The organism is Paenibacillus sp. ISL-20 (assembly GCF_018613005.1).
Taxonomy (GTDB): Bacteria; Bacillota; Bacilli; order Paenibacillales; family Paenibacillaceae; genus Paenibacillus_AQ.
On record NZ_JAGGRD010000006.1, the window covers coordinates 1 to 57,671 of the forward strand.

General features: G+C 46.1%; 53 protein-coding genes and 3 pseudogenes (1 of these 56 running past the window's edge). 9 read left to right on the forward strand and 47 right to left on the reverse strand.

Features of this window, described 5'->3' with window-relative positions:
* The coding region (locus J7E85_RS35070; protein WP_215155333.1) for a hypothetical protein at window positions 1-342 on the forward strand (342 nt) is incomplete at its 5' end.
* 131 nt (window positions 343-473) lie between these two features.
* Here the strand turns inward: J7E85_RS35070 and J7E85_RS04235 are convergent.
* The 8 genes from J7E85_RS04235 to J7E85_RS04265 form a co-directional block, all read right to left on the reverse strand.
* The gene (locus J7E85_RS04235; protein WP_215155335.1) at window positions 474-1,349 is read right to left on the reverse strand and encodes an amidohydrolase family protein; all 876 of its coding nucleotides are present in this window, start codon (window positions 1,347-1,349) and stop codon (window positions 474-476) included.
* A complete protein-coding gene (locus J7E85_RS04240; RefSeq protein ID WP_215155337.1) occupies window positions 1,336-4,506 on the reverse strand; it encodes a GNAT family N-acetyltransferase in 3,171 nt (1,056 codons plus the stop codon). The genes J7E85_RS04235 and J7E85_RS04240 overlap by 14 nt, the downstream gene beginning before the upstream one ends.
* Window positions 4,503-4,910 (reverse strand): hypothetical protein, encoded by a 408-nt coding sequence (locus J7E85_RS04245; protein WP_251035463.1) that lies wholly within the window; start codon window positions 4,908-4,910, stop codon window positions 4,503-4,505. Before J7E85_RS04245 ends, J7E85_RS04240 begins: the two co-directional genes overlap by 4 nt.
* The gene (locus J7E85_RS33830) at window positions 4,907-5,062 is read right to left on the reverse strand and encodes a hypothetical protein (protein WP_251035464.1); all 156 of its coding nucleotides are present in this window, start codon (window positions 5,060-5,062) and stop codon (window positions 4,907-4,909) included. Before J7E85_RS33830 ends, J7E85_RS04245 begins: the two co-directional genes overlap by 4 nt.
* Window positions 5,063-5,889: 827 nt before the next feature.
* The gene (locus J7E85_RS04250; RefSeq protein ID WP_215155339.1) at window positions 5,890-8,001 is read right to left on the reverse strand and encodes an alpha-galactosidase; all 2,112 of its coding nucleotides are present in this window, start codon (window positions 7,999-8,001) and stop codon (window positions 5,890-5,892) included.
* A gap of 100 nt (window positions 8,002-8,101) precedes the next feature.
* Window positions 8,102-9,715, reverse strand: coding sequence for an ABC transporter substrate-binding protein (locus J7E85_RS04255; protein ID WP_215155341.1), 1,614 nt, complete (start codon window positions 9,713-9,715; stop codon window positions 8,102-8,104).
* A gap of 122 nt (window positions 9,716-9,837) precedes the next feature.
* On the reverse strand, window positions 9,838-11,673 hold the full coding sequence (locus tag J7E85_RS04260; protein ID WP_215155343.1) for a cache domain-containing sensor histidine kinase: 1,836 nt from the start codon (window positions 11,671-11,673) through the stop codon (window positions 9,838-9,840).
* Window positions 11,651-13,192 carry a response regulator transcription factor gene (locus J7E85_RS04265; protein ID WP_215155345.1) on the reverse strand — a complete coding sequence of 514 codons (1,542 nt, stop codon included), beginning with the start codon at window positions 13,190-13,192 and terminating at the stop codon, window positions 11,651-11,653. Before J7E85_RS04265 ends, J7E85_RS04260 begins: the two co-directional genes overlap by 23 nt.
* 174 nt (window positions 13,193-13,366) lie before the next feature.
* Here J7E85_RS04265 and J7E85_RS04270 point away from each other — a divergent pair, with 174 nt between their 5' ends.
* Window positions 13,367-14,344, forward strand: a complete 978-nt coding sequence (locus J7E85_RS04270) for an ABC transporter permease (protein ID WP_215155347.1) — start codon at window positions 13,367-13,369, stop codon at window positions 14,342-14,344.
* A 19-nt stretch (window positions 14,345-14,363) separates the two neighbouring features.
* Window positions 14,364-15,257: a carbohydrate ABC transporter permease gene (locus J7E85_RS04275; RefSeq protein ID WP_215155349.1), complete on the forward strand. Its 894-nt coding sequence runs from the start codon at window positions 14,364-14,366 to the stop codon at window positions 15,255-15,257.
* 413 nt (window positions 15,258-15,670) lie between these two features.
* Here the strand turns inward: J7E85_RS04275 and J7E85_RS04280 are convergent, their stop codons facing one another.
* The 10 genes and pseudogenes from J7E85_RS04280 to J7E85_RS04325 all read right to left on the reverse strand — a co-directional run.
* Entirely contained in the window at window positions 15,671-16,114 is a 444-nt protein-coding gene (locus tag J7E85_RS04280) for a DUF488 domain-containing protein (protein WP_215155351.1), read from the reverse strand.
* Window positions 16,115-16,125: 11 nt separating this feature from the next.
* On the reverse strand, window positions 16,126-16,551 hold the full coding sequence (locus J7E85_RS04285; protein WP_215155353.1) for a DUF488 family protein, N3 subclade: 426 nt from the start codon (window positions 16,549-16,551) through the stop codon (window positions 16,126-16,128).
* 139 nt (window positions 16,552-16,690) lie between these two features.
* Entirely contained in the window at window positions 16,691-17,338 is a 648-nt protein-coding gene (locus tag J7E85_RS04290) for a dual OB domain-containing protein (RefSeq protein ID WP_215155355.1), read from the reverse strand.
* A 254-nt stretch (window positions 17,339-17,592) separates the two neighbouring features.
* A pseudogene (locus J7E85_RS35075) lies at window positions 17,593-18,195 on the reverse strand (IS66 family transposase); the annotation flags it as partial.
* A 256-nt stretch (window positions 18,196-18,451) separates the two neighbouring features.
* A complete protein-coding gene (locus tag J7E85_RS04300) occupies window positions 18,452-19,465 on the reverse strand; it encodes a hypothetical protein (protein ID WP_215155357.1) in 1,014 nt (337 codons plus the stop codon).
* A gap of 332 nt (window positions 19,466-19,797) precedes the next feature.
* Window positions 19,798-21,705 carry an AAA family ATPase gene (locus J7E85_RS04305; RefSeq protein WP_215155358.1) on the reverse strand — a complete coding sequence of 636 codons (1,908 nt, stop codon included), beginning with the start codon at window positions 21,703-21,705 and terminating at the stop codon, window positions 19,798-19,800.
* A complete protein-coding gene (locus J7E85_RS04310; protein ID WP_215155360.1) occupies window positions 21,693-22,247 on the reverse strand; it encodes a hypothetical protein in 555 nt (184 codons plus the stop codon). The genes J7E85_RS04305 and J7E85_RS04310 overlap by 13 nt, the downstream gene beginning before the upstream one ends.
* Before the next feature lie 7 nt (window positions 22,248-22,254).
* The gene (locus J7E85_RS04315) at window positions 22,255-23,487 is read right to left on the reverse strand and encodes a hypothetical protein (protein ID WP_215155362.1); all 1,233 of its coding nucleotides are present in this window, start codon (window positions 23,485-23,487) and stop codon (window positions 22,255-22,257) included.
* A gap of 1,021 nt (window positions 23,488-24,508) precedes the next feature.
* The gene (locus tag J7E85_RS04320) at window positions 24,509-26,803 is read right to left on the reverse strand and encodes a glycoside hydrolase family 95 protein (RefSeq protein WP_215155364.1); all 2,295 of its coding nucleotides are present in this window, start codon (window positions 26,801-26,803) and stop codon (window positions 24,509-24,511) included.
* Between the two features lie 143 nt (window positions 26,804-26,946).
* Window positions 26,947-28,021 (reverse strand): annotated as a pseudogene (locus J7E85_RS04325) (alpha-galactosidase); the annotation flags it as partial.
* Between the two features lie 2,369 nt (window positions 28,022-30,390).
* Between J7E85_RS04325 and J7E85_RS04335 the strand changes: the two are divergent.
* The 4 genes from J7E85_RS04335 to J7E85_RS33840 all read left to right on the forward strand — a co-directional run bounded on the left by J7E85_RS04335 (window position 30,391) and on the right by J7E85_RS33840 (window position 32,338).
* Entirely contained in the window at window positions 30,391-31,197 is an 807-nt protein-coding gene (locus J7E85_RS04335) for a hypothetical protein (RefSeq protein WP_215155367.1), read from the forward strand.
* Between the two features lie 327 nt (window positions 31,198-31,524).
* Window positions 31,525-31,767 carry a hypothetical protein gene (locus J7E85_RS04340; RefSeq protein ID WP_215155369.1) on the forward strand — a complete coding sequence of 81 codons (243 nt, stop codon included), beginning with the start codon at window positions 31,525-31,527 and terminating at the stop codon, window positions 31,765-31,767.
* Window positions 31,760-32,086, forward strand: coding sequence for an AAA family ATPase (locus J7E85_RS33835; protein WP_251035466.1), 327 nt, complete (start codon window positions 31,760-31,762; stop codon window positions 32,084-32,086). The genes J7E85_RS04340 and J7E85_RS33835 overlap by 8 nt, the downstream gene beginning before the upstream one ends.
* Before the next feature lie 6 nt (window positions 32,087-32,092).
* Entirely contained in the window at window positions 32,093-32,338 is a 246-nt protein-coding gene (locus J7E85_RS33840; protein ID WP_251035467.1) for a general secretion pathway protein, read from the forward strand.
* 217 nt (window positions 32,339-32,555) lie between these two features.
* On the opposite strand, the gene J7E85_RS04350 is transcribed toward J7E85_RS33840, so the two are convergent.
* The 16 genes from J7E85_RS04350 to J7E85_RS04425 all read right to left on the reverse strand — a co-directional run bounded on the left by J7E85_RS04350 (window position 32,556) and on the right by J7E85_RS04425 (window position 44,036).
* The gene (locus J7E85_RS04350) at window positions 32,556-33,566 is read right to left on the reverse strand and encodes an LCP family protein (RefSeq protein WP_215155371.1); all 1,011 of its coding nucleotides are present in this window, start codon (window positions 33,564-33,566) and stop codon (window positions 32,556-32,558) included.
* A gap of 28 nt (window positions 33,567-33,594) precedes the next feature.
* Window positions 33,595-34,161 (reverse strand): undecaprenyl-diphosphatase, encoded by a 567-nt coding sequence (locus J7E85_RS04355; RefSeq protein WP_082361558.1) that lies wholly within the window; start codon window positions 34,159-34,161, stop codon window positions 33,595-33,597.
* Window positions 34,162-34,256: 95 nt separating this feature from the next.
* Window positions 34,257-35,381, reverse strand: a complete 1,125-nt coding sequence (locus J7E85_RS04360) for an FtsW/RodA/SpoVE family cell cycle protein (protein ID WP_251035468.1) — start codon at window positions 35,379-35,381, stop codon at window positions 34,257-34,259.
* A gap of 215 nt (window positions 35,382-35,596) precedes the next feature.
* The gene (locus J7E85_RS04365) at window positions 35,597-35,956 is read right to left on the reverse strand and encodes a hypothetical protein (RefSeq protein ID WP_251035469.1); all 360 of its coding nucleotides are present in this window, start codon (window positions 35,954-35,956) and stop codon (window positions 35,597-35,599) included.
* A gap of 251 nt (window positions 35,957-36,207) precedes the next feature.
* Complete coding sequence (locus J7E85_RS33845; protein WP_215155381.1) at window positions 36,208-37,608, reverse strand: sensor histidine kinase; 1,401 nt, start codon at window positions 37,606-37,608, stop codon at window positions 36,208-36,210.
* A 3-nt stretch (window positions 37,609-37,611) separates the two neighbouring features.
* Window positions 37,612-38,331 (reverse strand): response regulator transcription factor, encoded by a 720-nt coding sequence (locus tag J7E85_RS04375; RefSeq protein WP_251035470.1) that lies wholly within the window; start codon window positions 38,329-38,331, stop codon window positions 37,612-37,614.
* Window positions 38,332-38,532: 201 nt separating this feature from the next.
* Window positions 38,533-39,219 carry a class I SAM-dependent methyltransferase gene (locus J7E85_RS04380; protein WP_215155632.1) on the reverse strand — a complete coding sequence of 229 codons (687 nt, stop codon included), beginning with the start codon at window positions 39,217-39,219 and terminating at the stop codon, window positions 38,533-38,535.
* A 29-nt stretch (window positions 39,220-39,248) separates the two neighbouring features.
* A complete protein-coding gene (locus tag J7E85_RS04385) occupies window positions 39,249-39,464 on the reverse strand; it encodes a hypothetical protein (RefSeq protein ID WP_215155383.1) in 216 nt (71 codons plus the stop codon).
* A 109-nt stretch (window positions 39,465-39,573) separates the two neighbouring features.
* The gene (locus J7E85_RS04390; RefSeq protein ID WP_215155385.1) at window positions 39,574-40,089 is read right to left on the reverse strand and encodes a hypothetical protein; all 516 of its coding nucleotides are present in this window, start codon (window positions 40,087-40,089) and stop codon (window positions 39,574-39,576) included.
* A gap of 16 nt (window positions 40,090-40,105) precedes the next feature.
* The gene (locus J7E85_RS04395; RefSeq protein ID WP_215155387.1) at window positions 40,106-40,987 is read right to left on the reverse strand and encodes an alpha/beta fold hydrolase; all 882 of its coding nucleotides are present in this window, start codon (window positions 40,985-40,987) and stop codon (window positions 40,106-40,108) included.
* 169 nt (window positions 40,988-41,156) lie between these two features.
* Entirely contained in the window at window positions 41,157-41,624 is a 468-nt protein-coding gene (locus tag J7E85_RS04400; protein ID WP_215155389.1) for an NUDIX domain-containing protein, read from the reverse strand.
* A gap of 39 nt (window positions 41,625-41,663) precedes the next feature.
* Entirely contained in the window at window positions 41,664-42,104 is a 441-nt protein-coding gene (locus tag J7E85_RS04405) for an NUDIX domain-containing protein (RefSeq protein ID WP_215155391.1), read from the reverse strand.
* 6 nt (window positions 42,105-42,110) lie between these two features.
* Window positions 42,111-42,629 (reverse strand): YfiT family bacillithiol transferase, encoded by a 519-nt coding sequence (locus J7E85_RS04410; RefSeq protein ID WP_215155634.1) that lies wholly within the window; start codon window positions 42,627-42,629, stop codon window positions 42,111-42,113.
* Window positions 42,630-42,777: 148 nt separating this feature from the next.
* Window positions 42,778-42,981 carry a hypothetical protein gene (locus tag J7E85_RS04415; RefSeq protein ID WP_215155393.1) on the reverse strand — a complete coding sequence of 68 codons (204 nt, stop codon included), beginning with the start codon at window positions 42,979-42,981 and terminating at the stop codon, window positions 42,778-42,780.
* Between the two features lie 45 nt (window positions 42,982-43,026).
* Window positions 43,027-43,515, reverse strand: coding sequence for an NUDIX hydrolase (locus tag J7E85_RS04420; RefSeq protein WP_215155395.1), 489 nt, complete (start codon window positions 43,513-43,515; stop codon window positions 43,027-43,029).
* Between the two features lie 164 nt (window positions 43,516-43,679).
* Complete coding sequence (locus tag J7E85_RS04425) at window positions 43,680-44,036, reverse strand: hypothetical protein (protein WP_215155397.1); 357 nt, start codon at window positions 44,034-44,036, stop codon at window positions 43,680-43,682.
* Window positions 44,037-44,253: 217 nt separating this feature from the next.
* On the opposite strand from J7E85_RS04425, the gene J7E85_RS04430 reads away from it, so the two are divergent.
* Complete coding sequence (locus tag J7E85_RS04430) at window positions 44,254-45,741, forward strand: endonuclease/exonuclease/phosphatase family protein (protein WP_215155406.1); 1,488 nt, start codon at window positions 44,254-44,256, stop codon at window positions 45,739-45,741.
* A gap of 54 nt (window positions 45,742-45,795) precedes the next feature.
* Here J7E85_RS04430 and J7E85_RS04435 read toward each other — a convergent pair whose 3' ends face one another.
* Both J7E85_RS04435 and J7E85_RS04440 read right to left on the reverse strand, forming a co-directional pair.
* The gene (locus J7E85_RS04435; protein WP_215155408.1) at window positions 45,796-46,269 is read right to left on the reverse strand and encodes a DinB family protein; all 474 of its coding nucleotides are present in this window, start codon (window positions 46,267-46,269) and stop codon (window positions 45,796-45,798) included.
* Between the two features lie 40 nt (window positions 46,270-46,309).
* A complete protein-coding gene (locus J7E85_RS04440; protein ID WP_215155410.1) occupies window positions 46,310-46,987 on the reverse strand; it encodes a class I SAM-dependent methyltransferase in 678 nt (225 codons plus the stop codon).
* A 369-nt stretch (window positions 46,988-47,356) separates the two neighbouring features.
* On the opposite strand from J7E85_RS04440, the gene J7E85_RS04445 reads away from it, so the two are divergent.
* On the forward strand, window positions 47,357-48,565 hold the full coding sequence (locus tag J7E85_RS04445; protein ID WP_215155412.1) for an S-layer homology domain-containing protein: 1,209 nt from the start codon (window positions 47,357-47,359) through the stop codon (window positions 48,563-48,565).
* A 71-nt stretch (window positions 48,566-48,636) separates the two neighbouring features.
* Here J7E85_RS04445 and J7E85_RS04450 read toward each other — a convergent pair whose 3' ends face one another.
* The 11 genes and pseudogenes from J7E85_RS04450 to J7E85_RS04500 form a co-directional block, all read right to left on the reverse strand.
* Window positions 48,637-49,095 carry an NUDIX domain-containing protein gene (locus J7E85_RS04450; RefSeq protein WP_215155414.1) on the reverse strand — a complete coding sequence of 153 codons (459 nt, stop codon included), beginning with the start codon at window positions 49,093-49,095 and terminating at the stop codon, window positions 48,637-48,639.
* 39 nt (window positions 49,096-49,134) lie between these two features.
* Window positions 49,135-49,578, reverse strand: a complete 444-nt coding sequence (locus J7E85_RS04455; RefSeq protein WP_215155416.1) for a GNAT family N-acetyltransferase — start codon at window positions 49,576-49,578, stop codon at window positions 49,135-49,137.
* Between the two features lie 53 nt (window positions 49,579-49,631).
* Window positions 49,632-50,300, reverse strand: coding sequence for a hypothetical protein (locus tag J7E85_RS04460; protein ID WP_215155418.1), 669 nt, complete (start codon window positions 50,298-50,300; stop codon window positions 49,632-49,634).
* Window positions 50,301-50,339: 39 nt separating this feature from the next.
* Window positions 50,340-50,819 (reverse strand): GNAT family N-acetyltransferase, encoded by a 480-nt coding sequence (locus tag J7E85_RS04465; protein WP_215155636.1) that lies wholly within the window; start codon window positions 50,817-50,819, stop codon window positions 50,340-50,342.
* Window positions 50,811-51,259 (reverse strand): annotated as a pseudogene (locus J7E85_RS04470) (GNAT family N-acetyltransferase); the annotation flags it as partial. The pseudogene J7E85_RS04470 and the gene J7E85_RS04465, both read right to left, overlap by 9 nt.
* A gap of 768 nt (window positions 51,260-52,027) precedes the next feature.
* Complete coding sequence (locus J7E85_RS04475; protein WP_215155638.1) at window positions 52,028-52,495, reverse strand: SpoIIAA family protein; 468 nt, start codon at window positions 52,493-52,495, stop codon at window positions 52,028-52,030.
* Window positions 52,496-52,743: 248 nt separating this feature from the next.
* Window positions 52,744-53,433, reverse strand: coding sequence for a stalk domain-containing protein (locus J7E85_RS04480; RefSeq protein WP_215155419.1), 690 nt, complete (start codon window positions 53,431-53,433; stop codon window positions 52,744-52,746).
* 72 nt (window positions 53,434-53,505) lie between these two features.
* On the reverse strand, window positions 53,506-54,714 hold the full coding sequence (locus J7E85_RS04485) for a WD40 repeat domain-containing protein (protein WP_215155426.1): 1,209 nt from the start codon (window positions 54,712-54,714) through the stop codon (window positions 53,506-53,508).
* A gap of 177 nt (window positions 54,715-54,891) precedes the next feature.
* Window positions 54,892-56,427: a sensor histidine kinase gene (locus J7E85_RS04490; RefSeq protein ID WP_215155428.1), complete on the reverse strand. Its 1,536-nt coding sequence runs from the start codon at window positions 56,425-56,427 to the stop codon at window positions 54,892-54,894.
* Window positions 56,424-57,119 carry a response regulator transcription factor gene (locus J7E85_RS04495; protein ID WP_215155430.1) on the reverse strand — a complete coding sequence of 232 codons (696 nt, stop codon included), beginning with the start codon at window positions 57,117-57,119 and terminating at the stop codon, window positions 56,424-56,426. Before J7E85_RS04495 ends, J7E85_RS04490 begins: the two co-directional genes overlap by 4 nt.
* A gap of 192 nt (window positions 57,120-57,311) precedes the next feature.
* Window positions 57,312-57,671: the 3' portion of a histidine phosphatase family protein gene (locus J7E85_RS04500; RefSeq protein WP_251035471.1), read on the reverse strand. 78 nt of this gene lie beyond the right edge of the window; only the last 360 of its 438 coding nucleotides appear in the window; the start codon falls outside the window, past its right edge; the stop codon is at window positions 57,312-57,314.

Below are 57,671 nucleotides of genomic sequence, written 5' to 3' on the forward strand. Positions count from 1 at the left end.
CATAAGGAGGGAGGCGACCGCATTCGCTTCTCGGGAATCGTTTCATCCTTTCCACTGCTTCGTGCTGATGCCATAATTAAAAAAAATGTTGCAGAAAAAGAAATCATCGTTTGGAATTATGGCCTGCGACCTTTGTGGTTACAGTTAAACATAAATCGAGGCTATCCCCAGTATATAAACTATCTTCTTTCCAAACAAAAAAACTACCCTGACGGTAAAAGTCCTAGAACAATTGATTCACATGAAGTTTTCAAGTACCGTAAATCGTCCGGTAAGGATGGGGTGATAATGCAGGTAGTGTGGAGCAACCAACCTGTTCTTGAGAGTGTGCGTAGGGGCTAGAAAGAACAAGAAGAAGGCGCTCCATCACGCTGTAGTCTCCATGTTTCACTGCACTTTCTAGAGCGGCCTCTACCCGGTAGTTTCGAGAAATTTCGCGCTGTAGGACGGTCTAACTGCCGTCGCCGATGCTTTCAGAGCGCCGCGATCCGCTGCCTGATACGCGGAAATAGTCCAATGGCATTCTGGTAGAATACCTTCTCATGATGCTGCTCAGGCACGAGCCTGCGAACGAATTCCGCATACAGGTCGATCGGTGCGAGCGGCCAGTCGGTTCCGAACAACATTTTCTCGTAATGATCACAGTACACCAGCGCCCGGCGAAAATGGTCCATGAACAGCGGTTCGTTCATGAACCGTTCAAAATGGGGCCGATCTCCGACGACAAGTCCGGACAAATCGGCGTAGACGTTCGGGTTCTTGGCCACCACTTCGGCGGCATCCATCACCCAGGGATCACCCAAATGGCAAATCATGAAGTTCACGCCGCGCTGCTGGTAGGCCAATTCATCTACGGTAAGCGGATGCGAATACTTCAGCAATCCGTTCATCGAGTAAGTATCGCCGGTATGAATCACCACGGGTATGCCGTACTTGGCAGCCAACTCATAAATCGGCGTGTAGATTTTGTCATAGACGTAATGATGGTAGTACCCAGCATATAGCTTAATTCCCGCCACCTCGGGAACTTGCAGACGAGCTTCAATCCTATCGAGCTCCTCTAGGGCGTGCTTGCCGGTGAGCATGTTCGGATTGATGCCGACGCATTCCATTAGGAACGGTGGAACGCTTTCTTGCAGGTCAAGACCCATCGGATTAGGTGAATTGGAATCAGGAAAGGCTCCCTTGGTCTGCTCCGTGACGCCCATTCCAATACCGAGAATGACGTCGTTCTTGTCAAACTCCGCCTTAAGTCCGGCAGTGGTGTAATCGACTTTGGACTGATCAATCGCTGTTTGATGAAAGCTGTCGATGTCCGACAGATGAATATGAATGTCAATGATCGGCATGTAAGATCTCCTTTTCGTCGGCAGGATTGGTAAAGGTCAGCTTCTGAAGGTTACGGACATCCTCCGAATTCAGATCGATTCGACCCAAGATCAGAAAAGTCGGCTGTGTCCAGGCGGTTTTCCCATTCAGAAGTGAAAGATGGTGATTCACATCGTGACTAAACACCTTGTTGTTCACATACGCTGATGAACTCTGATTGTGATAACTATTCACTATATGCAGCATGTTCTGACGAGAAACAGCGCCTATTCGCAAGAGTCCCTTGAAATGAAGCTCGGCTTCCAGCTTCCCGAGAAGGAACTTTCCTTCCCCGGGGATTTCCATCCATCCTTCGGAGAAGACTGGTGAAGGCTTGAAGAAATTATCATCCCTGAGCGAATAATGCGGCAGAACCAGGCCACTTTCGTTGGTCACCGAATGCAGCACGCAGAGAACAGGGACACCAGGCAGCATAAGGTAATGCTGGTCGATCGTGATCCCCCGATTCGCTTCCTGCTTCTCGATGACAGTGGTCATTCGGAGTCCCTTCCAGACGTTGCCGTGCACATCCATCCGCTCCGCCCATGTCGCACTTCTCGGCTCCTGCTGTCGACTGAAGCCACTCATGCCGGGAATGTCCACGCCGAGTCCGCCGTACCAGGGATTCCACCAGGAACGCGGGGCAGCTTCCGGATACGAACTGTCCAACCATTCTTCGCCTTGGTGCTTCAGGGAATGCACGACGCTGCCGAAGCCAGGGGAAGCCGCTATGGAGAGAATCCCGTTGCTCACTGTGTACACGGGACCTGCCGCTCCTTCCTCCAGCCCGCAAACGACGGCTGCTTCCGTTTGGGGAAGCCAGAGAGCCGACCGCTCCTGAACCCAATCCTCGCCGCGATAGACGGCACGGGCCTTCCAACCGGATTCGCCATTTTCCGGGTCTTGCTTTTCCCCAGGGGAGTACTCAAAGCTCGCAGAACGAAGGTCCTGCTCCTTTTGCAACTTCATGTCGGCAACCTTCCGCTCCGGTTCCTCACCGTTTTGCACATACAGTTCCAAGCTACCGGCGAGCGGAACCAACTTTCTTTCGATAAGTTCTGCATTCAGCGGCCCAGCCAAGAACGGATTTCCGCCGCCAAGCGCCAGTTCGAGATGATCGTCCAGCATCGGTACGACCGGGTTCCGCAGCTTCCGGGCGAAGCAGCGGAAATCCCACCACTTGGCGAAGGTGTTTAGAGCAAACACGGTCGTCTTCGTTCGTACGACAGCTCCGCCAGGAATTCGGCCAAGATCATGCTCCAGACCAAGCGGGTATTCCGGGCGAAGCAGCTTCAGGGAAGGGTCCCAACAGATGCCGCAACCGACGTTCTCTTCCTTGCTGAACAGCCAGTTCTCCGTGATCTGGGCGCTGTCCCAATGATCCGGATCGCTGGAGTAAGCATCGCCCATGTCCACATAATGGCCCTGGTATGGCAGGATGAGCCTGTTGCCGAAGAAACCAAAATTCGTCAGCAGATACATGTTCTCTTCCAGCCCTTTGCTGCTGGTGTTGCAGATTTCGTGATAAAACTCGGCGATGCCGCTTGCGAACAGCTTGGCCACCGACTTTATCTCCAGGCCGGGGAAGTCTTCCGACTCGTAAAGGGCTTCAAGTACCTGACTCTCCCCTTCTGAGTAAATCTTCACTTCTTTGGCCTGCTTCTTGGAGAATTCTTCTGCAAACGGCTTACCCAGCTTCGGATAGTTCCACCAGAAACTGTGGTGGGATCCTGGATAATCGATCCACATGTTATTATCATGCTTGCTCAGATGGAGGGAGAATGCACCGTTCACGGCGACCCACTGTTCACCATCTTCCCCACCGAAACGGCCGTGTGTTCCCTTCATCAGGACGGACAGCTTGCTTGTAAAGGAAACCGCCTTTTGATCAACCGGAACTGCCGTCACCCCAACCTCTCGCGAGTAGAGTCCGTAGGACCGCAAGATGAAGGATACCGGGACAGAGGCTTTTCCTTTAGCTGGAAGTGTGAAGCGTACGACACGATCGGCCCATTCCACGCATTCATCCTCTGGCCATTCAAAAGCGAACTCCGCTTCCGAGGCAAAATGGTTCTCCACGTTCAGATACAGCTCGGCCGGAATGCCCGGATAAAGCTCCTTGACTGGCAGCGCCGTCTTCATCTTGACCGGGAATTTCGGAGCGATGCCTATTCGGAACTCGGCTCGCTTGCCACCGATAACCCATTGGCTCTTGACAACGGGATGGGTCTTCTTGTCATTCAGTTCTTCCCGGACCGGGTCAAGCTCGAATTCCCCCTCCACGATGACCGTCTCTCCCGGAGCGATCGTTTGTGCAGCAGTCAGCGCAAAACGGATACTCTTATCGTCCTGGCCATTGATCTCAATCGCCAGCTCGGAAGCCGAGCGGTTCTTGATTCGATAGCGAACCTTGTAGGCAGAACCGAACACAAGATCGTGATCGTCGATTTCGGTGGAGATTGCATAATCAGGCGTGTCGAGAGCGGTCAGCCCGCGACCGGACTTTTCGAATTCCGCTCGCACGGAGAGATCTCCCTTACCCCAGGTGTATTCAAAGAAATCGAAGCCGCACTCCCGGCGGCCATCCGGCTCGATGACGAGCTCGCGGGTGCTGTCTGCATACCAATCCAGCTCCTCAAAATAAGGAGCGAGCGCTTCGGTTTGCAAGATGGTCGGAATGAAGTTCATCAAGTGGACGTAATCATCATTTTTTTCCCAGAAGAACCCGCATTTCTTGTACATCGGCACGGCTTTGGTGTTGCCTGCCCAGGTAAACAGATCTAGGCGTGGCCACCCCGCTTCAACTGTCTTGCGGACGGCATTCAAGATCAGATTACGGCCGACCTTGTAGCCGTGATAATCGGGCCGAACATTCAACAGCGGCACATACAGGGCCCCTTCGTCATGGCGGTAGTGGGCGAAACTACAGAAGCCGACAACCTCCTTACCATCGACGGCGAGAAACGCATGAAGATTGGACGAAATCTCCATCTCCCGGCGAACAGCGTCCTCCGTTCTCTGCCTGGTGCCGCCTCCCCAACTTTCGTTGCTGCGGTTCCACATATCAGTGAGCGCCCCAGCGTAGGAATGGTCATATTCGATAATTCGGATTTGTTTCGCGGTGGTGTTTGTTGTCATGCTCTCATCTCCTTATCATCATCTAGAAGTATGTAGTGAATATAGCTGCACCAAATTACTTTATCTGCATTAGCTTCAAAATTTGATATTTCATTAGAATTCATTAACATATTTATTTTATCGCCACCAATATGTTCGTCATTATCAGCATTATAAATTTGTACAATCTCTACCATATACATCCCATTCTTCAATTCAATCCTATTGTTTGCGCAATTTTCGCCTGGAATCTTATTATCGCTAAATTGCGCAGCCATAGTCAGGCAATCATAATCAACAATATACAATTTGTTATCCGTTATTTCTATATATCCTTCTGTCCTTCTATAGCACTCCAGATCATTTAACGTAGCTTCGAACTTTACTTCTATCGTCCATGAATGTTCTATTCCTTCCTCGGTCATTTGGAAACTAATATTTTGCCTTCTTCCATCTCATCTGAGAAATGTTTGAATAGCGACTCAAATTCCCAATCTTCATCTACAAATGTCTTACATTTATCTGCATTGACTAGCGGAATAAAATTAGTGTCACCAAGAGGAAGACAAAACTTCATTTTTAAACCTCCTCAAAAAATAAAGTGCTATTTCATGCCATAGGTTATATTCTTGAACACACCCTGATAAGCCCTAGAGCTATAACTTATCATACTATAAAATGGAAGTATTTAGGCATACAACTAATCCACTACTTCAAAATAAAAACTCCTACCTAGGGTCGCTTTCGAGACTTTCAGCATGTTTTAGATTCTCATTTTTAATATTGAAATTACTACTCGTCTATGTTACCTATCACTTTTTCTTTTTATGTAAATAGTTGAGTTTAATGCTATACATTTGTTATTCTGGAAATTAGAAACTTTTTAAATTAATTGGAGGTTTTTTCTGTGTATGGTTATTAGAAGAGCGCATTAGCAAACTTGAAAACAAAGATTGAATATCAGAGCGTAAAAAAAACGGCCTAACCCACAAGGAAAAGGCTGTTTGCTTTATTATCTGCAATCTTCTTTTTTGAACGTTCCAGCATCGTCTGGTCTGTACCACACTTTTTGTAATCCCCATCTCTAGGGCCACCACAGACAGCTGGCTGCGAGTACGACTGGATATGTAGTGGACTGTAACGGTGCGCTGTAGTCCTAATATATGGTGTATGCCCCTCCTCGCTCCTCCATAGGGCGAATATGGAGCCATTCGATACTGTACATTGGTTAGCATACTCAAGGCTAAACCCATAATGGTGATCCACATTTCGTTCCTCCCTTAAGTCCATGATGTAATCTAATATCAGTCATAACATTGACGTTAACGTGGAAGTCGACGGCAAAAAAAACGCCGCATTGCCTATAAGACAATGCGGCGCGCTCCGTTCCGGGGGATATACGAACTATTTTTGGATCTGAATGTGATAAACCAAGCTGTCAAAATCCCCGCGCAGCGGCAGCTCGATCCCGATGTTCATGAGTGCCCTGCCGCTCCATGTACCTTCAAGCCCCTCAATGCCATACGACTGATCGGCTTGCAGTCCGGTAAGCTGCAGTCGTGGCAGCGGCTCGCCCAGCTTCTGGCTGTGCAGGAACGCAAACAGCACGTTGTCGCTTCCGTCTTCGCTGCCGTACTGCACGGCCGTTACGCCTTTATGCCGAAGCGAGTCCAGGCGATACTGGCTGCCGATCTGAACCAGATGACGAATGGATTTGTACTGCGCGACAAATTCGGCCGATTCCGCAATCAGCTCGTCGCTCCACTCATTCAGGTTGGAGCCGATGCCGAGCGTTCCCATCATGGCGCTGTGGAAACGGTATTTCAGGGATACCTGTCTGCGATTCATTCCTGTCGGCGACTCCGTCACCCAGCAGGTCATCATCCGCGGAGCATACGTGTACGAGAAGCCCTCCTGAATGCTGAGACGGTCAAAGGCATCCGTATTATCGCTCGGCCAGGATTGGTCGGCATACCGGAAGATGCCAAGATCGATGCGCGCTCCGCCGCCGGCGCAGGTTTCAAACGCCACATGCGGGAACTTGCGCCGCAGCTCCGCCCAAATCTCGTACAGGCTCTGAACGTGGCGAATCCAGATCTCCTTCTGGCGGTGAAGCGGATGATCCTTCATGCCGGGTTCGGTCACCGTCCGGTTCATGTCCCATTTAATGAACTTGATGTCATGCTGCTCCAGCAGGTCCGTCATAAACTGCAAAATGTATGCCTTAACCTCCGGCTTCGAAATGTTCAGCAGCAACTGATTGCGAAGCTCCGAGCGCTCCCGCATCTCGAAATGGTACACCCAATCCGGGTGCTCCCGGTACAGATCGCTGTCCGGATTGACGGCCTCCGGCTCCACCCAGATGCCGAAATCCATGCCCAGCTCATGCACCCGGTTAATCAGCTCGCCGAGACCGTTCGGGAATTTTTCCCGGTTCACGAACCAATCGCCAAGCCCGGCGCGGTCGTGGTTGCGCCCGCCGAACCACCCGTCGTCCACGACGAACAATTCCACGCCCATGCGCGCGGCTCTCTCGGCCAAAGCCATTTGATCCTTGGCATTGACATCGAAGTACGTCGCTTCCCAGGAGTTATACAGGACCGGTCTCATTTGGCCGCCCGGCAGGACATCCGAATATTGATAGCGATGCAGTTGCCGGCTCATCCCGCCAAAGCCGCCGCTGCTGTATCCCCCGACGAAGCTTGGCGTATCGAAGCCTTCTCCCGCTCCCAACACCCACTCGCTGTCGAAGTCGTTGATGCCTCCGGTCACCCGGACATGCTCGAACACCGTCCGCTCGGCCGTGATCTTCCAGTTCCCGCTCCAGGCCAGCGCGCCGAACCAGACCTGCCCCGCCGACTCCGTGGCATGTCCGTCATCCATCGCAAACCAAGGGTTGGCGTGGCTGTCCGTAAAGCCCCTACGGGATTCCAGCACCTTCTTTCCTTCGGTGAGAAAGGTGCTGCGCAGCTGAAATTCGCCGGACCATTTTCCCGTCACGTGCGTAAGCCGATAATCCGCCAGATAGGGGATGACCCATGCCGCGGATTGCGCATTTTCCAGCACGATATCCGCCTCGCCGCGGTTTACGATCCGGGCTGAACGTTCGATCAGGTCGCACTCGGGAATCGCCCGGTAGGACAGTTCCACTTCGAGCGGGTACGCTTCGTCCTTCAAGACGATGACCAGCGTCTCCCTGCCTTCCGTCTGCAGCGTGCGGTGCCCGGTATAGCGAACCGCCAAGTCGCGCACGCCATCCGGCATGCGGACCTTCAGGCTGGGCTCACTGTATTTGACGCCGCCCCAGAAGCTGTATTCCTCCACCTCCGAATGGACTTCCGCGTCAAACGAGCTGTGCGATCTCGGCCGCAGCAGCGGCGCAGCGTCTTCGATCGCGACGGGCTCTCCCCAGTAGAGATGCTGCAGATTGCCGCTGTCGTTGATGCCGAACAGATAGGAGCTGTTATCGGTTTGTATCGCAAACACGCGAAACTTCTCTTGATATTGAATGGTCACAGAATATCATCCTTCCGTTTCGTGTTGATATGGTTTTTGCCTGTGCAAGAAAAGAAGGAGAGCCAAAAGACGAAGCATCTTTTGACTCCCCTTGGCCAGATTATTTGCCCCACAGCTCTTGACGTTTGTTGAAGTTGTCCGTATAAATCTTTTCCAGCTTGGCCAGGCCAGCCGCCTCGATCTCGGCCATCATCTGGTTATAGGACTCCACCACTTGATCCTCGGACGGCGACAGGGCCATCTTCAGGAAATACTTATTGATGGTGTCGTTCACCTTCGTTTCCATTATGGCTTCCGGCGTTCCGCCAGCCGGACCCAGGTTGTCATACGGTGCCGTATCGAACGACGTATCGGCCAGGTTCTTGATCGCCAGATCCGTGACCGGATCGGTCTGGTAACGGCCCATCAGGTCATACGGAGTTCCGTCCTCGCCGGGACCGTTCTTAATCATCCAGGTCCACTTGCGAATGCCCGTCGTACGGGAAGCTTCGTCCCAATTCTTCTTGAAGGCGTCCAGCACTTCTTGTCTTGGCACATGTTTGCCGTCCTTCAAATCCCAATGCTCGCCCTCTACTCCCCACATCAGCAGATACTGGCCTTCCTCGCTGGCCAGGAAATCCAGCAACTTCATCGTACGCACCGGATCCTTGTTGGAGCGGCTGATGGCGACGCCGTCCCAGCCCAGGGAGCTCTTCGGTCCGTAAGTGGCCTCTTCCGGCTTCACGCCCGGGGCCAGCACTTTATATTGGTAGAACTGACGCTCGTCCTCGGTGGCCTTATCGGCTGCCTCGGTTTTGAGCAGCGCATTCGCATTTCCCACGTTCCAGAGCGCTTCCGCCGTGGCAAACACGTTTCCGTTGCCCAGCTTCTGTTCGAACTGCTTGGTCTTCATCGTCGCCCATTCCTTATCGAGCAGGCCTTTGCGGTACAGGGAGTTCAGAAATTTTACCATTTCCAGATAGCGCGGATCGCGGACGTCCTTCTTCAGCTCCCCGTTTGTCTCGTAATACGGCATCATGCCGTACATGCCTTTGAAGCTGCCGGTCACGGCTCCGACATTCTCGCCGTTGAGCGTCATCGGAATGCTTTCTTTTCCGTCGATCGCCTTGTATTTCTCCTTAAACTTGACGAGCAGCTCCTCGAATTCCTCCGCGGTAAACGGTTCGCCGTTGTTCACCTTATCGCCGACGCCAAGCTCCTTCATGATGTCCATGCGCATCATAAATCCGAACACCGGGTACTGCTCCAAGCCGTACCAGTTGGAGAAATAATAATTGTTGCCGTCCTCGCTTCGCGTTTTGGCAAGCGTGTCGCCGTACATTTTTTTGATATTCGGTCCGTGCTCTTCGATCAGATCATTCAGCGGGATCACCGCGCCAGAGGTAATATACTTGTTCATGATATCGCTTCCACGACTCATCAAAATAACGTCGGGAAGATCGCCGCTGGCCAGCATCAAATTCAGCTTCTCGACCGGATTGCCCGTATGCTGCTGGATCTCGACGGTGACGCCTGTCTTTTCCGTTATCACTTTAGCGACCGGATTCGTAAAGGCATCCCCCGTGTTTTGGTCAAACCAGGTTAACGTAATCGGCGCGTTGCTGTCCGTCTCCGTGCCGCTGTCTCCGCCCGATGCCGCCTTCTGGTTGCCGCCGCAAGCCGAAAGCGTTGTCATAACGAGCGCTGCTGCCAGAATCCATTTTAGTTTCTTCATTCCCTGAACCCCTTTCTAAGGTCGTCATATTCATATGCTCGAATATATCTATCATTGTAAAAATCGGGAGTTCATTGATCTATAACGCAATCTTACAATCCATGATGCAAAATGTCTTTCATTCAGGGGAACACCTGCTGCGGTTCCCGTTCGTTTGCAGGATGCCTATCGGAGATTACAGGTATCCGAATGGTCACCGCCGTTCCGATGCCGAGCCGGCTGAAGATGCTTACTCCGTACTCCTCCCCGTAGGTAAGCTTGATCCGGTCATTCACATTTTTCACGCCGTAGCCCGACAGATTATCCGATTTGTTCAGCGCATGATCAAGCTGTTCGGGGGTCATGCCGATGCCGTCATCGATGACCTGGAGCAAGATGTCGTCCCCCTCCTGCCTCAGCTTCACGTTAATGTTGATTCCCGTTTCGTCCCCAATGGCATGATTGATGCAGTTCTCGATGAAGGGCTGCAGAATCAGCTTGATCGTTGTGTTCCCGAACAGCTGCTCATCCAGGTCGTAATGCATATGAAGCTTGTCCCGGAACCGGATCTTCTGAATCGCGACATAATTCTTCACCAGATTGATTTCCTGCTCCAGCAGAATGATGCGCTTCCCTTTATTCAGCGACACCCGGTAATACTTGGCCAAATAATTGACCATTTGATACACCTGCATAGCCCCTTCTTTAATCGCCAGGGAAGAGATCGAGGACAAGGTGTTGTACAGAAAATGGGGGTTGATCTGGGCCTGGAGCGTATTCAGCTCCGACTCCTTTCTTGCGATCTCCTTCACGTATACGTCATGGATTAGGGATTGTATGGTCGAGGCCATCTTATTGAACGCAAAGGACACCTGGCCGATCTCGTCATGCCCCATCGGCTTAATCGACAGCCGGAAATCCCCGCGCTCCACCTTCCGGATCTGCTGCAGCAGCACCTCGATGCGCTTGGTCATGACCTTGGTCGTAAAATAGAGCAGCAGGATGGCCATGCCAATCGCCAGCACGGAGAACCAGATGACGTTCTTGGTCGCCTGATTCGCATTGGCCAGCAGCTCGTCGTAGGGCACGGTGATGACCGTGGACCAGCCGTTGCTGAGCTTTTTATACGTGAAAAAACGCTCCTGGCCGTTAATCTTCATATCGAATGAGCCTGCATTCTGAGTCATCCCCTCCTGAATCGGGAACACGTCGAACAGTTGGTTCGATTGGAGGTTCTGATCCCCCGTGCTGATCACGCCGCCAAATTCGTCGATAATATAGACGCTTTTGTTGTCGTTCTCCATTTTGATCAAGGAATAGAATTCATTCGCGTTAATGTCCATAGTCAAAATCCCGTACGGATGCTGTAAGCTGAAATAACTTAATGAACGCGCAATGGTGATATGTGCATCATTGGCCCTGAAATCCTCGGAATGAAAGTACACCATACTGCCGGCGGCATCCAGCACCTGTTCCTCCATCGCCGGTGGCAGCTCTTCCGTATATTTGACGTATTGGCCGTCGGAATAGAGGGTGTGGTTCCCCGTATATATCGTAATGCCCAGAATGTTGGCATTCAGGGTCATCAGGGACGGCAGCGTCCGGTTGATGTATTGGAAGGCATCCAGATAATAAAACGCCTGCTCATAGTCGGTAGACAGATAATTGCGGAGCTGCGCATCCATGTAAAGAATGTTCGACAGCTGATTGTAATACTCCAGCCGTTTCTCCACGTTGGTGTTAATCTGTGCCAGCGATCCGCCCAAGGCCGTATAGGTATGCTCCGTAATCGTGCTGCGGGTCGAAGAATACGAATAATAGATCAGCAGCGAGAACGGCAGGATGATGACGATCAGAAAGATGAAAAAGAACTTGTGCCGGAGCCGCCAGTTGGTGTATGCGCGTAAGTGCGCGAACGGGAAAGCCCCTGCCAGACGGCTCCACGGGCCGGACGGGCTAGATGTTTTTGCGGTATTCATTCGGCGTAACTCCTTGGCTTTTTAAGAATAAGGAAATGAAGTAGGATGTGCTCTCATAACCGACCCTTTGGGCGATGTCCTGAACTTTGAGCGAATCGTCGGCCAGCAGCTCCTTGGCTTTGTTCAGCCGGATTTTCGTTAGGTAATCATGGATCGTCATGCCGGTTTTCTCCTTAAAGATGGAACGCAGGTAGTTGGGAGACAGATACACCTGATCGGACAAGCTGTTGATCGTGATGGCCTGGTGATAGGTCTGGTCGATCGTCGTGCGCACCTGGTGCACCAGCCTGGCATTTTTGTCCATGAACCGGTGTTCCAGCGTCCGAATCGCATGCCCGGCGTAATTCATGATGATCGCTTCGATTTCAATAATGGTTCGGCACTGATAGATGGATTGGTAAAGCTCCGCCCGCTTGTGGCTCTCCGTGATCGGTTCGTGGATCCCCTCCAGCAGACCCTCCACCAGTCCGATGGCAAAATCGCACACTTCGGTTTTTCGGATCCGCAGCATGACCAGCCGGTTGAAGTAATCCCGCAGCTTCTGCACGGCCTGCTCGGACGCCAGCTGATGAATGTCCTCGAAATAGGCCGTCTCTTGGAAAGGAGGAATTTGCTGGCTCTCCAGCTGCTGCAACACGTCCTTGGCATAGATGACTCTCCCGTTCCCGACGTAAAACCTCTCCTCCAGCATCAGCCGCGTCTCCCGGTATACATCCTGGATGCGGGACAGCTCTTCCGGCTCCTCGTTCACGGCCGCGGTCATCGTAAAGCCTAGCGCATCCTGCATCTGCTTCAACAAATCCTCCCACGTAAAGCGGCTCAGATGGCTGGCGGCATCCATGAAGATGCCCAGCTCGCCTTCCCGGCAGATGACTAGATCCGCCTCCAGCTTCTTGTCCGCAAGCCACTCCTCCATATGTGTCTGCAGACGCGCCATGCCATCCTCAAGGGACAGCCCCGGCTGTGCAGCGTGCGGAGCATCGAGGCCGAGCAGCGTAAGGGTATACGTTCTCGGCTCCGTATGGCGGGACAGCTTATGGTAGCTGGCAGCGAGGTTTCGGAATCGCTCCTCGTTCTGCTCAAACATCATCTCTCGTACAATATTGGATTTGGTCACGCGAATGGAGCGGTTCTTCATCCGCACTTCCTCGCAGCGCCGTTTCACTTTATCGATAACGCTTACAATTTCGCTCAGATCCAGCGGCTTCAATAAATAGCCGACGGCTCCCACGTTTAAGGCTGATTTCACATAATTGAATTCATCGTGTCCGGTTAGGAAGACGAACTGAATCCAGTCGAATTGCTCACTCACCCGTTTCGCCATATCGAGCCCGTTCATGACGGGCATCTGGACATCCGTCAATACGATATCGGGCTGAATCACCTCGATCTTCTCCAGGGCATCCCTGCCGTTCAGGGCTGTTCCGGCCACATATATCCCCATCTCTTCCCAACGAATATAATCTCGGATCATCTCTAGCTCTAGCTCTTCGTCATCAACGAGAAAAATGCTATACATGCTCATACCCCCTATGTCGGCTTTATCCCTTCATATTATAGCGATTTCGTTATTTTAACTATGGGAATAAGCAATGTAAGTTATTTTCAAGCATCTTTCGTTACATTGTCATATCGACACTCTTTTTTTCGGAGTCTTATAATTTGAGTTAACTTGAGATGCGAGGTGCCCCCTATGAAACCTGCTACAACCTTACAGACGCGGAGTGACTTGAACTTAAGTCCTCATCGAAAAAGCCGCTGGGCGATGCTGAAGCAGCAGAAGTATCTATTCCTGATGATGCTGCCCGGACTGATCTGGGCCATTGTGTTTGCGTATACGCCCATGGTTGGTCTATACATGTCCTTCGTCAATTACCAGCCGACGCTCGGCGGCTTCTGGTCGACCCTGTTTTCGAGCGAGTTCGTCGGCCTGGAATGGTTCCGTTACTTCTTCAACAACGGCGACTTCTGGATCGTCATGCGAAATACGCTGGCCTCCACGCTGATCACGCTTCTCTTCTCCTTTCCGATGCCGATCCTGATCGCCATCGCGATTAATGAGATCAAGAATGTAAAGTTCAAAAAGACGGTGCAAACCGCCTCCTATCTTCCCTATTTCATATCCTGGGTTATCGCGGCCAACATCATCGTGACCCTGCTCTCCTCGGACGGCGCGATTAACGGCATTTTGAAATTCCTCCACATTACCGATGAAAGCGTTCTATTCCTGCAGAACGGCAAGTACTTCTGGTGGATCGTCGCGCTCGGCAATACGTGGAAGGATATGGGATACAGCTCGATTATGTATTTGGCGGCCATCTCGTCCATCAACCAGGAGCTCTATGAAGCGGCCAAGGTCGATGGCGCCAACCGTTTTAAGCAGATCCGGTACATCACCATGCCCCACCTAAAGCCAACTATAGTCATTCTGCTGATTCTGGCGCTTGGCGGCATCCTGAACGCGGGCTTCGACCAGCACTTCCTGCTCGGCAATGACCTGACGCGGGATTACTCCGACGTCCTGTCCACCTATTCGTTCCGCTATGGTATCCAGAACGGCATGTTCTCCTATGCGGCAGCCGTCGGCATGTTCAGCTCCGTGGTCGCTTTCATCATCGTGGTCATCGTCAACTATACGGCGAAGAAGCTGAACGGGCAGTCCCTATTCTAAACCATAAGGAGGTACATCCATGTTAAGCAAAAAAACCGTGCCCGAGCGTATCTTCGATGCCTCTTTATATCTGTTCCTGACCGGCATCTTTATCGTCACCTTCTATCCGTTCTGGAACATCCTGGTCATCTCCTTAAACGATGCGACCGATACGATGCGGGGCAATCTGTACTTCTGGCCGCGCGTGCCAACGATCGAGAGCTACCTGACCATCTTCCGGAACCCGGAGATTTGGAGCGCCATTAAGATTACCGTGCTGCGTACCGTCGTCGGGACCGCGGCATCCATCTTCTTCATCACGCTGCTCGCCTATCCGCTCAGCAAGCGCAGCCTGCTCGGATGGAAATACTTCTCCTTCTTCTTTGTGTTCACGATGTATTTTGGCGGCGGGCTGATCCCGACGTATATGATCATCAAATCCCTGGGGCTGATCGACTCCTTCTGGGTCTATATCTTCCCCGGCTTAATCGGCGTGTTCCTGATGATTCTGGTACGTACCTTCATGGAGCAGATCCCCGGCGAGATCGAGGAATCCTCCAAAATCGACGGCGCAAACGATCTGCAGACGTTCTTCCGCATCATCATGCCGCTGTGCGTGCCGGTGCTCGCCACGATCGGCCTGTTCTTGGCTATCGGCCACTGGAACTCCTGGTATGACTCCTATGTGTATACCTACAAGCCGGAGCTCAAGACCCTGCAGGCCGTCCTGGTCAAAATCCTCAACCAGTTCCAGACCGCCGGCATAATGTCCGACGCGCAGCAGCTGGCGCAGGGCTCCAAACGGATCCCGGTCTCCAGCGAAAGCATCCGGATGGCGGTGACCATGGTAGCCACGCTGCCGATCATTATGGTGTATCCTTTTGTGCAAAGGTATTTTGTGAAGGGGATTATGATGGGGGCGATAAAGAGTTAGATCGTGGTGAAAAGAAAGCGCCCTTACCCAGGAGGGGTAAGGGCGTGTTTTTATTCTCTAGAGCTGTAATTGTATCTTTATAAAATTCACATGTATTATTTTTTGTTATCTTCTTTGCCTTTAGCTTCGAGGATTTTATCCCTTCTTGTTTTGCACATCAAATCTTGAGTAATTATAGTTTCAAATACTAAAGTAAACATCTCATCAATGACAGGTTCGTGTGGGTCAATAACTAGCTATATTTAATGGATAGGAATTATGTGAATATTGCAGCAAGTATAGAGAGTTCACCTTATATCATAACTGTGAACTAAAAAAACGGCATCTCTGCCGTTTGTGTGTCGTGTCTTGAAAAATAAGGGCTTCGAACCATTGACGTTTCGCTACCAGCGAAACGTTCTTCCAGTACAATATTACACCAAATGAGATACTTTGATTTCTCTTTTATGATGATGCAGATACTCTGCAAGTAACCGTCTGTGGCAGTGATGGGGCTTATCTTCACTGCATAAGAAGCAAGTTACTTCGTCAGTCAAAATCTCATCTATCCGACTTTCAATTTTTCTTTTTTCAAGTAAACCAACATACTGTTTTTCATATTCATCCCAAGTCATCTGCTTTTTTTTATAAGCACTAAGAATATCATCTGTTGGAGCAAGTAAAATATCGTGGTGATACGATATCCCTACCAGCCGCATCACATATGAAAGGTCATTTTTCTTTGCATATCCAGATAATTGAGAAGTATTGTTGAGTCGGGTGTCAACTAGCCGCGTCACACCTGCATTCTTTATTAAATTCACAAATTGTTCCAAGCTCTTTTTTGCAAACCCAATTGTACAGATTTCTCTATTCATAATTTAAGCTCCTAGAATAACGTAATTTGTTCAACTGTAACTGGATTTAATTCTTTTACCTCTGCCCCATACTGTTCAAAAAATTCCCCGACCAGTCTCCTATGGCAGAAACGATGATCTTTACAAAAACAGACTAGAACAACATTCTTGCCAAGTAGTAATCTTTTATATACATCACGAAGTGCATTCAATTTTGTGTTGGATTTAAGTTCTATTAAGAACCTCTCTTCATACTTAGACCACCATTCATTTCCAGGACGATCTTTCCATTGATTTAAATAAGTATGAAATAGATCAGAAGAAGGAGAAAGGTCTCTTACTATTTCGGCACCTGCAATTTCAGTACCCGCTCTTGTAATAAGTAAGATATCTGCATCAAAATTTATTTTTTTCAACCCTGCTGGATTTGAAGTATATATTTTACCTGTGGGTTTCATCTTTGATGCCTCCTTTCATCTGTACCTTCATTATATCATAAACATCCTGTTTCTAATCCTTTAAATTTCCATTCTGGATCTATCGCTCCCCTTCTGACGAAACAAAAAAACAATGATCAGGATGGTATTGATTTCATTACTACTGGATTATTGCTGCCACCAACTTATAATGACACTGATCCATGTCGAAAATTTCTCCCAAACTTATTACTAACCCTACATTATTCAGAACAAATCTACCCACACTTTGATATTTTCGAATATACCCTTCATCGGTTACACTAAAATCATTGTAATGGACTCCATTATATGAAAATGAAATCTTATACTTTATTTTTTCGTATCTTTCTACGCTCAGTACAGCTCTTGGAACAAAAATAAACTTTAATGAATAATGTTGTGATGGAGATAACCCAGACACAAATGAACTCAATAATCGCTTGTCGATATTATGAAAAACATAAGGATCAGGATGTTGTTCCAATAATTTCACAACTTCCCCAAGGGAAGAACTTCTCAACTTCGTCCAGTAATACTCGGAATTATATTCGTGATTTTCTGGTTGAAAATGTAAAGGAACCGCCTTGGTTAATTCAACCCGAATAACATCCAATATTTGGGCTTGGGAACCATCTTCATAGATCAAATCTACTTCTGGTACCGCACAATGGATGTCTCTTTGGCTTGATACAAGCCTAATCCACTTACCAGAAGTCAAATCAACACCAGCAATGCAGTAATTATTGTATTTTCTTGATTTAGTGAGCAAAATAATTTCCACAGACATGTGCGCATCCTCCAATGTTATACATCAATAGACCCATTATACATCTGAAGACCTACGAATACTGTCGAATTTTGCTGTCCTATATCAAACTTTAGTCTATTCCATAAAATAACGAAGCTACTTAAAGCTCATTTATAACATTTAATTGCTCACTTATTGTGATTGAGAAACCAGATAAGACAGCAGGAACCTCGTCTCAATCTTGTTCTGTGAGCGTCAAATAGGCCTCACCTAGCCGTCAGATGGGAGCCAATCTATGATGGATGAGGATTAAGAAATACGAGATGTATCTGGTAATGAAGATGACCAGCCTCCGGAGATTGGATATCCGAAATTTGCGGTAATTGCTCAAACAAGTGCATGAGATTCCGGAATGGATGCAATCCGTTTTCTTTCGCCGTTTCAATCACGCTATAGATCGCTGCGCTAGCAGCAGCTCCTCGCAGAGTGTTTGCAAACAACCAATTTTTGCATCCAATCATAAATGGTATGATCGCGCGCTCGCTGAGGTTGTCGATCTCAAGTACCCCGTCCTTCAGGAACACCGTAAGCTTTTCCCATTGGTTCAAGCTATAGGCAATTGCTTGGCAAATCTGGCTATAGACATCGTCCGAGATTTCTGCTGAGCGACACCATGCATAGTAGGCATCTAATACTGGACGGCTTCGTTTTTCTCTAGCCTCGTGCCGTTCCTGTGGCGTGGCCTCCTTTTAGCTACCGTTCAATTGCAAAGAGCTGGTTGCAGTATGCCAACCCTTGCGCAGCCACTGTTTCTGGATTGCCTTTGGCCTCTGGTGCAGCTTTTAGCGCTTCATCATATTTACGTCCGCATGCGCCCAACAGCCTACCAATGATATGTACGTGTGAATCAACAACTAACTAGACCCAATAGATGAGAAAACAGGCCCGTTTTCCTGTCACGCTTTTTCAAAAGATTCCTCCAACCAAGAGAACTAGTTCACCGGTTGTGCGTGTGTAGCAAGTATGGCGACTTTCCTTTTGCTAATCTATTGGGTACATTTAGTGTTATCATGAGTATCACCACTTCTCGGTTAATTTGAGGAAAGTAAAGATTAGGGTTAGTTTACCGGGGAAAGTCACAGAAAATAAAAATCACAACCTTCTTTTTATTTTCATAACCAATGTTCTTACTATCTCATCATCATACTTTTGGGAAGAGAGAGGAATATATCTAACTCTGAAATTTTTGAAATCATCCTTTATAAGTATCATCTCGATACCTTCTCCCTTATCATCTCGACAAAATATATATATTGCTAAACAGGCGCTTGACTCAATTTCTACTGTAAGTTCTGAAATAATATATTTGTTATACTGATGATATTCACTGATACTCCCCATAGTAATAGTAGTTACTTCTAACAATTTATATTCATTGAAAATTGGAATATCTGTATTATTAAGATTTTTGATTTCATTAAAAAATAGTTCATAGCTAACATCTTCATTTAATTCTTGAAGTTCTTCGTTTTTTAAAAATGAAGAGTAATATAAAAATATAAGTTGTTGAATTGACATTGCACCTGGTTGAATTTTCATATGGAATAACTCAAGCATATTTGCATCTGGAAAAACACCAACTATTTTCCAGATGATTAGGCAGTTGTTTAATATCTCGATTTCATTTGGTAGCAAGCAAGAAAACTCAATATTTTGATTATTGAATTCTATTAATTTTATTAAACGTTCAGCTTTTATGTCATTAAATTCATTACGAATAAAATGTTCTCTTTTAAAAAAATCAGTAGGTATAGTAAGGTTAAAATTTTCATCGTTTTGTGCCCAATTGTATATTTCGTCATTAAAAAAACAATAAAGATAACTCTTTAAATCAACTTCAGATTCTACTTCAACATATAAGAATACAACAAAACTAGGTGTCACATAAGATTTAGGGATACTTAAGAATGATTTTTTCCCCTTAGCAATTGTTCTTCCCTTTGATTGAATGCGAATAAATTTAGCATTATCATTAACGCTCCTCAATGCTAAAAGGTCCGCCCCATCTCTATCAAAAAAGGGCTTTGCTAAAAGTATTCTATATCTATATAGTCTATTAGAAATGTAATTTTCTGCGCTTATCGCAAGAGCGCTATTATCTTTCATGCGATTCTCCTTCAATATCTATTTCATGTTAAAGCAGACAAGGGCTCTTGGAGATTAATTTATCCGGTTTGTTTCTTGTTGTCACGGGACATCCGCTCTTAATCTCCAAATAAATCCACAAAAAAGACGTCAGATTTTTTTGAGCCATATGTTATAAATCGTCAGTTTCTAGACTTCATAGACAGTATGTTCAAATTTCGATTTCGTTTCCGTTTTCATTTACGAGTCATCCACAAACAATTTGGTAAAGATTCTGCACCGCTGGCATGACATTTCGTCATAATAATAAACCTGCTGGTTCTTTCATTCTGAATTCTTTAAACGAATTTTATTTATTTCAACTTTAACAATTTTTCACCATCATTAATCGTTTGTTTTACGAAACCTCCTAATGATTTTGGATATTTACCTAAACCTGTTGTTAATATAATTTGATAGTCCAATGATTGAAGTTCAGAAATTCTATCCATACATTCATCCAAATTTTCTTTATCAATCCCTAAGTTTTCAGGTGTATCAATAAGTAAAAACTGAGGGAAGGGAATACGATTCTTAGAATCTAATGACATAGCTAAAAGAGTTAAGAAATATAAGAATCGTTTAGGTACATCTGAGCTGGCTTCTCTGTAAACACCATCGTTTAAGACAGGCATATAATATTCATCTATCTCCGCACTAGTAACCTCTCTTAAGGTTTTCGTCATAAAGCCATTGTAAATTTTATTAAACTGTTTAATCTGAGCTTGTATCAATTGTTCAATTGCTTCCTGTGTATTTCTAACCTTTGTTTGAAGCATGTTAAAATCATTTTTCGCTTTGTTGTATTCTCGTTCAATTCCTTCAAACTTTTCAATCATTTTGATCCTATTTTCACTATCTTGAATTGCATTCCTTAATTGATAAACACGTTCATTCAATTGAAGTAATTCTTGATTATTGGAGCTCGTGTGCTGTTCAGCCTCCTTCAGTTGATTGCGAATGCTCTCCAAGCTTAAATGAATTTGCTCAATCACTTCTTGCACTGAAGTAATCTCTTTGCCACATGAATTAATGGCTACATCAATAGTTTCTACAGATTTTTGTTTAGAACGCAAAATTTCAATGTATTCCTTTGAATTATAAAAGAAACGCTCACTTTGACCTTCTTGAATTTCTGCTCCACATAAGCAAACTCCCCTACTACGTTCAACTTTATTGAAACAACAAGGGCAGTGGTCTGGCGAAAAAAGATGCAGTGTATTATGAGAAAATATAATTTTGTTAATATGAGACACTTCTCTTATCAGTTCTTCTTTTAATTCAATCAAGTCACGCTGTTCAAATGATACATTACTTAGATTCGTTTGACCCTCTGCAAGTTCTTGCTCTTTATGAACCAGAGCTTGACGAAGTTGTTGAATTTGTAGTTCGAATTTTGAAGAATCTGATTTTCGACTTTTCACTTCATTTCGTAAAAGTTGAACTCGTTGCAGTTCGAGTTTATCTTCTGTCAACTTTCTTAGCAGTTCGCTTGATGGAAGGCTGCTTACGTCATACCCCATCTCAGTAGCCAGAACGCCAAAATTATCAAATAATATTTTCTTGGCATCTCTCTGCTTCTCATACTCACGCAATTGTCCCAACATGGCATAGAAATCAGCAAAACGATGACCTACCAATAATTCAAAAATGACCTTACGTATATTGGCTGAGTCTGAAATGAAGTTACCGTCCGTTCTATGTTCTTTGTATATTTTTTTAGGTTCTGTACCTTGGTCATAATGGATAAGACGGAACAAATCAGTAAAATTGACTTTAAAGTGGGATGTGCCTTGCCAAACGTCTACTACTTCAATACCCAGTTTTTGAAGCAACCAGTCTGAATAAGTGGATTGACCCTCAGGCATATGTTGTCTGTTTAAATACAATGACTCTTCCTTACCATTCTTATCTTGGACAATTATCATGTTATTATATTTTTGACCAAAAAATCGTTTAATTAAATAAGGCTCATGATTGATTTCGATTTCAAGCAACACAAAATTATTAGTATCGTTTTTGACTTCTTTATGAACTTCTGTTTTTGAGAAGTTAAACATTTGAACGTGGTCACCTAGCGCATAACATATTAAAGCACTAAATGTAGATTTCCCCCCACCATTTCCAGCTTCAATTATATTAACCCCATCTGTTAATTTTGGCGAACTATAGGTGTACTTATCACCATTGTAATGCACCCGGTTAATTTTTAATCTTCCCATATATGTACACCCCTTTTGCGGAACAGTTCATCAAGTAATGAGTCAGTTTTCATTGTTCTTATATATGAAAACATGGATTTGATTTGCTCACTGTGGTCACGTTCCATGCGAAATAACTCTGAAGACGAAAACTCTGCTGGAAGATTTTCTATACAGAGCCATACATCAAATGATTTTCTAGTCTCATTTTTAGAAATAGAAATAATGCCCTTTTGTTGAAGCGCATAGAATAATGACATTGCCCAGTTTAATCGTAACCGACTTTTTAAGTAAGTTTCTTTCAAATGATTTCTATCAATAGGTGATGCTGTACTGTCCAATTCTTTATTGGAAGCCAATATAGAAAATAAAGCGTGATTGGACAAGAAGGGAATTAGGTAATTTAATTTTGACCATTCTTGTAATCGTTTTTTCTCACTTGTAAAACCAAGCGTCTGTAAAAAAATTATCGTATTATACGCGAAATAGTAATAATCATCTTCTGCACTAAACATCATTCGTTTCTTAACGTTCAAATTGTCATTCTTTATTTGTTCACTCATTGTACATTCACTTCCTCCTGTCAAAAGCTAAATAACATGAGTTAATTAATTCATAAATCGTATCACGAACAGCATTTCCACTTTTGAAAGGGTAATTATAATCTTTACCCCAATCTTCTAAATGTGCGGTAGCTGAACGAACCAACATATCTATCCAGTCATCAACGACTGGCGGTTCAACCGTACATTGGTCTGTCTGTTTATGTACGACTCTTATTAATTGTTCTTCACAAGCTTCAAATACACGATAAAGATATGCACCACGTTCTTGCGGCTGAACTCTTAATAACTGTTTTTCAATGGAACCAATTTTACGCGCAAAAATTTCAAATGTTGATTCATCATATTCAGGTGATACGTCTTTGATTTTACTGTCAATATTTCGACCATCAAATGGTTTTTCCATTGAGTCCCAGTCTTCATAACATGGGTCTACTGGCCTTGCAGATGCAACATTATTACCTATTTCAAGAAATTTTGTCCTCACTGTATCTGTATTAATCATCCGATGAACTGGGTCTTTAAAGGCTTGCCGTTTTTCTAGTTCTTTATCCAGAGCATCGATGATATACTGCTCTTTTCCAGACACCGTTATGGTGTTATATAAACGACATCTTTGAACTTTTAACAAAAGGGTGGCTTCAAGCTGATTTTCATCTTCCTGGTTAAACTTCCAATCTATCTGTCTAAGGAACTGAATCCACATCTCATCTGTATAATGCTCGATTACATCTAAGAATCCCGTCTCAGTTTTTCCTATATATTGATTTTTATAATCCTCTAACACAATGCATTTAAGATAAGGAAGAACCGTTGAATAGTCCTTTTCTATTAATAGATTCATTAGTTCCTTTTCTGGCAGTTCCAATTTATTTCTTTTTAATAACTCGGTAGTACGCTCATTTGTAATTCCAGTATTCGTATAAAAACCATAACGAATATGTTTACCAAAACGTAAAGAACAATCCAAAAAACTAACTAAACTGTTCTTTATTTCATCAGAGTTTAATGAGAAGCATTTTGATTCATAACTCTTATCGCTCTCTATATACTCTGAATTTTCACCAGTTCCATCATCTTTGTTCAGATAAATATCTTCAATATGCTCACAAGCCACAAGCACAGCTATATTTGGTGATTTTTCAAGCTCGTCAAATATTAATTGTATAGCTCTAAGACGTTGCAGCCTTTCCCCCTTACTTTGTTCACCCACTACCCGACTGATAATACTTCTCTCCATAGGCTTCCATCCTTATAATTATGAGTCTTATTTACTATAACATTTCGACACCATCCTCCATCATTCCTTTTATTACCCCTATTTTTGGATTACAAGGAATAAATCTCTACCTAATAGGAACGTTTGTTCCTATTTTATCATACTGTTATTAATACTTCTACAAGAAATGATTTTGAACATATCTACTTGTATTTATTAATTGGACAAAATCAAAAAACACTCGTCATGTCTCATTTGAGCGAGTGTTTAATATGAAAATGCTCTTGCCGTAATGCTCCAATCTTTATAAGAATATGTTGATTATATCATTGGCACACTTATAGTTCTTAAATGCAATAGGTATATTGTACCGTAAAAAAGAGACTACTGGATCTTTTAAATAAACTCGCAACTAATTTAATCCAAAATCACCTATAACAAACCGTCAACTCCACACGATTCTGCTTTCCGATTAAATACAATCCGTTCCACCAGCTTCTTCAACGTCCTATTCTTCTCTTTACTGGTCACAGGCACACTCCCCCCCCCTAGGTTCCTCTCATAAATCTGATGAAAAGTCGAATAATTCCCTTCACTCCTTCATCTACTTTAACCTTCCGCAAGTCCTTTAATTCTTCCCCCAGCTTCAGTTATCTTCCTTGGCCGGATAGCTTAACGCTCCAAAAATACTTGCTTCGTTCTCATATCTTCAAATCCTGTTCCTTCATATCGATGATCGTCTGTGTATCTTGTAGCGACTTTCTTGAAGTTCGTCCTCTTACAAAATGTCTGGAACCCTGGCTAATACGATCATACATAGCATCGAAAATAATTAGCATCCATTACCTCCCTTGCTGTTCACTTTTACTTCCATCTCTATACTAGTGATAATACTGTTTACACTCAATGCTACCCTTACTTCTTATTATCGCCTACTTGAACCCCTGTATAGATCAATTTTTCACAATAAATCAAACCCGGCAACGGAAAAATGCTCCTCAAAAATTCTAAGTATCCCTGTACTCAATTCCCACTTCAAGACTCACCTCCATCTCCTCCCCCCATAAAACACCCGCACATTCCCACTCTCATTCCCCTTCACCCTCGCCTCAACCAGCTTCCCATCTGCCCAGCTCATATCCACCTCAATATTCCCTTTTGCCTTCAGCCCTGTCACGCTGCCTGTCGGCCATATCGCCGGCAGTGCAGGTAGAAGATGAATCTCGCCTTCGTGGCTCTGGAGCAGCATTTCCGCAATGGCGGCGGTGCCGCCGAAGTTGCCGTCGATGACAAAGATGTTGGCCTCGGCTCCGGCTACGCCGGGTTTGGAGTAGGTGAGCATGTTATCGAAGCACAGCTCCCCGATCAGGTGAGCGATATGCTGGACAGCCTGGTCTCCGTCATGCAATCGGGCGTAGAAGAGTCCGAACAGCGCCGCGGTAAATTCGATATCCTCCAGGTCGGCCCGGCTGTTCCGGTTCTCCAATGTCACTCGGGCTGCCGCAGCGAGTTCCGGCGTATGATGCGGCGTGATTTGGCCGCCGGGATACAGGGCATATAGATGCGACAGATGGCGATGCTCCGGCTGCGCCTCCTCGTAGCCCTCCAGCCATTCCTGCAGCTGTCCCTTCTTGCCGATCATCAGCGGGGGCAATTGATCCAGCGCCGTCTGCCACTTCTGCTGAAGCTCCTCATCCACGCCCAGCGTCTGTGCTGCCTTCACGCAGAACGCCAGCAGATCCCGAACCAGGACCTGATCCATGGTCGGGCCCATGGACAGCTGCTGATGCCCATCCTCCGGTTTGCTTGTATAAAAGCTGTTTTCCGGCGAATTCGACGGACCTGTCACCAGCCAGCCATACTTCGGATGTACGGTCATGTAATCCATGAAAAAGGCCGCGGCCTCCTTCAGGACGGGATAAGCCAGCTCCTCCAAAAAAGCCTGATCGCGGTTGTACGCATAGTGCTCCATCATATGCGTCGCGATCCACAGTCCGCCCGTCACGTTCAGTCCCCAGGAGGTTCCCCACCCTGGCGACGCAAATCCCCAGGCATTGGAGAATACATGGGCCACCCAGCCATCGGCATCGTAATAATGGCGCGCCGCCGAGCGACCGGCCACCGATAGCTGCTGGATATACCGCATGAGCGGCTCATGGCTCTCGCTCAGGTTCGCGGCCTCCGTTGGAAAATAGTTCATCTGGGTGTTCACATCCAGGTGATAATCGCAGCTCCAGGCCATCTTGTTGGCTTCGCCGTCATTCCATATGCCTTGCAAATGCATGGGCAGGATGGAGTCTTGTCGTGACCCGCTAATCGTCAAGTACCGGCCATATTGATAAAACAACGCAAACAACGCCGGATCGTCCCAGTTGCCTTGCTTAAACCTGCCGATCCGCTCGTCCGTAGGCAGAATGGCATGCTCGGAGCTTCCCAGATCTAATCGTACACGGGCATACAGCGGCTGATAATCCGCCAGATGCTTGGCTTTCAGCTCGTCATACCCTACCAAAAGGGCCTGCTCCAGCTGCAACGCGCTTTTCGCCCGCCAGCTCTCGCCTTCTTGACGGTAATCCGTATTCACCGCAAAATAAATCGCCGCCTCATCCGCCCCGGCTACGGTTATGGTGTCATCCGTGCAACTCACCTGCCCGCCTTCCGCTACAACACGCAGCAGACCTAGGCAGGACACCCCGCACTCCCCATTGCTATGTATGCCTTCCAGCGCCTGTCCCTGGAATTTGATCGTGTCCTTCCCAGTAACGGCAGCATGAAAAGGGCCGTTCTCGCCTCGAATCGAAATGCGGAATGACACGCCTAACGAGCCAATGCTGCTGCGGATCCGCGAAACGATGACCTGATCGGCATGGGAAGCAAATACCTCTCGCGTCATCTCCGCTCCATCGATCTCGCAAAAAGAACGCGCCATTGCCTCCTGTAGATCCAGTTCCCGATGGAACAGCAGTTCAGCTGCTGCATTTTGTCTCCCGCCCTCGGATGGCTTCACGTTATGGTCAAACTCCAGAACGACTTGGCATAGTCCCAGATTGGTGCCAAAATTCAATTTTTCCGGCTCCAAGTGCTTCTTGGCCAGCCGATCGCCTTCGCGATAATCGCCCTGGAAGAAATGCTGCCGCATCCGCTCCAAATCCGCTTTGCTGTTGCATCGCCCTTGAGCTGGCTCCGGCTGGCCGGACCAATAGGTGGTTTCGGTGATATGCCATATCTCTCTGTCAGGGGTGGATACCACCACATTCCCCATTCGGCCATTGCCGATCGGCAGCCCTTGCGACCAGCCCTGGGCCGGGTTCGTATACCAAAGCTTCATATCTGTCATGTTGTTTTCTCCTCTTCAATTGATTTTCCAGTATGGATACAAGCGCTATCCCTTTCAGCAAAAAGCAAGAAATCGCGATTCCCGGATGGAGCCGAGAACCGCGATGAACTTGCAGATGTACATAATTAATCTATGACTTCTTGTTATGGATTAGGGACGATTTTATAAAGCTTGGATTCGGCCGCTTTTAGCGTCACATCCAACGAAGAGCCAGACACCGTCTGTGATTGACCGCTCCATACATCCGTCACCGTATAGGACGCTGCCCCTTCCGAAGCGATACCGGCCCGAACGAGATCCACGGTGCGCTGCACCGCATTTTGCGTATAGTTAAACACGGCTACATAGCGGGTTCCCTGATCGTCCAGCACGAATACGTTTGCTGCCTGCGTGCCCGTGTTGCCTTCTACCGGCCGGAACGCCTTGCCCTTCATCGCTAGCCCGTTCACTTCCGGGTTGGTCAGCAGCGTTTCCATGTACTGCCGTGCCGTCGCATCCGTTACGTCATCCGAATTCAGGAAGACCGTGCCGGAGATAGCGGCCGCATTGACGCGAGACTGCGCGCCTTCCATCGATCCGCCTTTGGTCAAGTGCATATAGTCTGGATCGGTATAATGATAGATCGTTCCGTTCTGCCACCAGCCGTACGTGAGATTGTTCAGCTGGTATTCCGTACTGCCGATGCTGCCGTCGATATCGCAGGAGATGCGGCGGCTGTGCGCATATTGGCTAGGGAACAGCGGCGCGATGGAAGCGCTGATGAACATGGAGCCTTCCAGCACTTCATTCACGTAAGCCATTCCTTGGTTATAGGCCTGGATGCCGGTTTGAACGTTGGCATCATAATGCTTGCCTTCCATTGCCCCATGGCTCAGAAAATCGATTTTGATATATTCAAAGCCCTTGCTCTTGAACTTATTCATGTAATAATCGATTCGCTGCTTCACGCCCGGATGCGTCGGATCCACGGCATAAGCGCCGTCCAGCGTTGGCAGCACGTTGCCGTCTAAATCGCGCAGCACGATATCGCCGTATTTATATTTTCCGTTCGTCCCTTCGACCTCCTGCTCCATATTGTTGCCCCAGTACACGAACGGCGAATAATAGATGCCGGCCTTCAGCGATCCCCGTCGTAATATCCGGGTTGTAATGCTTGCCTTCCAAAGCCCCGTGAGCCATGAAGTCCAGTTTGATATACTCAAATCCTTCGGAGACGAATTTATCCATGAACCAATCGATTCGCGCCAGGTTCCCGGGATGCGTAGGATCAATCGCAAGTCCGCCGTCAACATCCGGCAAAATCTCGCCATCCTGGTCGCGAAGCAGGATATCGCCATAGGTATACTTCCCATCGGTACCCTCCACGGGGTTCCCGAACCCAGCCGGACTTCCCCAGAAAGCAAACGGCGTCCAGTATGTACCGGGTTTGTGCCCGTTCTCGCGGACCCTTTTCAAGGCATCCTCCATCTCGGCAGGCGTCAGGCGATCCCAGAACGCATCGAAATTAATGTACAGGGTATCCTCGTTATGAAAGCCCTGCGGCTGAACCTCCCGCTTCAGAAAATCGCTCGTCGCCACATAGAGGCTGTAATCCAGCGTGCTCATGGCGGCCGACCAGCTGTTCCAGCCGATCGGGACGCCGCCGTCCCAGCTCAGAGCAGGCGCTACCTTCGTATTCGCTTCCCCATATGCTTCGAGTCCTGTCCGGTAATCGTCGTAATCCCCTACCATAACCAGCGGAGATTCGACGCGCGTTCCTCTTATGTAGCCATGCGGCTGGGAATCTCGGGTCATGATGTCGGCCGCGCCAGCGTACAGTTCCAGTTCATCCAGCTTGCCTGCCGTTTCCCCTTTAACGCGAATGCCGGTCTTCCATACGTCATGACTGATCGATCCCAGGATCAATCCATTGCGGCTATCCGGCTGGAACAAGGCCGTCACTTCGTAGCTTTCTGTCTCCAGCGGGGCCGTCTCCGTCAGATAGCGCACCCATTTGTCATTGTCATAAGGTACACGGAGCACATGCAGCGCTTCTCCCGGAACCGTCTCGCTCCCGCTGGATACGCTATCGGTTTTCACCACCGCGATGCGATTTACCTTTAATTCCTCTTGACCGACGATGACGACCCGTGTGATGAAAGATGAAGCTCCCTCATAGACATAAAAATGCTGTTCCAGGCCTGGGAGCAGATCGGATTCATGCTTAATCACGGCATGGATTCCTGTTCCGAAGGGATCTTGGATCTTCTCCGGCTGCCCTATCATATAGTGGCGGTCGTAATGTCCCGTATGGTATTCCCGGCCCTGCCATCGAAAGCCGCTTCGTACATCTTGCAGGGCGAATCCCCTGCTGCCTGCGTAGGCGTAATCGCCTTTTTCCAAATCCACCTCAATGGCCACCAGACCATTCGCCAAGCGAATGTGAGTTTCGGCATTCACCCCCACGTTCACCGCCGTATCGCTGCTTCCTAACATCTGTGGATTGCCTCCTTCTGCGTGCATCTACGCTGCATTCAGGCCGTTATAGCATCAAGCGCCTTTTACAGCTTGCTACCATTATAGAAGCGTAGATAAAGCGCTTTCTATACAACGATCTTCCGATCCATATCGGGATATAACGCATCTGGAGCCACTCATTTGTTAAAATGCAATATGGTCTCATTTCGCTATGAAATCACCTAATTAAAAAGGTTACCCGAGGACAAACGAATCGTCCGGATAACCTCTGTAAATACATAAGCTATATTGAAATAAAGCACCTACTCGCGAGCCATGATGAAACACTTGATACCATCAGGACCCGTGAAACTGGCAAATCGGCCAATCCCAGGCTTATCCTGAGTCTCAATGATGGAATGCGCACCAAGCCTCCGAGCATTGATTAAACTTCGTTCACAGTCTTGAATGGTGTAATAAACATTCCATTCAGACCAAGCTGCTCCATTATCGGAAACAACCATACTCAGGCCGCATTCATATTGGCTACGATTCTGAAAACACAATCGTTGCATCCTCATTTCGATTTTCAAGTTTCCGGTTGAGGTTACAAGGCCAAGTACGGCACCTGGAGCAAATGCTCAAGTCGCTGATGTAGCTGTAGTCAAAGTACGCCCTACATACGGGTATTACAAAGTTAATGGTGTAACCGGCCATGTTTCCGTACACTTAGAAATATGGGTTGAAGGTGGTGACGTAGCTACCTTAATCAACAGGGTCAGGGGTTATACAGCTTTTGCGACAAATGTTGAAGGCGTACGAGAAGAGATTAATTACGTTCCTTTCCCACCAAATAAGGTGGTGTATGTTACAGAAGAATCCGATATACGTATAGATTTTGATACTGATCTGGTATTGTGGGAGGGTTATGCGACTGTATCTTTATTAGGTGGATGGTCTGACGCAGATATTTTCTTCGATCACGAAAGGTACTTATAAACCATTTCGATACTGGTAGTAACGAGAGCTATGACGCGTGAACAAAGTATATTATAATTGGCGTGCAGCACACAAGTCTGCACGCTATTTTTATTCAGAGCCATTCTTGACCTTGGTTTGATAAATCTTATATTCAAGGGAGCTTTATTAAAATGAAGATTCTTTCTAAAATTGATAGACAGGAATTTAATGATCAATACGATGTTGCTGCTATGAATCAAGATACGATTAAGCAGGAAGTGCATTCTGTAAAAGACAATAAAATAGTAACCCGAACGATTGTTGATGGTGACATCGTGTTCACGGAATCAGTATTCGAACCAAAGGTAGCAGCAGATGTGATCGTTGAAAACATTAATATTCAATTCTCTTTGTATCAATTTTATGTCTTTTACAGTGGAGTCGAGATTAAAGAAGCACATAAAAAGGAAAAACTAGTTTATGAGCTTCGTTATCTCAATGAGGGAAGTAAGTTGAGTAATGAATTATTATCTAGTTTGCTTTCTGTTTTTGATTCCTTGAATGTGGTTTACAAAAAAAATGCGATGATTATTGCTGCGACGCTATCTGATATAGATACAAAAATAAAAATCTATAATTTATATAAAGAATTATATGAAAAATCCCTATTGAATCCCTTTATTGTAGCATTTATAAAAGAAATGAAAGTAGGAAAAAAGGAAAGCAGGGGGAGCGCTGTCTTTCAATACGAGCCTTGCTACGACGATTTAAGACAGATTGTTTTGGGTCAAAAAGAAATGATATTCATTGATTATATTGAACAACAATTGAACCTATCCGATCATTTCATGTCTTATTGCTATGGTTGGAATGAGGATGACGTTGCAGCTAGTGTAGTATTGAAAAAGTTGGCCAAACATTTTAAAAGGATATTTTTCACTTCAATGCCTGATCCATTTTCTTCGGAGCTTCTCATGATATTTGCGGAGCGCAAGTGATACATTGAGTTTTAATGGTGCTTTTTTCGCCGATATGCAAATGGCCATACGTAGAGCAATAGATGCCTGGCATCAGCTCCTAGTGCTAACAAAATGCAATTTACTTATGTTGTTGAGCCAAAAGTTCTTATTGACGTGAGGTATCGGCATTGGACAAAGCAAGGGAAGATGAGATTGTCTGTCCTGGAGAGGGTATTATCATAGGGGTTTGGGTGTATTGCCTTTAATAAAAGAATGAAAAATGGAAGCAGGTGCCCCTGCTTCCATTTCTTATATTTATTGCTCTTCTTATCCGTTTGTTTACTGATTATTTTACCATTTTCTCTTATGTTTTGTACTTCTTGGAGGGAATTCCTTCACAATATCTCCGAGGATATTTTCAACTCGATCTTTATGGTTATCGGCGAGCGTGCCGGCAAGCGGCCGCTGCTTCCCGAGCGCCTGGGTGAAGTGCCGGCGGAGGCTTCCCGGCTGCTCGCTGCCGCGGAAGGTCGCAGCGCTGTCCGGATAGAGCGGCAGGCGACTGCCGTTGCTTACCGGCGGGTGAATAAGGAGACCGGCCATGTTTGAGTCATTCTACGGTCTTAGCCGAGCGCCGTTCTCCCGGGACATGCCGACCGGCGAACTCTACGAATCGGTTATCCTCGAAGAGACACTCGGCCACCTCTCCTACGCCGCTCAGCGGCAATGGTTTGCTGTGGTCACCGGTGACTGCGGCACCGGCAAGACAACGACCATTCGCCGACTCACCGAGGTCCTCGATCCGGCAACCTACAAAGTGCTGTATCTGTCGGATTCCAAGCTGACGCCGCGGCATTTCTACAAGGGTCTGCTCGAGCAGCTTGGCTGCGAGTCAAAATTCTACCGCGGCGATTCGCCAGCGCATTGACCTGCAATGCAAGCTGGCCCACTTCGACAGGGCCCAAACCGGAGCCTATGTCGCTCGGCATATGAGCTACGCGGGGCTGAACATGACGTATTCACGGAGGCGGCCATTGACGATATATTTCGCTTCTCCAGCGGCGCTGCCCGCCTGATCAACAAGGTCTGTACGCACAGTCTCATCTACGCCTCACAGAACAAACATCGCATCATCGACGATCATATGATCAAGCGCGTCATCCAGGGAGAATTATCATGATCCTCCCTTTCTTCACACTATAGCTCGGACGGCTTGACCGTCACCAGAAGAACAACTTACGCCGTCAACCGCCGGTCATTATGTATTAGCAGTAACACCAGAAGAATCAAACATCTAGTTTACCTAGTTACATCAAGGGTTTGTTTAATTGTTTAAATAGCGAAAGTTGAGATGAAGTTAAATCAGGTCTGACCAACTAAAGGACTCAATGCACGGATCACTCCAGTACCCCAATAGTTTCCCATTTAAACGATATTTCTGAACGGACACCTGCTTCATCAGCTAGATCTATCAACGCTTGTTGCAAATCCTCTTTGTTTACGTAAACATAGGGACTTTTCCAACTGGATTCCAACTGCAATGAACGAATCTGATTCGGTTTGATTTTCGGGAAATTATAGACCCATTGTTGAAGATCAGATTCAGGAATATCAGACTTCACATTTTCACCGATAATGTCCAATATGTTCCCCCATTGGGAAATCCCTTGAAAATCCCCCAATTTCTCAATGATCTGCTTGATCACTTGCTGCTGTCGATCGTTACGTGCGAAATCGGAGGACTCCCGAGTCCCTTGATTTGATTTACGATACCTGACATAGTCGAGCACTTGTTGACCATTAAGAGTCTGCAAGCCCTTTTTTAAATCGATATGCGTTCCGTCTGCGGAATCGTTATATTTCATATCCATGTCAACATCGATTTGCAGTCCGCCAAGTGCGTCCACGGTCTGCCGTAAGGCATCAAAATTCAACACGACCATATGATCAATCGGAAAACCTAGCAAATCAGAGAAAAAACGTTTTGTATTAGGAATAGCCTCTGACTTATCCTTTATATAGTAATAAGCATAATAATAATTGGATTTATGAGCAGGCAACGATTTAGGTTTTAGCAGCAAATCACGCGGCAGGGACAACAAACTAGCAGATTGGGTTTGTGGATTGAAACTGACAAGCATAAGAACATCTGTATTCATCACCCCACCACCATCATCCCGACTATCTACACCCGCCAAAAGAAATGTCATAGGTTGAATCGATTCCTTCTTTACATAATCAATCGGATCATCAGTCAGCTTTGGAGCTGCCACACGTTGAATCGCAGCATCCGCCTTATAATATATATACCCCGCATAGATTCCAACTCCAAGTATCAGGGCGCTTATAACAAGGTAAATGCTCATCATAACTTTACGAATTGCTTTTCTCTTAGGTTTGATAGACATAATTTCCTCCACTCAATTCTAATAATATTCAATTTTTGAGTTTAGAAGCTTTTTTATAACTTTTCCAAATATTTTTCTCGATTTTTTCATAAAGATTGATGCCAGCGTTCAAACATTTATGAGCTACAGACCATCGATGAACCATTTGATAAACCATAAACGCACTAATTACACCAATAAATGCTCCCGTGATGACATCAGAAGGATAATGAACACCATTCCAAATTCGGGAGAATGAAATTAAACCTGCCAATATAAGCCAAATTACGCCATCTTTCTTACGAAACAACCATATACCTGTTGCGATTACAAAGGCCCCAATCGAATGATTACTTGGAAATGAAGCGTTAGCGGAATGTTCAACTAATTGGTTAACCGTATGATGGACAAAAGGCCTATCCCTATAAAAAAAGTGAGAAAGTATACTACCAACACTAAATCCAACACAAGCTGACAAGAGAGTTGTTATCACCATTTGCCTGTTCTTATGGATGCGAGTAAACCAATAAACTATAATCCCCAGGTAAAAGAGGTATTCCGCTTTTTCTGATAAAAAACGCATAAATGGATTTAGTGCAGAGAATGTTACTGCCATTTGATTGATGAATTGAAATACGAGATCATCCGTTTGAGAAATGCCCAATTTCTTAACCTGCTTTCTATTTCTGTAATAATAAGGTTGTCTTTAGTTCATTCTATATAGATATCGTTTTTATGAAATTTGACACTTAACACCAAACCAATTGCAATCATATTACTAAGTAGTGAGCTGCCTCCATAACTTATGAACGGTAAGGAAATACCCGTCAGGGGTACCAAACCGATATGCATGCCTATATTAACGAAAATTTGAAAGACTAACATTCCTATAAGCCCGGTAACAAGATATGACCCTACAAGTTCTCTACTATCTTTGACGATATGAACCATACGATATATGAGAAGGAAATATAACAGTAACAGCACCGCAGAACCCAAAAAACCATATTCCTCGCCTATGACCACATAGATCGAATCGGAATACGCATAAGGAACAAACCCTCTACGTAAAAAAGATACGTCACTTCCAGTCAATCCTCCCAAAGCTATCGCATATTGTGCGTTTTTAACATGCCATGATTTATCGGGATCGCTGGCTGGGTCAAGAAAAGTCTGAATTCTTGACATTTGATGAGGCTCTACAATCTTGGATAACAATTCGAAATTGGCATAATATAGCCATAATATTATGCCTACCGTAATGATCATAATACTGATGAACAGAATCATATATAATGAACGGATGTTACCCATCCACAGCATACTAAGCAGTGCACCCACAAAAACTAGAGAAGTGCCTAAATCCGGCTGCTGCATGATTAAGATGATAGGAATCATGAAAATGATACAAATCGGTAATATATCTTGAACAATACGAAGCTGAGCTCCCTCTCGCTTGCCTAATAAATGAGCAATCAGAAGCACTGTAAATAATTTAGCTAATTCAGAAGGTTGAAGCTGAAAACTTCCAATACTTAGCCAACGAACAGCACCGTTAATGTTCTCTCCGGTAAACTTGACAAGAACCAGCATCCCTATGCCAATTACATAGAGAACGTAGGATAGCTTACCAAACAGAACTCTATAATCTAACAATGCGAGAGCCAGCATAGGAATGCAGAATGCACCGAATAGATATAAATAACTAATGTGAAGGCCTTCTAAATTCGTATCCACTGTGGCTCCATAAATAGCAATCGTACCAATGGCAACAAGACACAATATAATGAACAGCATGGTTTTATCCAGTTTTGAAATTATGTGGGTTATAAACATGATGGCTACCTCTATTTTGTTGAATTTCTGTAGGAATCCGCCTAAAAATGAACATCACAAATAATCCGATGAGCAAACATACGTCTTTTTTCATGACGTATTGCCACGGACTATTGTGTTTTATGATGGCCATCGGAGACTATCAGGTCGGCCCTTATTTTACCGTTCAAATCATAGGACACCTCCCTCTTGTTAACTACAATCCTTGGGAAGGATTACTCAAGATCGAACTTGCCGTGATACTCCTTCTTGGATAACAGCTTCAATTTATCTTCACTCAAGCCATAAATGTCCAGACCATTTCCTGCAGCCCCTAACGACCAGCCAAGCACGAGCTCGGATCGACCGTCCTGATCGATATCTGGAAATCCAGCATACTCCAAGCCGTAACCAAAGCCCTTGACTTCCGAGACGATTCGCCACTCCTCATTATCTTGCTTAAATAGCGCCGCTTTCAACATTTTACCTGTCGCTTTATTCTCTTCATATACAACGACGGCTTCATCGATACCGTCCCCGTCCATATCTCCGAACGAGATATCATTACCGTCTTTTCCCTGCGTAGGAACTAACAATTGAACCTCGTTAGGTAGTAATTTAATAAGTTCATGGTTAATTTTATCTCGCTGAATACTTGCTTCTGATAATGGAGGCTTAATCATATCTACTGGTGTTGCGGGAATCCCACATCCTCCGAGCAACAATAACGTAGTTGATATGAAACCTATTCTAATGAGTTTGTTGAGCATTCTGATTACCAACTCCTCGATTGTCAAGGTTATTGACTATTCTATCTTTGAAAGGGAACGAAGTGGTTATGAAAAAGTTAAATTTTATAATTTTCTTCTATCGGCAAGTAGATCTGGACTGTCGTACCCTTACCTACCTCACTAATTATGCGTAATTCTCCATGATGTAACTTAATGATCTCATCTGATATCGATAGACCCAGACCACTGCCAGGTGCATGTGGATCAACTTTGTAAAATTTTTGCAGCACATTCTCTAGATTCTCCTCTGAGATTCCTGACCCAGTGTCCTCAACGGTAATAACAACTTGTTCTAGAGCTGTATGAGCGTGTATAAAAATTCGACCATTGGCATCTGTAAATTTGAGTGAATTATCAATTAAATTAATTAGTACTTGCTTCAAACGATTCTCGTCTGCATTAATGTTAGGGAGATTCTCCTCTGCTTGTATTTCGAGTGATACTCCTTGCCGAGCAGCTCTTGGGGCAAGTTGTCTACCCACATGATGCAATAATTCTGATAGATGGACAGGTGCTGAGTGTATGACAATTCTTCCGTTATCCAGTTTAGAGAAATCTAACAGTTCTTCCACCAAACAAGTTAACCTGTCGCTTTCTGATTCAATAATATCCAATCCTTCTTTAAGGATTTGCTCGTTGTGATTCCCATTCGATTTCAGCGTGATGGCCCAGCCTTTAATTGACGTTAATGGCGTTCGCAGTTCATGGGACACGGATGAAATAAAATCATTTTTAAGCTGTTCGCTCTTCAAAATTCTACCTGCCATCATATTTAACGTATCAGCCAAAGAACCCAGCTCATCCTGATAGCGTTTATGTACTCTTATGCTGAAGTCTCCTTCTGTCATCTGATCTGCCGCCTGTTTAAGATCCTTAATTGATCTCGTTATGGTCCGAGACAACAATAGTCCAAGAACGGTAACAATCGCAAGAACAAACAGACCTACACAGATCAGTACGATTGAAATACGATTAACTGTCTGTAGTGTTTCAGTCAAGGAAGTGACAAATCTGACTTCTCCCACGATGATATCATTGGCTCGTAAGGGAAAAGATACCGCTAATATCGCTTCTTGGGTGGAAGGGTCCTTGCCTCTCCATGTGCCGGGTTGTCCTTGGAGTGCAGTTCGTACATCTAAATACGTAGTCATGTCATTGCCGCCTGGAAGTCCGGTAGAGTCCTGCAAAAGTCGGCCTGAGGAATTAATAATCTGTACTTGCGCATCCGAGTTATGTGCAAACCCCTTTAATAATCGATACGATTGTTTCTCCAGATCTTCATCGGCAAAATATTGCTGAAAAAAAGAAGCAGATAGCTCCGCTTGATTCATCAGAATCCGCTCAACATTATGAAGATAATAATATCTCACGTAAACCATGAGAAAAATCTCAAGAATGAGAACAGTGATACAGATGACCACAAAATAACTTCCTACTAATCTTTTCTGAATACCCACTTCTTAACCGTCCTTCCTGAAGCGATATCCTACTCCCCATACCGTTTCAATCCAATGTGGCTTGGAGCCATCATCTTCAATCTTTTCCCGTAACTTTCGCACATGAACATCTACTGTTTTAGGATCTCCAACATAATCCTCTCCCCATACGAGATTTAATAATTCATTCCGGGATAGTGCTGTATCGGGATGTTCTAGAAAGGTTCTAACTAGTTGAAATTCCTTCGGCGTTAATTCAATAAAGAAGTCATGTTTGAACACTTTATTCGAATTCAGATCCATCCGAATTGGACCGGATTGAATCACGGATCTTTGCGGTTTTAGAGCAGTTTCTGTTCGGCGCAATATCGCATTAATTCGTGCTACAAGCTCTAACGGATTAAACGGTTTGACAATATAATCATCAGCTCCGATTTCTAATCCTTTGATCTTGTCCAGATCTTGTCCGCGGGCAGTTAAAAAGACGATGATGACCGCAGGCTCTATCTCTCTTAACTGTCGGCAGATTTCAAATCCATCAGCATCTGGCAGCATAATGTCCAGAACAACAACATCGGGTCGATTCGTAGTGAAGAGTTGTATCGCTTCTCCTCCAAATGCAGCCTCACTCACCACAAATCCGTTATTTATTAAATTTATCGATACAAAACGTCTAATATGTGCATCATCTTCAACAATAAGTACTTGATTACGATTAGCGGTATTTATAGCTTCCACCCCCATAACTCGATTCCTAACACGTAAAACGCAAAAAAAGCCCCCCCTGTAAAGAGACAGCCTTGTACTCAGATCCTTATTCTTACCTGTGTAATTATTACATGTGGATATTACTCTAAATTGATTAACTTGTCAAAAGCTTCTACTGACCAAGATCGCCTTTAACTGTAGTATTTTTCACAAGCTTTATTGTTAATACACCACTATCTAAAAATGCTTCCACCAGATCCCCGCGCACTCCGGCACCGTGGACCATTGATTCGCTTTGATCTTGTCAGTTAACGCTTGACCGAAAAAGAACCCCGTTCTCCGCTGTGCCTCTTCGACCGACTCAAAAACATAATCCGTCCGAATCCACCGATGGCTAAATCCGTACTCCTGCTCTAATCCAGCATAATAATCGGTTAGGAAATGAGGGGGATTCGGCGTCTCCGTTCCGGTTCCCATCGTTTCCAGAATGATCATCGTCCCGCCCGGCCTCAAGACACGCCTCAGCTCCGCCATGACAAGCCTCAGATTCTCACGGCCATCCTCTTCGCCTGAATTGGCCAAATAACTAATGCTCCAACCCGATACAATCAGATCAACACTCGAGGAATCAACCGGCAGGCTGCGGTGATCTGCAACGACGGTAGTCCAATTGCGGAAATCATAAGCTTCAGATAATTTCTCGTCCAATATATGTAACATCGGCTCGGATATATCGGTACAGATCAAGGATCTTACGTCTGGAGCAAGCAGCATGGATATCCGCCCTGATCCGGCTCCCAAATCCAGCACATCCAGTCCCTCATAAGGCTTTAATTCACGAATAATCTTGGATAAGTCGGGCTGTTTGCTAACCATGGCCTCATAGGCTTTAGCCTGTTGGCCGTAAATTTCATCAATAGACACCACGTATACCCCCTCCTGAATCGGAACGATTAATCTCGCTTTTCCAACTCGCTTATCAGCTTGTCGATCCGATGAAAGTCTTCTTTTGCATCCTTACATATCGCCCTCATCGCTATGCCGGCAACTAGCAGTATGATGGCAATCATCAAAAAAATAACCGTAAGTATGCTGCCTCTTAAGTCATTCGTAAAGTTGTAAGCCAGAATTTCAGAGAATTGGCTGTTAAAGAACGTAATTATGGTCATAATGAAAAAAAAGTGCGCTCAAACTCAGGAATACGATGGAGCATTTTCTTGTTCTGTCAAATTACGGCACGTCATTTCCTACTATACCATGAAACTTATTTACACAAAACTAATTCTTCACGGAAGTTCCTTGTCTTCTTTTCATGAGTCCCTGTATCAGTTTTAACATGAAGCACAGCAGCAGCGAGAAGGCGATCATCATGAAGTACGTATTCCAGTTGAAAAATTGATTGTTCAAATGTATCGAAAGGAGGCCGCCGGTCGTAATGGATTCAATATGTTGCCAGTCCGCTGTCCCCCACCTCAATTCGAACGCCTCGGCTAGGACTACTCTATAGACTTCGAGTCGATGAAGCTGATATACATAACCCGCTACGATATAGCCGGCCAGAGCTAAGATCAGCATGCTTAACTTGCTGAGGGACATCTTAAGATCCTTGAACATACGAATCCATTGAAGAACAAGCACCAGGAAAAGAATACTCAGAGGGATTAACAGCAGGATGACTGGATTTCCGTTTCCAGAACTAGTGCCAGGCTTGGGGGTCATGGCATTCCCCAGTAGAACCAATATTAGACAGACCAGAGCATTGATGAACAGACCGGTGAGATGTTTAATCTTCATTGTCATTACACTTCCCTCACGCTTCCCTGCAAAAGCCTATAATCTCTTCATGAACGAGCTCCGGCATCTCATGATTGATCGCATGGCCCGCGCCCGGAACGATGCGGTAACGCATCCCATTTGTCTCCAGTCTGGCAACCGCCTTCGGATAATAACTAAGCAAATCCTGCTCACCGATAACAAACAAGGATTTGCTGCGAACAGCCTGAATGTCGGCAGACGAATGGATCGTAATGGTATGCTTCATCATGGAGCGATTGTTAAAGTACTTCAGCAAGTAGAACCAGTGCTGCATAAGCTCCGGGTTGTTCTCGAATGCATCTGCATGGGCACCGCACAGCTTGCGAAGCAGTGTACGCACACTCCGTTCTGAAGGGAACAGTGCTTCCGGCAGAAAAGCCCGCATCATTTTGCTCATCACTTCAAGCTGACTTCCGGCAATGCCGCCAGCCAAGCATACAATCTTTCTTACTCTATTCGGTCTGACGATGGCGTAATGGTAGGCCAGATAAGCTCCATAGGATACACCGGCGATATAGACAGCATCTACATTCATAGCCTCAAGGATTTCGTCCAACCATTTTGCCTGATTGAAATCATGAGCATACTTGTCGTTTGGCTCGCTCTTCCCCGAACCTCCGATATTATCCACGGCGATGATATAGAAATTGCGGGATAACTCCGACACGTTATAAATCCACATCATGGCGACGTTGTCGCCCGTTCCATGCAATAACAGCAGCGGGGGGAGGTCCGATGAACCTGCCGTTATTACGTGAGTCATACCGTACGATGTGGATATTTTATGCTGCTCGTAAGGTACCGTCCATCCCGCCATCAGGCGGTCATAGGATTCATAGACGAGCTTTTGTCCATTAACGCTTTTAAAACGCTTCAATCCCTGCACCTCCAATGACATATCATGAGCTGAGTATCTTCATCGGAGTCCGGAAAATATCGGGCAATCAATCGCTCGATGAACGAGTTAATCGTTGCCCTTCTGTCCGTTAATGTCTCATCAAGATCGAAGATTATCGCTTTTAACATCATAGGGGACCTTCTTTCTATCAGAAATGAGCCCGCTCTCCATTGGCTTTGGTGAAAATATGCTCCGGATATTTTAATGCCGTCGGGGGCAGCTGATCCTCTGGAAAGAACTTGAGTTCCGCGAACTCGTCATTCTCACGATCCACCTCACCCGAAATGATGCGGCATTCGAACACAATCGTAAGGTACTCCACTTGATGTCCGTTGCTGTACGTATATCGGCGTTCTTTTCCACCATATACCCCAATAATTCGTTCAGGCACGATATCAAGCCCGGTTTCTTCCTTCGCTTCGCGGGTCATCGCCTCTGCCGGGGATTCTCCCAGCTCGATGGCACCGGCCACAAGTCCCCATAATTCTTCGTGATGCTTTCTTCCAAATAAAATAAAATCCTGATCATTGCGGATAATGCCGGCGACGGACGGCACGAATATTAACTGGTCTCCGATCTTTTCTCTTAGATCCTTATAGTAATCTGACATTCCCATGATTTGATGGCTCCTTTGGATTCCTAATAAAATGGATAACTAGAATCTGTTCTCTATTATTAATGCCCTCATCGTATGTATCGCACTGATTAATGCATCCTTATCGCGTTGTTTACCTTTTTGGGTTGATGTCATTTCTATCATTTCAAAGGCCTGCTCCACGCTAACCCATTTGATTTCCTGCGTTTCCTCATCATAATGAGCACTCCATCCTTCCGGACTCATCAAAAAATATTTCGTCACGCATGTATCCGATTCATATTCACCCGGAATGGCCGCGATAATGCTGCATTTATAACCTGTCTCCTCCAACACTTCCCGGGTTGCGGTTTCTTCCGGGGAGTTATCGCTTAATTCAGCACCGCCTTTGGCGAAGGTCCAAACATAGCCGCCCCAATGGCCGCTTGGACTTCTCATGAGGACCTCTTGATTCTGATTGAACACGATGCCTCCATAAGCATACTTGGATCTCCAGCTCAATTGGGCTCACTCCTTATGTAACTTCGCGTTTTCACGGTTCAATATGGATGTAATCTGCGCGATATGATGCTGGTTGTGCCACACAAATCGCTGCAGCGCGATATCCAGGGTAATGCTGCCGAGCACTTGAGTTCTCATGGTTCTTTTGAAATCCTCGGGCTGTAAGTCCTTCAGCAGTATAAGAAAACGAAAATGAAGTGTTTCCAAAAGCGTAAGCGAGTTCTCAATGGGAACCTCCGTGTAATCACTCAGCTCAGCCCATAAATCCTCCCGGTATGAGTTTGCCACCGGCTCCTCTTCGGTCAATGCACGCTTAAATCGCAAGTATGCGTTCATGTCGTTATCAGCCAGATGGTGCACGATTTGCTGAATGCTCCACCCCTCTTCACGATAAGGCATATGCAGCTGGGAAAGGGGACATTTCATTATGATTTGCCGGAGCGTCGGTACGATTGAAGGTATCTGTTGTATAAACCTCTGCCTCTCCTCCAATGTCGGCTCCACCTTTGGCTCAAAGGAACCCATGGGAAAACGGATGCTGACCACTTCCTTCCTTACCTCCTCGATACATCATCGTATCCTTCACATACGAAAAACATATGAACGGTGTTGCACAGCAGCAGAGAACCATCATGCTTCTCACTTATTACTAGTCTCTATCTATGGGTTAGGCCTATGTTTGTTGTTGTGGATAGATCGTATAAACAATACACCGGAGAACACGGAAAGCAGCATGTGAATTTCTGGTTTCCCTAATATCTCTATAACAAACAGCCTTCCAAGTCCAAACCACTCGAGCCAATAAATACTTGGAATCAAGATTATGACCACCGATGACAACGAATCCGCCAAAAGCGATTTTTTTAAGTTGGATCATCCCTCTTTCGCTCCTTTATTCAAAAAAATAATACGAAATAATCCGCTAAGAATTATGAATATGCGATGACCCAGAAGTTAGAAGCAAAGACGGATGAAACAATGCAAGCGAGTGCTGCACGCCATTCTTGAGATTCTCAACGATCTGTCTCATGACTTCGACATCCCGGAAATTCATGCTGTCATCTGCCAAGATATCAGGCAGCATAACCCACCGGCTATCCTTAATCTCGCCAGCTCCCAATTGAAGCGAGCCTCCCACCACTTCTCCGGTAAAATGAAACATGATGACAGGGTGATTCAAACTGCTGATAAATGGATACACGCCTGTAGTGCCTGTCAATTGGACATCATATCCCGTCTCTTCCTTCACTTCTCTCATAGCCGCCTCATGCATAGCTTCCCCAGGCTCGATGCGACCTCCCGGGAAGTTCCAGGTATCCCGCACCGAAGGTTTATTTTCCTGGATGATGAGCACTTGATCCCCTTGAACAAGGGTAACGCTAACCACAAGTACAATTCCATTTTTCGTCATATCCACATTCCTTTACGCATGATTATAAACAGACAGAACCCACCTTTGGCGTTAACCACGAGGAGGGTTCTTGGATGAAATATTTGCTGATTAACATCATTCTACCGTTAACGCACATTACGCGCAATCCGGCAGGGCCTTAGATCGTAATGATTGCAATATCATTACACCCTTCTTTCCCTCGTAGCCTCTTCAAGCCATGAGATAAGCCCTATTTTGCTAACGTAGATTTCGCTTTGCACCACAATATAAGGAATCGGTAAACCCTCTGAAACTCCCTGCCCTCTTAGCGCATTCTCGGAGGAGATGATATTCTTCACCTGAGACTCGGTAAGGTTCAAGAATTCCGCAGTTTGTTCTAGAGTCATTAACGGACTTTCAGATTGCACCGAGTAGGCATCATCCGCAACAGCTGGTACAGACTTTGAACCCTCACCACCTTGAAGTATAAAACTCGCCGTAACGATGGAAATCCCCATAATCAAAGAGCTGATCAATGCGCTGTAATTCAATGGTTTCAAACCATATCACCTCGATTCCTAAATGGTATATTCCTGATACGCTCATCCATTTCCTCCACGAATATCCAAAACGAAAGCAAAAACCTAAAAAATTGTAAATACGCAACCAGCTAAAAATAAGATATGATATGGGCAAATCAGGAAGGGAGGACAGGTTAACAATTAACATCCACTTTAGAAGGAACATCATCTTGCACATGACGAAGGAGGAATTTTAATGAGAATCCCCAAAATCACCAGCCTGTTCATGATGCTTACATTTCTGACGACGGCGCCGCTATCCGCTTCCGGCGAACTGGCAAGCGCGGCTGAAGTATCGTCGGGACCTTTACGCGTGATGAGCTTCAACCTGCGTTATGCCGCCAATGACAGTCAACCTTGGGAGAACCGCCGCCCTGTTACGAAGAACCTGATTCTGGAGCATAAACCGGACGTCATCGGGACGCAGGAAGGACTTCACCGGCAAATCGTCGATCTGGAGAACGATCTGCCAGGATATGATCGGATTGGAGTCGGACGTGAAGGCGGGAACTTAGGGGAGTACATGGCGATTTTTTATAATACGGAGCGGCTGAAGCCTTTGGAGCAGTCTCACTTCTGGCTGTCTGATACGCCGCAGACGATCAGCTCCGCCAGCTGGGGTAACCAGATTCCGCGGATGGCAACCTGGGTTCGATTTCAGGATCTTCAGAATGGCAAAACCTTTTATATGGTCAACACGCATCTGGACCACCAATCCGAGGTTTCCCGGCAGAAGAGCGCCGCCCTCATCGTTGATAAGATGAAGGCCTTTGCCTCGGATATCCCCATAGTTGTGACCGGCGATTTCAATACTGTTCCGGGAAGCGATACGTATTCGATTTTTGCAAGCAACGGGTTGTCGGATGCACATGTCACCGCCAAGAAGCGAACCAACGATGACTTGGGAACCTTCCATAATTACAAGGACCCTACCGGCGGCGGCAGCGGAAACCGGATCGACTGGATTCTGCACAGCCAGGGCTGGAATGTCCTGCACAGTGAGATTATCAACTACAATGAAGATGGCCAATACCCTAGCGATCATTATCCCGTCCTGATGGAAGGTACCCTGCAAAAATCCAACAAAACCACCGAAGAAACGGTTCCTAGGCTGCCCTTGACCACGGCTCTGCACATCACTGAAGTGGTCGCTAACTCGAACGAGCAAGGAAATTACAATTATGTGGAGATCTACAACCCGAATGACCGGGAAATCGACCTGGAAGGATATCAAATCTACTACTATTACGACCCTGCCCTCCCATTCGATAAATCCAAGTCCAATCGCTGGACCATTACAAAGGATCGCTTCAGCACCGAAACCATCATCCGCCCAAATGAAACCAAGGTGATCTGGATCAAGAAGCAGCCCTGCTGTTATGACCTGAGTATGGAGCAGTTCCTTGCCAACTATAACGTCGCCTACGGAGATAAGCTCTCACCTTCTCAACTGCTGGCCGTCTTCACGCCGGGCAACAATCAGGGCCTGAACGGAACCTCCACCAACGGACGCGCTTTGGGTATTTCATCGCCTTCCGGCACGCATCTTATAGGTGTCCAGTTCAATAACGGACAGTTGGATGCGGGAATCAATAAATCGATCACATATCAGAAGCCCGAGCCGCTGACGAGCATTATGCAGAAAAAAGAAACTCACCAGGTCCCTTCTCCTGGTCAACCGTAAAATAAAAAGTCCCCCTTGATCGCTGAAAGCGCCATCTAAGGGGGACTTACTTTATTAGATCGATGTGGATTTATATTGAACCGCCAAACACTGCTTCGCGATGTAAAAAATCTGACCCATGTGCTCCGAATAATGCGTGGCGCATTGATGCAGTATGTCGAGGTTGCTGCGTTCTTTTCCGCGTACCGATTGAACCTGTTCAAAGTCCTCGCCAGGCATAGATTTTACCGTATCGATCAGGAACTGAAACCGATTCTTCACGATCTGAATCAGATCGTCCCGGCTGACAAAAACCTGTGCCAACTCTTCCTCCCGGTTCCGCGTAACATCTTGATGCAGAATCCCCTTCATGACCCGCTCTTGGATGTTGCCTTCGATGTGCCTGATCAACGTCGATATGCTCAGACTGGAATGGTTGGGCCGCCAATTGACTTGCTCATCGTTTAACTGCACCAGCACTTTTAAGGTACGGCTGCGGATGTTTTCAAATTTTTCCTCCAGCCACTTCCGGTTGAACTCATGATCCATATCGCAACACTCCTTTTTGGGTATGATAAACGATTTGATGTCACGCCTTCATCGCTTTCCAGATGTATTTATGTTCACGAACCCCAAGCTGTCCGTCGATCTGATTCTCTCGTATCTTGGCGTCCAGCTCTCCCTTCATCTCCGGCAAGGTGAAATCGGGATTCCCTGGCGTATCCGACAGATTTAATGCAAATTCGTGGGCATTCGGGAAGTAAGTAATCGCTTCATTATACTCTTCAATCTCGACATTCATGTAGCCATTCTCCGACAATCGCCTTCGAACGTCAGTCACATCCGTATGGATCCCGATGACGGTGCCGCCTGAAGCTAATATCCTGGGATGTTCGAGGATTGAGGTGGGCCCTCTGCGGTCATAGATGAGATCAAACTGAGCGTCTTGAAAAGGCATCTCGGTCTTCGTTGTGGCATACACAAATTCCACATTCCGGGTTCCGCTGCTCTCGAGTAAGGATTGGGAGATTCGGATCATCTCCTCGGAGTTGTCAAATCCAATGATGTTCTCAGCATGCCTGGACATCCGGAGCGTGAACTCGCCATGCCCGCAGCCTGCATCCAGCACCGAATGAAACTGCGGCAGCATCTCCACTAACCGCTCCTCAAACACCTCTTCCGCCGATCTCCCGACTACGGTACACACCGCTCTTCCTTTGTAGCCGCCATTCCTTCGTGCGATCATGTCATACCAATCAATCCCCATGCATTACCTCCTCCGTGATAAGCTGCATTGCATTCACCATCCAAGATGGCAGAAACCTGTTGTTACACGATCTTGTACAAGCCGATAGGTACTGAAATCAACCGCTATATCTAATGACTTAAAATATTACCATTTTGTTCCGTAATGTCAACGGTTACATTTAAAAAATTTTCGTCTAAATCATACCTTTATCTTTCGATCTCCCCGATATTCGCTCCTCATTCGAGACGTTCAAAAAACTGAAACGGGCGCAGGCTAACTCCCAATCCATAGGTAAACATTCAGAAAAAACAATTGCTCTTGTCATAATTTGTCGACTACAATGGAGGAATATTAATCCAATACATAGATACATACAGGAGGATTCAAATGTTTCTAAAAAGGTGGCGTCGATTATTATCTTTAACTCTTATTCTATCGTTGTGCATGACAACCATGGCAAGCGCGGCGGAATCCAGTCAATCCAAATATGCTTGGGCTACGGAATCCGTTGATTTCCTGAGATCCCATGGGGTTTTTAAGAACATGGAGAATCGAACAAATACCTTAGGCAAGATGGTGACCAAATCTGATCTTACCCTCATGGTTCATCGGTTGTTTACCGATTTACGGGTCGAAAGCGATAAGAATATCAACATTCCCGGCGTGCCTAAGGGACACCCCTCCTACCAGATCTTTAAGGATGTCTACGGCAGCATACCTTCAGCGCCGAACGGATTAATTGCGGCCGCCGACAAAATCAATTATGGCGACGAAACCTTCAAGTATATGCCGGAGAAAGTGTTAACACGCTGGGACTTGTTGATTACGCTGAATGCGCTGTTCGATGATATTGGATATTCCTTGGAGTTATCGGACGGTGAGGATATCGCGAGACTGCGGGCGATTAAAGATCTTCCCAAAAGACATTTCAATTCCTACTACCATTATGATAAATGGAAGTATGCCTATCAGCCATTAGCGCCCGAAATCGGGTTGATGCAAGACAAAAGATGGGGGCTTTCCTTAGCCTCCGATCTCGATCACGTCAAAGCCTATGCACTGCTCGGCTTTGACGAGGCCGGCATCATGAAACCCGATACGAAAGGGTATTTTCGCCCGAATCAAAAGGTAACGTTAGCCGAAACCGCAGTTGTCCTGCATCGAATTTACGACTATTATAGTGGCAGCGACTATGTCCGGGAACCATCGCCGGATGATCTTATTCCGAATGGCACAAGAAACTTTATCTATGCGGGTTCCCCATCAGGACACGGACAAAGTCCGGTTTCTGACTTTGCTTTGGTGAATCGCGATGCCCTGCCGGAATTCTATCTGGCCTTGAAGGCTACGGAGAAAATCGACTTGCAGATCAACGTGAACGGGGAGCCATCCTATTATACTTACGAGCAGTTGAGCAACCCTAAGCAGCCTGTTCGAATCTCCTTGAATGGCGCATACTATGCAGAATTCATCCCCATTATCCGAAGCAAGGGTCAAAAAGCAACCGGCGACAATAACAACATTGAAGTTATGTATTATTACTCTGATAAGTTCCAGGACTTTACCCAAGCCATATGGTATGAACCCAAGTTCTAGTTAAGTTAACAAAGGGAGTGCACAACTGTTGGATACAGTTTGCACTCCCTTTTGTCATGGCACTAGTTACTTCAAGTTCTTAAAATGCTTGTCGTCCCGCTGCGCAGATCCTCAAATACCGGCCTTTGAACGGAGCTAATATCCTCTATTTCAATCTCATGCAATTCCTTGAATTCCAACTGCAACGACTCGTTGTTCACATCGTGATGAATAAGTACCCTGCCTTGTTCCTCTGTCTCCCCTTCCAAATCCACCGTGGCGTTAAAAATAAACATCACAAACACGACTTCATTTCCGTCCGGATATCGATACTGCATTCTGAGTCCGCTATAGACCGCATAAAGTTCACTATCGCGGACGACCAGCCCCGTTTCTTCGAGCACTTCCCGTCTCATCGTCTCTTCCACGGATTCTCCGACCTCCATACCGCCACCGGGAAGCCCCCAGTTGCCATAGTCCGAGCGTCGCTGGAGCAATATTCGCCCTTGATGATCCCGGATGATGGCGCCGCCAGTCACTATGATTTTCATATCAGCATAATCCTCTCCACATACGTATAGGCCAAGGGTTCACAGCATCAGCTTCGCTACGGATTCACCCTCCGACCACGGCATGACGCCGATTTCCTCAAAACCCGCTTTGATGTAAAGCTGCCTGGCCCGTTCGTTCTTCGGATCAAAACTTATCATAAGGACATCCGTCCGGTCAGGTTTGTTACGGATTTCTTCGATTATGATTCGAAGTGCTTCTTTACCATATCCCTTCCCTTGATAATGCCCGTCGATCATGAAACGGTACATCCAATAGTTCCCGTCATCGGAGTCCAAGCCATACAACGCGAATCCGACCATCGTCTGCTCATCATAAATAGCCATCGCTTTAAAATGTTCAAGAAATTGAAACTGGGCAATCGAATACAGATTGGAGGCAATAAAGCCTTCTTGCTCCGGTTTCGCTTTCAGTTTAATGCATTCGGTCCAATTATCCTTATCAACTGGTTGCAGTCTAATCATGTTATGCTCCTTCGATGGTTGTTGGTTTTATTCGTTGGTATAGATCATGCTCGTCAGTTCATCTCCTGGTAAGAACCCCAGCCCACAATTTCATTGGATTGTTGATCGACTATAGTTGAAGAAGCATCTAATAGAATATCAATTGAATTATTCTCAAAATAATAAAGTATATCCTGAGTAAACGCCTCACTATCACGGTCATCAATACAATTACGATAGGCATCCATCATTAGTCGGGATAATTGCACCAATTCATCTGGTTCTGGTTGTTCACACTTAAATTGATCGACAAGTAAGGGGTTGTGTGTATCCGCTGTGGGCCGAATCATGCATTTTCTTGATTGCTCGGGTTTAAAGCCTTCTGCCGCGAATGCTGCCATATGTTCAGGTAGAACGTTGTACGCATGTATTCTGGTGATTCCAGTTATATTCTCCAAGATATATTTCTTCAAATAAGCTGCAATCGGTTGCGAAAAACCAAAGGGCGGAATAACAAACAGGGATCCCAGCGTATTCTCCGATATTGATATTCCTGCTATTCTTATACCGCCAGACATGATCCAGTAGCAGTCGTCCGCATCCGCCATCATCTGCTGCACATGCTTCCAACTCGGTCTGAACCAAACATTCTTCCGATATGTTGCAAAATACCTGGAATATAGGACAGGCTCTGCTTTAACTAATGAATATACCGGATGGATATGCTGCTGCACCTCTCCCATTATTTATAACCTCTCTCCCTTGACTAGGACTTAACTTTCCTAGACCAATCTTTTCAGTAAGTAATAATGCTGATGACCCCTTGGGGCATCTTCAATGCAAGCAATCTCTTGAAATCCATGTTTTCGGTAGAATTCCGGCGCTTGAAAGCTGAAAGTATTAAGCTTGATGAAGGTGCATTTCTTTTCTCCGGCTATCCTCTCGATCTCCTGTAATAATCTCGAGCCGTAGCCCCGCCCCCGGAATCGATCATCCACCCACAGAATATCGACCTCAATCCAATTCCAGCAAAACACGCTATTGATCCCGCCTACGATATCACCATTCTCATCTTTTATATGTAAGTTGATCTCCTCATAATTCTGCTGTAAATCTTCTGCGATATGCTGTGCATTAAATTTGATTAGGTTCGTCCGTACCGAATGCGCTTCTTCAGGACTGCTTTGATTGATGTTAATCTGTGACAATTGGTCACTCCCCTTTCTCTTTACTTGTAGGTTTAATTGAACATTCAGCTTCATAACTTCCTCATTGCCAAACCAGATTCCCGTTTCCACAAAACCTAGATTGCTGTACAAAGTTTTCGCTATTTGGTTATCCTTATGTACGGTCAGGCGTATTTCTTTACATTGCGGAAATTGGCCTTGGATCCATGTAATCATCTGGAGTAAAGCTGCTCTGCCATATCCTTTGCCCTGTTCTTTTGCATCATTAAAAAACCGTTGATCCAATAACCATCGGCTGTATTCACTTCATAAGCATGCATGATAAATCCGACCATTCGGTTCCCGTCATATATCGCAAAAGGAATGTATTCTACTTGTTCACCATCCGGTTTGATGTAGATCTTGGCTAGAGATACAGCTACCGCTGGCACAAACCCCTGCTATTGGTCCAAAACCTGCAGTGCCAATGCTTCTTCCCAGTTCTTTCGATTGACCGGCATTAACTCTATGTCCATATCATTGTCCTCCCAAGCGAGCAAACACTAAACCAAATAATACCATATGGAGTTGGGATATTCCCGGATTTAAACGACTTTAGATAAACTCTTCCAAAATACATCCAATCCAATCAACTATAATCCTCTATCACAGCCACCATCTTCAAACGAATAACCAACGATAGTCTGTTAACGATAGGAGAAGTCCTTCATTTTCATAGGATTCACATTACATATCCCCTTTCGTCAGTGTAGGTTGCAACCCTAATTTTGTAAAACTCCGCCTTTTGCTTTGCACACTTCTCATCAGCTTATCATTTAATATACTGGCTCTACTATAATAAAAGAGGTGAATCGAATGGGTCGTGTCACTGCTGTTCCTCAACCGGATTTAGTATTAATCAGCTGGTCAAGAAACCCTCTTGTTACGGGCTCCGCGCGTAGAATCGTTGCTGCCCGTGTCATTGGCAATGCTTCTCCCTGCCGAGCTGATTTGACGCCGAATGCACTGTTAAGAACCGCCTTAGCCTGCTTACTGGATCATGATGTAGGTTTCAAAATCGTATTCCGCCAAAGAACATCCAACATTAGCGGATACCTATTATTGCAGCGTAATTAATAGATTTGGGAAGGAGCAGCGATCATGCTGCTTCTTTTTTTAGCTCTTTCATTAATATTGTTGCAAACAAGATATTAGAAGCTTGCAAGTACGTCAATTTCACAACAACAGTAAAGCTGCGGGCATAAGAAAACCAGTTGTTGAGAGCAACTGGTTCAGTAAAGTTCTTATCTTGGATAGTTGTTTAACCACTTGAATGCTTGTTCATAATTATCAAAAAATTTAACGGATTCTTTTGTGTTGGATTGCTGTAAGTAATTCATGATCTCCCCTTCTTCAAGAAGAAACGCAATTGCCTTGCTGTGATTCAGAATGGTTTCATTGAAGAACTTATCTTTCCATGCTTTTTGAACGGAGAAGTGGTTTGGGGTATATCCTTTTCTATCTACCAATAATTTGTATTTCAGACCCTCACCAATAAACTGCTGACATGACTTTTCAAAACCATTAAACCATTCAATAACGTCATCAGTGTTTATCTTCCCTATCAGATGAGTAACAATCAAATCTCCTGCAACTGTAGTGCTAATATTCTTATCAATCAAAGTGGAATCATCTCCCTTAGTATCTATTATGCGTAAACTTGCTATAAAATCAATGTAAACAAAAACTATTCTGCCACGAAATGAGTCTATTTTATTTATGAGTTTCGATACACATTACCAGCCTCTATACCCATACATTTACAGCTCAGGAACTCTCCATTCATTTCACAAGACCCCATCGATTTCCAGATCGATTGCCCAGGAAATACTCCCTCGTTAGCCTCTCATAACGAAAAAGCCCACAGGGCATTCCTATCCCCCTGCAAGCTTCCTCGTAAGAACCTCTATTCACCTTTTTCATATCTAAACCATATCTCTATGATCTTTTGTCTCTATATTTATTTCAAAAGGGCAGCACTTACGGCAACCTTCTCCAGCTGTGCTTTGCTTAAGGAATGATCCGGAGAGCTGATCGTCAAGAAGCGGTCATTGATCTGAAATCCAAGCATGGGCGTATCATCCGGTGTATACCATTTTGCTTTGGTCCCGTTGGACAAAGTTACCGGTTTGCTGTCATATCCATGAGAGTAGTCTCTTGGGGAGATATATACCGTCATATGTTTGAACAGCATGTTAACGCCATCTCCCGTTGCACCCGTCTTCTGATACACATCGCCTTTTATCATCTGACTTGGAGCGTACGGTGTTTGGAAACCATCGAATTTGGCGAATGCGCTTTTGATCTCTTTTAGTTGTGCATCGCTGTATTTCACGTTGATCAGCTCGATCGTCTGACCGTTTCCAGGATTACTTCCGATCAGCACCTGATGATTCTTCGCATCGTATTGCACGGGTACATCCAGTACATCAGCAATCGCGCGAACCGGCAAGTACGTTGTGTTTTGATATGTGATCGGTGTCAATTTTTTGCCCGTGTTATATACGGTTCCATCCACTTTGATACCGATGCTGTGATTCAGGTAAGCCGAGATTTTCTCCAGGTTTGCCCCCGCATAGACGCCCGCGGCTCCCGTTAACGTCATTCCCAGCACAGCAACTGCCACGATTGATTTTTTTAATGATTTCATTTTATCCATTCCTCTCGTTGTCTCACCAACATCACTAAGTCGATGAGTAATATGATGAAGCTCGATATAAACCTATTTAAAATCCATCACATACGTCGCAATTAAAGCTTCTTTATCATCAATCGTAATTCCCAGTCTTTTTCCAGATGGGCTCCAAGTCAGAGGATAGACAGGATGGGCGGCAGGATGCACTGCAGAATAATAGGGCGCCATCCAGCTTACCTTCCCCGAAGAAGTATCAAATACGTACACTCCGTTCATCCCGCTCTCATTCTCCGAATACACATCGAAGGCTATTCTGGCGGAATCCGGCGACCAGGACAAGTACGAGATCAGATTGCCTTTTCCGATAAGTGAACCTTGCAAACTTCCGGCAGCGTCATAGATCAGCAGTTTGCTGCTCTCGTCCCCTCCTGTGTTGGTCGCTGTCGCAACGGCAATGTACTCGCTGTCCGGAGAAATCGCAAAGTTCCATACATTTTCAATGAGATGTATCGGCTTCGACTGTCCGGGTTCAACGACCTTCAGCACCTGGTTCACATCGGTATAATAGATCCGGCCCTTACTCGCTCCGAATTGGTTGTAAAATTCAACATCCTCATCCTCAATGGCTATGGTGGTATAAGTGCCGTCCGTGGAAATGAGTCGAATATCGCCTTTGCCGCTCATGGAGCCTGCTGCGAGAACATAGGTGTCGGAATCCAGCCATCCCCCAATCTCCATGTAATTGTCACCCTTAACCGGGATACTCTTGCCAGTACTCAAATCCTTCAGGAAATTGTCAGCCGTGTACTTATCCCTCCATTTCTGAATAAAGCTATATTTACCGTCTGGCGAGATCTCTTCTTTGACAAGCTGTTCGCCTGGATGCGACTCTTCATGCTTCGTGAGCTCACGCCGCTCACCTGTACTTACGTTCACTGCTTCGGTGGTATAAGCATATTGCGGTTCTTCCGTTTCGGTCGCTTCCTTGATCAGCTTGGTTGTTAGCACCTTGACCTCATCCTCCGACAGCCATGCCTCAATGTTGGACGAGGCGATCCGGTGCGTCTGATTCACGACCACTTCCTGACTGGATTGCCCACTCGCCCCTTCTACAACCGTGAGTTTGCGCTCCCCCGATGCCGTCTCTCCAGCATTCGATACGGGAGGCTGGCCGGTTGCACTGTTGCCTGGCTCCACGATCGTCAACCGATCCTGGGACTGGCAGGCCGCAAGGGCTGCAGCCACAGCAATAACAGACAGCAACTTGACCCCATGCTTCCCAAATCTATGTTTCATAACAGGTTTCCTCCTATGCATTTCCCCCAAGGAGCTTCGGTAGCTGCAGTTTTCGTCTTAGCATACCTCATGTTTCCCTGTTGAACTCAGTATAGAATGCGAATATCTCGATACGATATCGAGCTTGTAACGAACTTGTAAACAAATAGATAAGCTTGAAAAAAGAAAGCCCAGACCTTATTCCAAGTCTGAACTTTCTTCTGTCGAAATAACCTCTGTCGATTGTGGCCGATTCATCGGCAGGACAATCACAAACGTAGAACCGCCGGGACCCGATTCCGCAAGCTGAACGGAACCATGCTGTTTCTCCGCCAGATTGCGTACCAGAGATAACCCTAAGCCAGTTCCTCCGTGAACCCTGGAGCGGTCGCTGCTCACCGTATAAAACGGATCGAAGATCCGTTCTCTGGCATCGTCCGGGATTCCGATTCCGGTATCACTTACCTTGATGATCATCCGATCATGGCCATGCTCATCCTGCTTCACTTCGTTCGAGAGCGTGACAGTTCCTCCGGGCCGATTGTATTTAATTCCGTTATCCAACAGATTCAGAACCATGTGCATCAGATTCTCCGGATCGGCCCATACCTTACCATCCGTTAGGGAGGGCTGAATCGCAATGTTAGTTTGCTCTGCCTTAGCTTCCAGTCGGGCTGCCGCCTCTTGCAGAATCGGCAGAAGCTCTACGTGCTCCGCATGGGTTTCGAATTCGTAAATATCCATGGACGATAACTGAAGCGCCTTCTCCACCAATCGATACAGACGCTGTGCTTCCTTGCTGATCTGTCCCCTGGCTTCCTCAAGCAGGGCTGGATCATCGCGATACATTTCAAGCAAATCCGCATAGGCCAGTATGGAAGTCAGCGGCGTTTTCAATTCATGGCTGATATTCCCGATAAACTGCTTCTGCTGCTGTTCCAGCTCCTGCAGCCGTTCGATGGCATCCAGCAGCTTCAGCTTCTCCTCCGTGAGCTGGCTCACCGAGGAGGAAATTCGCCCGCTCATCTCATATATGCCTTGCGCCAGCTCACCGAGCTCATCATTTCGCTTAACCGTCGGCTCGCTAAGATAGACTCCTTCGCCAATCTTCTGCGCAGCCTGGTTCAATCTGCTGATGACATGAACCTGCCGCCAGACGTATAGAAAACCGATTAAGAAGCCCGCGGCCAATACGGCAAGACCCGTCACGATAAACAGGTTCTGGATCCGATCATAGAAAGCATGCTGCTCAGCTAGCGATGCGTGGAATTGAATCGTTCCGATCGGTTTATCCATATTCCGAAGCGGAGCGAGATAGAGCAGCTGGTCCCCCTCGGTAATGTAGGCGGAACGCCCTTGCGCTGTGTGTGCAAGTGCGTCTTGTACATCCATTTTCGGCTGAAACGGAAGGGAAGTCCCTGTGAATGTACCATCCAGCTTATACAGGGTCACCGGCATGCCGCTCTGGGTTCCAAGATCAACCGCTAGCCGTTGACCGACATTTTCCATAAAATCATCCGGCTGGGTTTGAGGATTCGTCAAAAATTCCTGATGAACCCTGAGATTGGCCGCTTCGGCTTCATGGGCGAAGGATTGCTCCAGGCGCACCCGCTGATCCTCCCGTATCCCAGCAAGAACCAATGTGCTAAGAACAACAACAACGGCGATCAACAGCAAGGCGAGAAGAAGTGCGACTTTCCACTTTAAGCCGAAACGGACCTTTCTTTTGCTCATGATGAAATCTCCGTGCTTTTATACCCAATGCCATAAACGGTTTGGATCACTTCGTGCTGGTTTCCCAGCTTCTTGCGCAATCTCTGGACGTGAATATCCACCGTACGCGTGCCGCCGGCAAAATCCATATCCCATACCTGTTCAAGCAAGGCCTCGCGCGAATATACCCGTTCCGGATTCCGAGCCAGAAGAGCCATAAGGTCAAACTCCTTCGGTGTGAGCTCAAGAGGTTTGCCTTCAGCATGAATGGTGCGATTCAACAGGTTAATGGTAAGCCCGGATATTCGGATGACATGCTGTTCCGGGGCTTGCTGCCCAACTGTCTCAGGGGTGCGGCTTCTTCGGGACAATGCCTTTACCCTGGCGATGATCTCCCGCATGTCAAAGGGTTTTGTCATATAATCATCCGCACCAAGCTCCAGCCCGAGCACCTTATCCACAATATCGTCCTTCACCGTCAAGAGCAGAATGGCAGGACGCTGCCGATCCTCGAGCTTGCGACAAACATCGTACCCGCTAAGCTTCGGCATCATAACATCGAGCACCATCACATCAGGATCAAACGATTCCACACGCTCCAGCGCTTCCTGCCCATCCCCTGCCGTCTCCACCGTATGTCCTTCTCTTCGCAGCGCATAAGCGACTGCGCTTGAGATACTAATCTCATCATCCACTACAAGTACCTTGGTCATTGCAGATACGACTCCTTTACTGGCCGATTACAACATTTACTAGTGCAATGATGGTACCGTATCCGGCATCATAATTCAACCTGGATGGGCTGCAGTACACTTCAACAGAAAAAGAGAACCCAAGGCTCTCTTTGATTTACCCGCTTATTTTTCAAAAATATACATGGCACCATTCCTGGGTTGTACAAATCCCTATCCTCGGTAACCTCTTTTGGACAATTCCTGAGTCAGCACTTTCATGAATGCACCGTGACTAACCACTAATACGTTGCGATTATGGTAACGTTCTTCGATCCAATCGATGATATGCCCAGCTCGCTCCCGTGTCTCGCTTCTCCGCTCCGCTTGTGAGCCGTGAGACAAATACCAAGCCAAACGCCCCATCAGCAACCACATATGGTAATGAAGCTTTAGATTTCCCAAAGGATGAATCGATTGGACCTCAATCTCTCTTAACCGATTCGTTGCGATGATAGTGCCTGTATATATCGTTTCTGCCGTCTGAATGGCTCGGGATAAATCACTGGATATACATACGTTCCACTCCGAAAA

Bases quoted from the DNA above. Each gene is read 5' to 3' on its own strand.
- J7E85_RS04465 (WP_215155636.1), bottom strand. From the start codon at position 50,819: ATGAAGCTGAATGTTCAATTAAACCTACAAGTAAAGAGAAAGGGGAGT.
- J7E85_RS04265 (WP_215155345.1), bottom strand. From the start codon at position 13,192: ATGTATAGCATTTTTCTCGTTGATGACGAAGAGCTAGAGCTAGAGATG.
- J7E85_RS04245 (WP_251035463.1), bottom strand. From the start codon at position 4,910: ATGACCGAGGAAGGAATAGAACATTCATGGACGATAGAAGTAAAGTTC.
- J7E85_RS04320 (WP_215155364.1), bottom strand. From the start codon at position 26,803: ATGACAGATATGAAGCTTTGGTATACGAACCCGGCCCAGGGCTGGTCG.
- J7E85_RS04340 (WP_215155369.1), top strand. From the start codon at position 31,525: ATGTTTTGTACTTCTTGGAGGGAATTCCTTCACAATATCTCCGAGGAT.
- J7E85_RS04275 (WP_215155349.1), top strand. From the start codon at position 14,364: ATGTTAAGCAAAAAAACCGTGCCCGAGCGTATCTTCGATGCCTCTTTA.
- J7E85_RS04255 (WP_215155341.1), bottom strand. From the start codon at position 9,715: ATGAAGAAACTAAAATGGATTCTGGCAGCAGCGCTCGTTATGACAACG.
- J7E85_RS04235 (WP_215155335.1), bottom strand. From the start codon at position 1,349: ATGCCGATCATTGACATTCATATTCATCTGTCGGACATCGACAGCTTT.
- J7E85_RS04450 (WP_215155414.1), bottom strand. From the start codon at position 49,095: ATGAAAATCATAGTGACTGGCGGCGCCATCATCCGGGATCATCAAGGG.
- J7E85_RS04285 (WP_215155353.1), bottom strand. From the start codon at position 16,551: ATGAAACCCACAGGTAAAATATATACTTCAAATCCAGCAGGGTTGAAA.
- J7E85_RS04360 (WP_251035468.1), bottom strand. From the start codon at position 35,381: ATGTTTATAACCCACATAATTTCAAAACTGGATAAAACCATGCTGTTC.
- J7E85_RS04305 (WP_215155358.1), bottom strand. From the start codon at position 21,705: ATGGGAAGATTAAAAATTAACCGGGTGCATTACAATGGTGATAAGTAC.
- J7E85_RS04440 (WP_215155410.1), bottom strand. From the start codon at position 46,987: ATGGGGATTGATTGGTATGACATGATCGCACGAAGGAATGGCGGCTAC.
- J7E85_RS04310 (WP_215155360.1), bottom strand. From the start codon at position 22,247: ATGAGTGAACAAATAAAGAATGACAATTTGAACGTTAAGAAACGAATG.
- J7E85_RS04385 (WP_215155383.1), bottom strand. From the start codon at position 39,464: ATGACCATAATTACGTTCTTTAACAGCCAATTCTCTGAAATTCTGGCT.
- J7E85_RS04460 (WP_215155418.1), bottom strand. From the start codon at position 50,300: ATGGGAGAGGTGCAGCAGCATATCCATCCGGTATATTCATTAGTTAAA.
- J7E85_RS04390 (WP_215155385.1), bottom strand. From the start codon at position 40,089: ATGAAGATTAAACATCTCACCGGTCTGTTCATCAATGCTCTGGTCTGT.
- J7E85_RS04280 (WP_215155351.1), bottom strand. From the start codon at position 16,114: ATGAATAGAGAAATCTGTACAATTGGGTTTGCAAAAAAGAGCTTGGAA.
- J7E85_RS04375 (WP_251035470.1), bottom strand. From the start codon at position 38,331: ATGGGGGTGGAAGCTATAAATACCGCTAATCGTAATCAAGTACTTATT.
- J7E85_RS33835 (WP_251035466.1), top strand. From the start codon at position 31,760: ATGTTTGAGTCATTCTACGGTCTTAGCCGAGCGCCGTTCTCCCGGGAC.
- J7E85_RS04315 (WP_215155362.1), bottom strand. From the start codon at position 23,487: ATGGAGAGAAGTATTATCAGTCGGGTAGTGGGTGAACAAAGTAAGGGG.
- J7E85_RS33840 (WP_251035467.1), top strand. From the start codon at position 32,093: ATGCAAGCTGGCCCACTTCGACAGGGCCCAAACCGGAGCCTATGTCGC.
- J7E85_RS04355 (WP_082361558.1), bottom strand. From the start codon at position 34,161: ATGGCAGTAACATTCTCTGCACTAAATCCATTTATGCGTTTTTTATCA.
- J7E85_RS04290 (WP_215155355.1), bottom strand. From the start codon at position 17,338: ATGTCTGTGGAAATTATTTTGCTCACTAAATCAAGAAAATACAATAAT.
- J7E85_RS04445 (WP_215155412.1), top strand. From the start codon at position 47,357: ATGTTTCTAAAAAGGTGGCGTCGATTATTATCTTTAACTCTTATTCTA.
- J7E85_RS04490 (WP_215155428.1), bottom strand. From the start codon at position 56,427: ATGAGCAAAAGAAAGGTCCGTTTCGGCTTAAAGTGGAAAGTCGCACTT.
- J7E85_RS04410 (WP_215155634.1), bottom strand. From the start codon at position 42,629: ATGGGTTCCTTTGAGCCAAAGGTGGAGCCGACATTGGAGGAGAGGCAG.
- J7E85_RS33830 (WP_251035464.1), bottom strand. From the start codon at position 5,062: ATGAAGTTTTGTCTTCCTCTTGGTGACACTAATTTTATTCCGCTAGTC.
- J7E85_RS04495 (WP_215155430.1), bottom strand. From the start codon at position 57,119: ATGACCAAGGTACTTGTAGTGGATGATGAGATTAGTATCTCAAGCGCA.
- J7E85_RS04260 (WP_215155343.1), bottom strand. From the start codon at position 11,673: ATGAATACCGCAAAAACATCTAGCCCGTCCGGCCCGTGGAGCCGTCTG.
- J7E85_RS04350 (WP_215155371.1), bottom strand. From the start codon at position 33,566: ATGTCTATCAAACCTAAGAGAAAAGCAATTCGTAAAGTTATGATGAGC.
- J7E85_RS04480 (WP_215155419.1), bottom strand. From the start codon at position 53,433: ATGAAATCATTAAAAAAATCAATCGTGGCAGTTGCTGTGCTGGGAATG.
- J7E85_RS04455 (WP_215155416.1), bottom strand. From the start codon at position 49,578: ATGATTAGACTGCAACCAGTTGATAAGGATAATTGGACCGAATGCATT.
- J7E85_RS04430 (WP_215155406.1), top strand. From the start codon at position 44,254: ATGAGAATCCCCAAAATCACCAGCCTGTTCATGATGCTTACATTTCTG.
- J7E85_RS04435 (WP_215155408.1), bottom strand. From the start codon at position 46,269: ATGGATCATGAGTTCAACCGGAAGTGGCTGGAGGAAAAATTTGAAAAC.
- J7E85_RS04485 (WP_215155426.1), bottom strand. From the start codon at position 54,714: ATGAAACATAGATTTGGGAAGCATGGGGTCAAGTTGCTGTCTGTTATT.
- J7E85_RS04415 (WP_215155393.1), bottom strand. From the start codon at position 42,981: ATGATCCAACTTAAAAAAATCGCTTTTGGCGGATTCGTTGTCATCGGT.
- J7E85_RS04400 (WP_215155389.1), bottom strand. From the start codon at position 41,624: ATGGGAATGTCAGATTACTATAAGGATCTAAGAGAAAAGATCGGAGAC.
- J7E85_RS04240 (WP_215155337.1), bottom strand. From the start codon at position 4,506: ATGACAACAAACACCACCGCGAAACAAATCCGAATTATCGAATATGAC.
- J7E85_RS04420 (WP_215155395.1), bottom strand. From the start codon at position 43,515: ATGACGAAAAATGGAATTGTACTTGTGGTTAGCGTTACCCTTGTTCAA.
- J7E85_RS04300 (WP_215155357.1), bottom strand. From the start codon at position 19,465: ATGAAAGATAATAGCGCTCTTGCGATAAGCGCAGAAAATTACATTTCT.
- J7E85_RS04270 (WP_215155347.1), top strand. From the start codon at position 13,367: ATGAAACCTGCTACAACCTTACAGACGCGGAGTGACTTGAACTTAAGT.
- J7E85_RS04335 (WP_215155367.1), top strand. From the start codon at position 30,391: ATGAAGATTCTTTCTAAAATTGATAGACAGGAATTTAATGATCAATAC.